The organism is Undibacterium sp. TJN19, assembly GCF_049339485.1.
Classification (GTDB): domain Bacteria; phylum Pseudomonadota; class Gammaproteobacteria; order Burkholderiales; family Burkholderiaceae_D; genus Undibacterium.
Map to the genome: position 1 here is coordinate 1 of NZ_JBMPPL010000010.1, position 57,671 is coordinate 57,671.

Sequence of the window (57,671 nt, forward strand, 5' to 3'; positions counted from 1 at the left end):
AAGCAATGAACCAGGCCTGGTCCATGGACTTTATGCATGACCAACTGGCTGATGGTCGTAGTATCCGTTTATTCAATGTGATAGACGACTACAACCGTGAAGGCTTGGGCATTGAGGTCGACTTCTCACTACCGACGGTGCGTGTTATACGTGCTTTGGACAACATCATAGAATGGCGCGGAAAACCGATGGCGATACGGTGCGACAATGGTCCAGAATTCGTCAGCACCCACTTGAGAGCCTGGGCTGATCGACGCGGGATCAGGATTGAATATATCCAGCCAGGACGACCACAGCAAAATGCCTACGTGGAACGCTATAACCGGACCGTGCGCTACGATTGGCTAGCGCATCATCTGTTTGATACTGTGGATGAGGTGCAGGATTTCGCCACACGATGGCTTTGGACGTACAATCACGAACGGCCTAACATGGCCTTGGGAGGGTCTACTCCGAAACAAAAACTCGCCATTGCAGCATAGTGCTACTTTTAGCTGTGGTTAAAAATGGGGGGATTACCGTTACAACTCCCCTACTCGTCAAATTGCTTGCTTTCCAGCCAAGCGGCACAGAAGCAGAGGCCTATCCAGCCAGTAACAGCAATGCCACTGCATTAAGCACGATGTGCAGGCTTTGATATCCGGCTAAGCGTCATGGCATGACTACGCATGTGTGTCCTGTACCCCATAACTCCCTGGTGCCGATTTGATATTGATTTATTTTCATATCTACGCGAAAGAAGTGACGTGCTGATTACGAAAGACTAGAGGTCACATTCTAGAGAAAATACTAAGATTTTCGCTAGCGATCATGTTAAAAAGCTAATGCACTGAGATTGTTTAATTATCAATATTTGTGTTTGCTGCAAATTCCCAATTCAGAAATTAGAAAAACGGGGGTTGTAGCGGTAATCAATTACCGGTCCAAGTTTCGCTCCTTTTCAAAAATTAAACCTGAAGGACGTTCTATGAAATCTGTTTTCAAGCTGGCCACTATCGCCGCCCTGCTTTGTAGTTTCTCGCCTGCACATGCGTTCCTGCAAGAGACTCACCGTCGTATCGCCATCGACGCCGTGACTTTTATGAAAAACAATCCTGACAAAACCAACTATAGAGCACTGGTAAGTGGTTTGGCGCGTGCTGGTTATACGGCGGATCAGTTCGCTGCGGCCATGGGCCAGGGTGCCTACGACGTGGATGATTTTGCCGATACTTATATCTGCGGGGCGATTACCGGTGATTGCCAATTGGCACCGATCTGGGGTGCGGCGCAAAGCATAGTCAAATACACTTCTTACTGGCATTTTCAAAATCATACCGCTGGCCCTGATGTGCACGGCAATCCTTTTGGCGGCTATAACTATGCCAAGCTTACCGTAGCAGGAGATATAGACAATCTCGCAGCATCCTGGTTGGTTGGCGACTATCTCGATGATGGTGCAGGTGGTATGAAGGGCTGGTTTGGAGATAACAGCAAGTACAATACTTATGGTGTTACAGAGGCGCATTACCGTCTGGGAGGTTACTCTACGCCCAGCCAATATGCTGATTTTGAAAAAATCCCCTTCCAGCCCATTGATAACCTGGCGCAATACTGGTTCCAACAGTTCTTGACCAGCCCTAGCCTGCAAAGCCTTGGCTTTGTCATGCACTCTACTGACTTGCTGCAGCCCCACCATACCTGGACCACGTCGGCCCGCAATCATGCAGGATGGGAGCAATGGGTCAATAGCTACTACGACAGCCAGAACCTGAATGACCCGGCGCTGGTCGCAGCAGCCATGGCTGACTTCACGCCGCTGGCTCCCAATGCTACCGACATCCGTCAATTGCTGACACAAGGCGGCACTTACTCTTATCAGAATGGTGGTATCGTGCTCTCATCAACCGACCAGAATGACCGCATTCGTACTGGTCGCCTGGTCGTACCGCACGCAATTGCCATGTTGGTTCATGTACTGAACCGTGCAGCGAATCGCCTGAATAGCTGATGCATACCATGTACAGACAGGGCCGCAGCTCGCTACAAAAAATGGGCGTTACAGGCGGCATGGCTTGCCTATCTGTACTTTGTCTGGCAATGTCTACTGCTGCAATTGCAGTGGACATTGCTCCCTCTATGATGGCCATTCAGACGACACTACAGCCTGAACTGGCTGCACGTCTGGATGGTAAGCCTGTCTACAAGCTGACACTGGACGTGCTTGCCCAGATAGCGCAATTGGAGAATCCCAAAACAAGGCGTGTCGATATTCTCGACAATATTATCCGCAATCGCCTGCTCGCTGGAGCGGTTCGTGGCCGGTTTGCCGAAGAAGAATTGCAATCATCCCGGCGGGTGGCCTTTGAACCAGACGTGACGCTGGATAATCAGTTGAGCGGCTATTTGCGAACTATCTATCACAAGGATCTGGAGACCGCCATCAACAAACTTCCAGGCGGCAGGCTGGACGCGCTAGTCCAGGAAAAGGGAAAACTGGATGAAGAAGAACTCAATAAGGTTTTTGGTCCTAAAAACAGGGTGATGCTTGACTATACGCTAAGCCCGGCACAGCAGACTATCGCCGCTCATGTCCCGGTCTTGCGCTGCAACTTTGCGCCTGCCGTCGACATCAGCCTGTACGCCATATTTCGTCGGCAGAATGTGCAGGGCCGGGTGGAATTTTTTAACCGCAATCGTGATTTCATTCGACAACAGGCACAACTCTATCTGGCCAACCTGTATGTAATTGAATGGGCGCGCCAGCGTTTTGGTGAGCTGGCGCTAAGCGATTTGAGGCAGGCATTGGAAGAGCAAAATACAACACGAGCGATCATGGGCCTGCATGGCATAGGGGCTGATACCGATTCCGAAAGTAAGCTGTTGAACCAGCTCGCTGCTGAAGTGAAGCCAAAAGAAATTCAGGCCTACTTCGGCGCCCACAAAGAAGAATTCAGACGTATTGTTTCGGTCAAATCACGCCATATCCGTCTTGATAACGAGGTACTGGCCAGGCGGGTCGCAGAACTGGCAAGCCAGGGAGTCGATTTCGCTAAACTGGCGCAGCAGTATTCGACCGCAGCTGATGCAGCGCAAGGTGGGGATCTGGGTGTCATTCACCACAAAGGGCAATTGTCCTGGCTGGAGCAATTGGCCTACATGCAGGAACCGGGCAAGATATCTCCACCTGTTCGTGCCGCCGTAGCGCCAGACGAGAAAGCGTATTGGGAAATCGTACTGGTGGAAAACCGCAATGAAGGCTATCAGGATCCAGCATCAGAAACCGTGCGTTATCAGGCAAGTCAGGCAATAGCGCAGGACAAAGCCGTTCGCCAGTTGTCATCCTTACAGGCGAAATTGCGCAAAAACGCCAGGATAGAGATCAACCAGGTCGCATTGACGAACTAATTAACTGACGGGGTGGCGCAATCATGAACAAGGATATCTTCATCGCGGCTGCGATTCTTGTAACGACTGGCCTTATTACCTGGCAATTCTGGCCGCAGCCTGAAGACATGAAAGCCCTGCAACAAACCACGCTTGCCCCATCCAGTACCATGGAATTAGATAATCCCAAACAATTGCGGTCAAGTTCATGGCCGCCACCATTTCCAGAACGAGTTGAAGAAAGAAAATTCGTACCATTGTTACCGATGGGGCCACAGCTTTCTGCCGCTCAGAGCCTGGCTGCTACTCGCGAAGGCGATCCACGCACGCCCCCCGTACTGCATAACCAGATCGTCCAGGAAATGCCTGATGCCGCAGAGTTGGCTGATCCCAAAGCCTATCAAGCATATGAGACACGACAAAACACTCGCCTGTATGCGGCCTACGTACAGGCAGCAAATGACGAAATACCGCGGCTGCGTGAAGCAATTGCCCGTGCACGCGATATGGGCATGACACCGGCAGATATAGCCAAGGGTGAGGAAAAGCTACGCCGCATCTCTGCCATGCAAGGACAACTGCTGAGTGAACATCCGGAATTGCAAACGACCGCCAGGGCGCAAACAAGCTCGAGATGATTTGCTGAAATTCAGCATTTGTCGAACTTATCTTGTGTCGACTACCTTTATAGGGCGGAATACAAGGTCAGCGAAATCAAAACTTGAGTCAGTCTCGGTTGAAATTGGTGCAATCGACATGCGATCAATGCGACCATCGCGAAGCGAGAAGGTGACGTATGCATCAGCGAACGATAAAGGTATCGTTCTGAAAGTGTTTTAGCTCGCCGGTAAGACCAGGCGTTCTGGCAAAACTCAGCACATGCCTGGTACCCGCCATTTTAATTGTGGCGCTGCCGTACCAAGGGTCACGGTATTCGCCATCATAGGCCGTCAACGCCAACGAAGGACTGGATTTCACTGTGCTCTTCTCGTCTTTCTTTTCTTGTACTTCTTCCGCCTGGGCCTTGGCAGTAAGCTCATTGTACGTCGCGATCCAATCCGTTTTTTTCGGCATGTCCAGATAGCGGTCCAGCAACTGATATTTTAATGCGTTCAAGGCCGGGCCACTTTCAGCATTGGTCATGATAGCAATGCCCAGTTTCGCAGACGGCACCATTGCCACCACAGAATAAAATCCGAACTGCCAGCCGCGGTGTGTTACCAACATCAAGCCGTGATAATCGCGTAATTCGAAGCCCAGTCCGGAGGCAGCAAAGTTCGATCTGGTTGCTGCCAATTGTGGCTTGGGTTCGCTGACACGGATCGGTATTTGCGGTGTCCACATCTCCCGCGACTGCGCTGCACTGTACAGGCGGCGTTCCTTGCCATTCATATCCGCAGTTCCTAACTTGCCGCCATCAAGCAACAGCATCATCCACTTGGCAATGTCTTCTGCGCTGGTATTGATGCCCATCGCTCCTGCCGCATTCTCCATAGGCATCGATTTAATGACCGAAAGTTTGCCATCAGTTTTGGCGTGCGGCGAGGACAGATTGGCCATGCTTGCTGTTTCCGTCAGGCTCGCAGTTGTGCGCTTCATATCCAGAGGTGTAAAAATTCGCTCGCGTACAGCGGCACCCCACGGCTTGCCCGTCTTCACAGCAATAAGCTTGCCAGCAACAATGTACGGCAAATATTCATAGGTGTAGACACTTCGAAAGCTCGTAGCCGGAGCAAGAAAACGCAGGTTATGAACGATTTCGTCAGTGCTAAAGGTCGATGACGGCCACCACATCAAGTCGCCCACGGCTTCTCCCAAACCGCTGCGATTGCTCAGCAGGTCCCGGACGGTCATCTCGCGCGTAACGTAAGGGTCATACATCTGAAAGTCAGGTAGATGTTTGATGACGGGGTCGTCCCAAGCAAGCTTGCCCTCATCTACCAGCATCGCTAAAGTTACCGCCGTGAAGGCCTTGGAATTGGCGGCGATCTCGAAAAGAGTCTGGCTATCAACCTGGGCGGCCTCCCCTAGCTTGCGCACGCCAAATCCGCATGCAACCAGCACTTTACCGTCCTGGACTATGGCTACAGAGATGCCTGGTACGTCGAATAATTTGAGTACACGGTTGACATCGACCTCAATCTCATCGGCATGTGCAAATGCAGGTGCCAGCAATACCGCCATGGCAAAAACCAACCACAATGAGCGTGCTGGCTGTTTGCGCAGTGAACTGAACTTTCGTTGGTACATGGTAAGACGTCCTTATGGAAGGGCTACTGACAAGCATTGCAGAATGCAGATATTTAGCTAGAATACATGAATAATGTAAATGTGAATCATTCTCATTAAAATAACATCAAGTTTAGAACCATACGACTAAGCTTGTGTGTATGAGGCAATAACGGCTGGTCATGTTGTCGCAATGGTCCGCTTGCGGTTACGATCTCTTAGCCAGATCCTCTGCCTCATATTGAACATATCGTGTGAAACGTGGTTCGAGGACGCCATGGTGTAGACCTCAACTCTTATATTTAGACATCGACGCTGCTAAAAAGAAGTGCTCAGCATGTCAATTGGCAGCAGAAAAAACGATTCCCGTTTCAATACGAATTAAATCAATACATTAGGTAACATTGGTAACGCAACAACACGCCATAATGCTGTCGTATTATTTACGCACTGCACCAAACAGGAAAGAACGCCTACGGAATGGCAATGATTTTGATCATCAGGATCATGACAGACGGGCTTAAAGTGGCTATTCCCCGATTGTTCTTTCTGCTACTGTGACTGTCAGACATGCCAAAACGGCTACCAGTCCGATAGTTGATAGGTGTAAGCTGAAAAAATTAATCATTTGCCACTACCGATAATAATATGAACAATAAACTCATTGCCCTGGCTGCGAAAGCCACCTGCTTCCAACGTGTCCGGGTTTTGCCCTACCAAGCAGGACGTATTCAGTCACGCATGTTGTTGCTATTGGGAATATTGGTACTGATTGTTGTCGGCGGTTTTTTTTGGTGGAAATCTCGTACTGAGGCCAATACCGATCCCGCCTCTGCGATTGCAAAAGCTGCACCCGGCGCGCCTGGTGTAAATGGTGGTGGAAGGCGGTTTGGTGGTGCCAATGCCGTGCAACCAGTGTCAGTGCAAGCGGTGCGCCGGCAAGACATCAAGGTCATGATTAATGCCATAGGTAGCGTCACTGCATCGAATACAGCCGTCGTACATGCTCAGGTTAATGGTGTTCTTCAGCGTTTGAATTTTGTGGAAGGCCAACAAGTCAGCGTTGGTCAATTGCTCGCGCAGATTGATCCACGCGCCTATGAAGCTACCCTTGGTCAGGCTGAAGGGGCCATGGCAAGGGATAAAGCACAACTGGACAATGCCAATATTGATCTGGCACGTTATCGTGATCTGCTGAGCAAAGATGCCATCCCCAAGCAGCAGCTTGATACACAACAGGCACTGGTGCATCAACTGGAAGGCACGGTCAAAGTTGATCAGGCGGCAGTCGCCAGCGCGAAACTGCAGTTGTCTTATACACGCGTACTTGCACCCATCGCCGGCAGAACGGGCCTTAAACAGGTAGACATTGGCAATGTGGTACAACCTTCTGATGCGAACGGCATCGTCATCATCAATCAAACACGCCCTGTTACCCTGGTATTTGCAGTGCCATCTGCCAATGTACCCACGATCACCGCACGTTTGCGCGCGAACGAGGAAATGGCTGTCAATGCCTGGGATCGCAGCGGCAAGCGCGCACTGGCCACAGGTCGAGTTGCCACCGTTGACAATGCGATTGATGTGACGACTGACACTATCAAAGTAAAAGCTGTGTTTGCCAATGCAGACGATGCGCTGTTCCCTAACCAGGCAGTCACCGTGACTTTACAACTTGATACACTGAACAATGTGCTTGCCGTTCCACCGTCTGCGGTATTGCGTGGCACTCAGGGCTTCTATCTGTATGTGGTAAATGAAGACAGCACTGTCAGCACCCGCATCGTGACGCCAGGAACCGTCGATGGCGACTGGATGGCAATTGAAGGCCCGTTGAAACCAGGTGAAAAAGTGGTCATCGATGGCGTAGACCGTTTGCGTGAAGGGGCGAAGGTAGAAGTGATTGCGGCTGATCCCAAACAGCGTGCTGGTGCGACTGCTCCTGCACGCACAGGTAAAGATGGCGGCGGAAAACATGGCAGAAATAAACCGGCAGACTCACCTGCCAGCAGCGCAGCCGCATCCAAGTAAAACTGGATAGCCACCATGAATCCTTCACGAATATTTATCGAACGCCCGGTCGCCACATCTTTGCTGATGGTGGCGATCATGCTGGCGGGTTTTCTGGCATATCGCCTGCTGCCTTTGTCAGCATTGCCTGAAGTTGATTATCCGACCATACAGGTGACTACACTTTACCCAGGCGCCAGTCCGGATGTCATGTCAACTACGGTTACGGCACCTTTGGAAAGACAGTTCGGCCAGATGCCAGGCCTGAATCAAATGACGTCGACCAGTTCTGGTGGCGCCTCAGTGATCACATTGCGCTTCTCTTTGGGTTTATCACTGGATGTGGCCGAGCAGGAAGTGCAAGCGGCAATCAATGGCGGCAGCAATTTATTGCCCAGTGATTTGCCCATGCCACCAATTTATAGCAAGGTCAATCCTGCGGATGCGCCTGTACTGACGATTGCGATTACATCCCCTTCCCTGCCAGTCATCAAGCTTCACGATCTGACTGAGAACCGTCTGGCGCCAAAGCTGTCACAGGTTGATGGCGTTGGCCTGGTCAGTATTGCCGGCGGTCGAAGACCTGCTGTGCGCATCCAGGCCAATCCGCAAACGCTGGCATCGTTGGGCTTGTCGCTGGATGATATACGCTCTGCGATTGTTGCCGCTAATGTGAATCAGGCAAAAGGCAGCTTTGATGGAGCGCAGCGTGCGTCGACGATTGACGCCAATGATCAGTTGAAATCTGTGGCTGAATACCAAAACCTGGTCATTGCCTGGAAAAACGGCAACCCGCTCAGACTGCGTGATATTGCGCAGATTGTCGATGATGCAGAAAATCTGCGTCTGGCCGCATGGGCTGACAGTACACCCGGCGTTATTTTGAATGTACAGCGTCAGCCTGGCGCGAATGTGATCCAGACCGTGGATCGCGTTAAGGCCTTACTTCCAAAATTGAAAGCCTCACTTCCTGCCTCGGTCGACGTGCAGATCATTGCTGACCGCACGACAACAATACGTGCTTCGGTTGATGATACCGAGTTTGAATTATTGCTTTCCATCGTCCTGGTGGTTATGGTGATTTTTCTGTTTTTACGTAGCGCCAGCGCTACCGTCATCCCCAGTGTTGCGGTGCCGCTGTCACTGGTTGGCACCTTTGGAGTCATTTATCTGGCCGGTTTTTCCATCAACAATCTGACGTTGATGGCCTTGACAATTTCTACCGGTTTTGTCGTTGATGACGCGATCGTCATGATAGAAAATATTGCCCGCTTCGTGGAAGAAGGCGAATCGCCGATGGCGGCCGCCCTAAAGGGCAGCAAGCAAATTGGTTTTACCATTATTTCCCTGACGGTGTCATTGATCGCCGTGCTGATACCGCTACTGTTCATGGGGGATGTGGTTGGTCGCCTGTTTCATGAATTTGCCATCACCCTGGCTGTCGCCATCCTGATCTCTGCCTTTGTCTCATTGACGTTGACGCCAATGATGAGTGCACGACTTCTACGACCTGAGCATGACCGCAAGCATTCACGTCTCGGCGCATGGAGTGCGCGCAATTTTGACGCACTTGTCAGTCGTTACGGTTCTGCCTTGAATTGGGTGCTTGATCGTCCGCGTACCACCTTGTTTGTATTTGCCTTCACGGTGGTATTGACCGGTATTTTGTATACCTGGGTACCTAAAGGTTTCTTTCCTGTACAGGATACTGGATTAATACAGGTTATTACCGAAGCAACGCAAACCACCTCTTTTGGTGCCATGGCGACACGCCAGCAGGCAGTAGCAGAAGCTATCCTGAAAGATCCTGACGTAGATCACCTTGCCTCGTTTATTGGCGTGGATGGTGCCAACGCCACGCTCAATACTGGCCGCATGCAAATCACGCTGAAACCCTTCTCACAAAGGCAGGCATCGGCGTCAGAAATTATCCGCAGACTTGATGAAGCCACTTCACACATTCCTGGCATCACAGCCTATATGCAACCAGTGCAGGATCTCACAATTGAAGACCGCATTTCCAAGACCCAATATCAATTTCTGCTCAGTTCACCAAGCCCGGCCGATCTGACGTCGTCAGCAACAAAATTGCTTGAACGTTTGAAAAAATTACCGCAACTGGCTGATGTTGCCAGTGACCTGCAGGATGAAGGACAACAGGCTTACGTCCAGATCGACAGAGAGGCTGCCGGTCGTCTGGGGGTCACCGTGGCGAGTATTGATACGGCACTTTACAATGCCTTTGGCCAGCGCCTGATTTCTACCATTTACACCCAATCGAGCCAGTATCGCGTTGTACTGGAAGCCGCAAAGGATGCCCGGACAGGGTTAACGGCAATTGAAGGTTTATATGTCCCTGGCATTGCCGTATCAGCCACAGGTAGCTCAGGCACAGTGCAAATACCGCTGACATCTGTCGCCCAGGTGATCAGCAAACCGGCGGCATTGTCCATCAACCACGTCGCGCAATTCCCTTCTGTGACGGTGTCTTTCAACCTGGCGGGTGGCGCTTCTTTGGGTAAGGCTGTCGATGCAATCAAGGCTGAAGAAGCACAGCTGGATTTACCACCCAGCGTGGAAACCAGTTTCCAGGGCGCTGCCGAAGCATTCCGTGCATCACTGAGCAGCAGCTTGTTGCTGATTCTCGCTGCCGTGATCACCATGTATATTGTATTGGGTGTCCTGTATGAAAGTTATATTCACCCGATTACTATTTTATCTACCCTGCCTTCAGCTGGTCTGGGAGCCTTGCTTGCGCTGCTGATCGCGGGGCAGGATCTGGGTGTGGTCGGCATCATTGGTATTGTGCTGCTGATTGGTATTGTCAAAAAAAATGCCATCATGATGATCGATTTTGCACTGGATGCCGAGCGCGAACAAGGCATGGAGCCGCGTGCAGCAATACACCAGGCTTGCCTCTTGCGTTTTCGCCCTATCCTGATGACTACCATGGCCGCCTTGCTGGGCGCCTTGCCTTTGATGCTGGGTACTGGTGCCGGGCATGAATTGCGCCATCCTTTGGGAATAACCATGGTAGGCGGCTTGATCGTCAGCCAGATGCTTACCTTGTTTACGACGCCGGTCATTTATCTGGGATTTGCCCATCAGGCTCAGAAGCTTAGCGCATGGCGTAACCGACGTGAAGCAGCCAGAGTAGCGCGAGAAAGCGGTCTATGAATATTTCTGCGCCTTTTATCGCAAGACCTGTTGCCACGACGCTGATGACGATAGGCCTGGCGCTGGCTGGCATCATCGGTTTCCAGTTGCTGCCCATTGCACCATTGCCGCAGATCGATTTCCCCACTATTTCAGTGAACGCTTCACTGCCTGGTGCCAGTCCGGACACCATGGCAGCAACAGTTGCCACCCCGCTGGAACGTGCACTTGGCAGCATTGCCGGCGTCAATGAGATCACCTCGCGCTCATCACTGGGTTCAACGAATATCACTTTACAGTTTGATCTGAACCGTAACATTGACGGTGCTGCGCGCGATGTACAGGCTGCCATCAATGCCGCCCGCAGTTTATTGCCCAGTGGTTTGCCAAGCAATCCCAGCTACAGAAAGGTTAACCCTGCTGACGCACCAGTCATGATACTGGCGCTGACATCGTCAACACTGACACGTGGGCAAATGTATGATGCTGCATCGACCGTACTGGCTCAGCGGCTTGCCCAGGTTGAGGGTATCGGCCAGGTGACGGTTGGTGGTGGTGCCCTGCCCGCAGTACGTGTGGAACTGGACACGGACAAACTCTCACAAAAAGGCATAGCACTGGACAATGTGCGGGTAGCACTGACAGCTACCAATGCCAATCGCCCCAAAGGTTCAGTAGAAGAAAGTGGCAGCACCTGGCAAATTGGTGCCAATGACCAGGCACGAACGGCGGCAGAATATGCGCCGGTAGTGCTTAGCTATCGTAATGGTGCAGCCGTGAGGTTACGTGATGTGGCCGAGGTAGTCGATTCGGTGCAGGATGTACGCAACTATGGCATCGCTAACGGGAAACCGGCCATCGTATTGTTTCTGCTTAAACAGCCAGGCGCCAACATTATTGAAACGGTAGAGCGCGTTCGTGATCTCTTACCACGTTTGCAGGCATCCATTCCGCAAGCGATAGACCTCAACGTCATCAGCGACCGCACGCCAACCATACGCGCTTCGCTGCGGGAGGTGGAGCGTTCACTTGCCATCGCTGTCGGTCTGGTGATACTGGTTGTACTGCTATTTTTGCGCAACTGGCGTGCCACTATGTTACCCGCAGTTGCTGTACCGGTGTCACTGGCAGGTACCTTGGGGGTGATGTATCTATGCGGCTATAGCCTGGATAATCTGTCGGCGATGGCGTTGACTGTTGCAACGGGATTTGTCGTCGATGATGCCATTGTCGTTTCAGAAAACATCAGCAGGTATATCGAACAAGGTTTAAGCCCGCGTGAAGCGGCACTTAAAGGCGCACGTGAGATTGGCTTCACCGTTGTTTCCATCAGTTTGAGCCTGGTGGCGGTATTCATACCGCTGTTGCTCATGGGCGGCGTGGTCGGACGTCTGTTTCGGGAATTTTCTGTCGTATTGTCGTCTGCCATAATGATTTCCATGCTGGTGTCGCTGACCACAACGCCAATGATGGCAGCAGTTTTATTAAAGCAGCATGTGGCCAGAAAGCCGGGACAAAAAAGCAGAATCGGTCGTATGACAGCAAGACTCAACCTGCTGGTCATGCGCGGCTATCGTCACACGTTGATATGGACACTGCGCCATCAGCCGGTCGCCTTAATCGCCTTGCTGGGCGTCATTGTCCTGAATGTTTACCTGTATACAGCGATCCCTAAATCTTTTTTTCCACAGCAGGATACCGGTGTCATTGTTGGCAACGTGCAGGCAGATCAGGGCAGTTCATTTCAGATGATGCAACAGCGCTTGGATACCTTCGTGGCGATCGTCCGCGCTGATCCGGCAGTGGCCAATGTCAGCGGTTCCACTGGTGGCGGGCAAAGCAATTCTGCCAATTTCTACATCACGCTCAAACCTCTGATTGAACGCAAGCTGTCGGCAGATGCTGTGATTGCACGTTTGCGCGGCAGGCTGGCGCATGAACCAGGCGCCAATTTGTTTTTGGTACCGGTGCAGGATATACGCATAGGCGGCCGCCAGTCCAATGCCCAATACCAATATACCTTGCAGGCCGATGATCTGGTCGCCCTGCGTACCTGGGAACCACGCATACGCACTGCTCTGTCACAGTTACCAGAGTTGACCGATGTGAATAGCGATCAGCAAGACAAAGGCATGCAGACTTCGCTGGTTATCGATCGCGACGCTGCTGCACGCCTGGGCGTATCAATGAGTGCGATCGATACCACGCTCAACGACGCCTTCGGTCAGCGCCAGGTTGGTGTCATTTATAATCCACTCAACCAATATCGCGTAGTGATGGAACTGGCCAGCCCTTATCTTCAAGGGCCAGCTACCTTCCAGCGACTGTATGTGACTAACAATGCTGGCAAGCAGATAGCACTTTCAGCACTGGCACGTTTTGAAACCACGAATACGCCGCTGTCGATTAATCACCAAAGTGGTTCTCCCGCATCCACGGTCAGTTTTAACCTGCCCCTGAACGTTTCATTATCTGAAGCCACACTGGCTATCAACAATGCCATGGCAGAACTGGGTGTGCCCATATCGGTACGCGGCAGTTTCCAGGGAACGGCAAATGCCTTCCAGCAGTCACTGTCTTCGCAACCCATACTGATTGCCGCGGCCATCATCACCGTCTATCTGGTGCTGGGTATTTTGTATGAAAGCCTGATACATCCCGTGACGATATTGTCCACCCTGCCGTCTGCCGGCGTGGGCGCGTTGCTGGCATTGCTATTGTTCAGCACTGACTTTTCCATCATCGCCCTGATAGGTGTGATCCTGTTGATAGGTATTGTGAAAAAGAATGCCATTATGATGATCGATTTTGCCATCACCCGCCAGCGATCCTACAGCGCCACTGCTGGTGGAGCTATCTTCCGTGCTGCATGTTTGCGCCTGCGCCCCATCCTGATGACCACTTTCGCTGCCATCTTTGGCGCCATTCCACTTGCCCTTGGTAGTGGTGACGGTGCTGAACTGCGGCAACCACTGGGAATCGCCATTGTTGGCGGCCTGATACTGAGTCAATTACTCACTTTATATACAACGCCTGTGGTGTTTGTCATGATGGACAGGTTGCGCAGAAAGCGCTCGCCGCGTCAAAAAACACAGAACGGCATCGCTGGCGAACCTGCCATCCCTATTTCTCACTAGGTAGCTTATGAATTCAGTTATCCATCGCCCATACAGCACCCCAATTTTTGCTGCCTTGCTATTGGCAGGCTGTGCCATCACCAAAGTCGACCCACCTCCGCCAGTGACTGCCACTGCGCAATTCAAGGAGACTGGCGCGTGGCAGCAAGCAAATGCCGCTGTAACTGTGTCCGATAAATGGTGGACACTCTTTAACGATCCGGTGCTGGATGATTTGCAAAACCGCCTCGTGATCGATAATGAAAATCTCAAAGTGGCCGCAGCTCAGGTTGCCAATGCGCGCGCTGTGCTGGAAGCCAGTCGTAGCGCCATGTACCCTACCCTCTCTGCTGGCCTGAGCGCGACAAGAGAAGGTAGCCCCAGCAATACGCCGTCTGCTACAGCCATCAACAGTGGTATCTCCAGCGGCTCGGGCAATGTCAGCAATAGCTTCTCGCTGACTGCCAATGCGAACTGGGAGGTCGATCTGTGGGGGCGTCTGGCTCAAGCAAGTGCCGGAGCACAGTCCAGCCTGCAAGCCAGCATGGCTGATCTTGCTTCAGCCCGGCTTTCAGCACAGGCAACGCTCACGCAAACTTATTTTTCCCTGCGTACCATTGATGCACAGCTATCATTAAGTGACCGTAGCATTGATGCTTATCAACGTTCAGTCGTGCTGACCCAGGCCCGTTACGACGGTGGCGTTGCAGGCCGCAGTGATCTGTTGCAGGCACAGACTCAGCTTAAGAGCGCCCAGGCGCAGCGGGCTGATCTGACCGCGCAACGCGCCCAGTTGGCACACGCTATTGCAGTACTGGTAGGCACCCAGCCTGCGGCACTGGCCATTACCCATAATGATGCACTACCAGTTGCACCGCTAGTACCAGTCATGCTGCCGTCAAACTTGCTGGAACGCAGGCCAGACATCGCGGCTGCGCAGCGTCGCGTTGCCACAGCCTATTCGCAAATTGGCGTTGCTGATGCCGCCTACTTCCCAGCTCTGTCCTTATCTGCAAGTGGAGGATATCGTGGTACATCCATGTCAGATCTGATCAGTGCACCGCATCTTTTTTGGTCATTGGGCAGCAGTTTGACGCAAGCCATTTTTGACGGTGGGCAAAGAAAACTGGCCAGTGCGCAAGCGCGTGCCAATGCCGAGCAGTTGACTGCGAACTACCGCCAGGTGGTGCTGACAGCTTTGCAGGAAGTGGAAGATAATTTGATTCTGAATACCCAACTGCAACAAGAGGCGCAACTGCAAGCTGAAGCGGTACAGGCCGCACAGCGCAATCTGGAAATCACCCAGGACCAATATCGCGCAGGTACTGTGAGTTACCTGAACGTGGTGATTGCGCAGACCTCCGCATTCAGTAGTGAAAGCAGTTTGCTCAGTACAAGAAACCGTCAACTGGCGGCCATCAGCCAGTTGCTGAAAAACATTGCGGGTCGCTGGGATACATAACGCCCACATATGCGTCAAGAAATTTCCAAGGCAGGAATGATTTGAATTTCAATCAGAAAAATCACGCATTCTTTCTTTCAGAAAGTCGATAAAGAGTCTGGCTCTGGCGGGCAGCAGCCTGGTAGCAGTAATCACATGCACCTGCAATGGGGACATGCTCCATTCTGGCAGTACGCGCCGCAGCTTGCCTGATGCAACTTCGTCACGTGCAAGTTCTGTATGCATGACTGCAATACCCATGCCCAATGTGGCCATTACCCTTGCCATGCCCACGCTATTTACAGCAAAACGGGTAGGGACTTTGACTTCGATGGTCTCGTCGCCACGATGCAGGACTTTCATGTCCGGTTGTTGCGAACTGGAGGAGACCGTACAAAACACATGATGGAGCAAATCAGATGCGTGTTTGAGTGGCGGTGCGTTTTTAAGATACGCTGGCGATGCATACAAATATCGCGGCAACACCGCTATCGGGCGTGCGATCAGCGAAGATGAAGACGCCGGTAAGGGGCCTATGCGTATAGCAAGGTCAAAAGCCTCGGTTTGCATATCGATGCGACGTGGCGACAGATCCAGGTCAAAATTAATCATCGGATAAGCCTTCGCGAAGTCACGCAGTACTGGCCCCAGTTGACCAATTGTCAGATCGGCCGGCATGGATACGCGCAGTGTTCCAGTGGGTCGCTCAGCAAGATCACGCAAGGCTTCATGCGCAATAAGCGCCTCAGCGACAATGCTCTGGCAACGCATAAAATAGACTTCGCCAGCATCGGTTAATTCAACCTTGCGTGTAGAGCGATGCAGCAAGCGCAGGCCCACCATTTTTTCCAGATCAGAAATATGACGTGAAATTGTGGAAATGGGCATATCAAGCGCCAGGGCCGCAGCACGGAAACTTTTCATTTTCGCCACTTCGACAAATTCACGCATATAAGCAAGAATTTCCATTTACAACCCCAGGATTTGTGGATTTTGATTAAGCTAGTTTTAATTTCATTGATCCATATATAGATCAGTGATTTTAATTATACCCATTTATTCCACCAATGGATCAGCGTAGTATCACCTTCACACCAAACATGAAGGAGAACACGATGTCCCCACTTTTCACATCCACCCAGGTCGGCCCTTATACACTTCGCAACCGCATTGTCATGGCACCAATGACACGTTCACGTGCCGATGATGACACGGGTGTGCCATCTGATGCCACTGTGCTGTATTATGCCCAAAGAGCAGACGCGGGCCTTATTATCACGGAAGGTACAGCCCCTTCTGCAATGGGCAAAGGTTATGTCCGCACACCTGGTATCTACACGGATGCACAAGTGAATGCCTGGAAAAAAGTAACGCAGGCCGTTCATGCCAGAGGCGGCATTATATTTTTACAGCTGATGCATACTGGCCGTATTTCTCATCGTTCCATGTTGCCTGATGCGATGACACCAGTGGCCCCTTCTGCCATTCTCCCTGCGGGTACCGTATTTACTGCGAGTGGGCCTCAAGCACTGGAAATGCCACGCGCATTGAGCACTGCTGAAGTCGCTGCTGTCATTGAAGACTATCGTCTGGCGACCAGGCGCGCACTGGAAGCAGGCTTTGATGGCGTTGAGTTGCATGCTGCTTCAGGCTATTTGCCGGAACAATTCCTGTCTTCCGAAACAAATCAGCGCACAGATCAGTACGGCGGCAGTTTGGAAAACCGGGCGCGCTTCATTATGGATGTCTTAACCGCCATGACGACAGAAGCTGGTAGTGACAGAGTGGGAATCAAGATTTCACCTGAAATGAATTTTAATGATGTGAAAGACGGCTCACCACAGGAAACCTACGCTTATCTGGTGCAACAAATCTCACCATTGAAACTGGCCTATCTGCATCTTGCAGTTCAAAGCAAAGTAAGTTTTGACTATAGCAGCGCATTGCGTCCTTTGTTTCATGGCCCCCTTCTTCAGGGCGGCGGACTGAACCAGGAAAAAGCTGATAACTTGATTGCACATCAGCAGGCAGAGGCTACCGTTTTTGGCTCGCTGTACCTTGCCAACCCTGATCTGGTTGAACGCTTGCAACTCGGTGCTCCGCTGAACAAGCCTGACAGGGACAGTTTTTATTCTGCTGGCACCAAGGGTTATACAGATTACCCCTTGCTATCAGAAACAGGTAACCGGGCTGTCCGGATTCACCAATACGGCGGTGCCGATACGCCTGAACTGGAATATGTTCCCCGCCCTGTCGCTGCACCCGGTGAAATCATCGTTCACGTTCATACAGCTGGCGTCAATGGCTTGGACTGGAAAATCAGGGATGGCTTGGTGAAAGATGCATTCCCCCTACCCTTGCCTGCAACATTGGGCATAGAACTGGCAGGCGTTGTTGCAGAACTGGGTGAAGGAGTGACAGGTTTTGCAGTTGGCGATCGCGTGATGGGGCCTTTATCAGGATTGGGCGCTTTCAGTGATTATGTCGCTGTGGCTGCCAATAAACTTGCTCTGACACCTGCATTGTTAAGCGATGTGCAGGCCGCAGCAATTCCAGTCGCAGCCTTGACAGCGTGGCAGGCCTTGTTTGAAGCTGGTGAATTAAAAACCGGGCAAACGGTATTGATTCATGGGGCAGCTGGTGGCGTAGGCAGTTTTGCCGTTCAATTCGCAAGACAGGCAGGAGCACGTGTCATCGTTACGGCACAAGGTGTTAATAGCGGTTATTTGAGTGGTTTGGGAGCTGACATGGTTATCGATTACCGTACCAGCAACTTTTGGGAGAACATTGAGAACGTTGACCTGGTATTGGACCTGGTTGGCGGTGATACGCTACGCAAATCCTGGCAGGTACTTGCAGATGGCGGCCAGATCGTCAGCACTGCTGCACCAGAGATCATGGCACAATCAGCGCATGATCAAGCTGGCAAGCACGGGCATCGTGGAAAATGGTTCCAGATGAAAGCAGACAGTCAGCGTTTAAGTGAAATCGCCATGATGGTCGCAGAAAGCCGCCTGCTTGTTCACATATCCGAAGTGGCTGATGTGACAGATGTCAACGATGCAATTGAACGCAACAAGACCGGGCATGGGCCGGGCAAAACGGTGGTCAAATTCAATTAACTGAAATAATGGCTGAAATAACAATTGAAATAATTCAGGTACCAAACTGAGCAGCTTAAAAACAAAGAAACCACCTCCATGCCTGGAGGTGGTTTCTTTTCATCTATTTCACCAATGATGTGAATTAAAAATCCGCATCATTTTTACAGACGATTTACTCTGCGCCCATTTCCTTCAGCAGGCGATCTGCTTTATCTACATGCTTCATTTGCCACAACATATAACGCAAATCAACTTGAATGGAACGGGAATTAGCCTTGTTGTAATCCCAGTCAGAAATGATGGAATCCAGAGTGCCGTCAAAAGCCAAGCCGATGAATTCACCTTTGGCATTCAATGCTGCCGAACCGGAATTGCCACCAGTGATATCCAGTGTTGCCAGATAGTTTACCGGTACAGTTTTGAGTTGCGGATCCACATATTTGCCAAAATCCTTGGCCTTGATTGCAGCCAGTTGTGCCGCTGGCGCATTGAATTCGCCAGTACCGGTTGCTTTTGGCGGGATGCCGTTGACAGTGGTAAAGGCGCTCCATGCCAGACCATCAGCGGTACCATGATCACGACCTGCCACTTTGCCAAAGGTTACGCGCAAGGTGCTGTTGGCATCGGGGTACACTGCCTGGCCTTTGCTATTCATATAGGCGATTTTTGCCTTCATGTAATTGCCATAAGCCTGCTGGATTTTACCTGACAGTTCTTCATCTTCAGCTTCACGCTTCAAGCCGCCTTCGTACATGGCAACAGCTGCCTTGATGAAACTGTCATTGCTGGCTTTGAAGTCTTCAGGTTTGGCATTCAACCATACACTACGTGCAGCCTTGTCACCCATTTTGCTGCCTGCATACAAGCTGTTCAACAGGGATTTCAAGTCAGCTTCTGACATGCCGTCTTTAATGCCTACAGCAGCATCAAAATTGGCATTACGCTCTGCTTTTGGTTGCGCGGCGTATTTGCTCAGGCTGTGCAAGACCAAAGCCTTGTCGACTTTCTCATCGTAATTGCGCTCTGTCCCCTCAATGCCCGCCTTGAAGCGTGGCAAATCTCGTACCTGGAAGCCTGCTTTGCGCTCTGCATCCGGCTTGGTGGATTCATTGGACAAACGATACAGGGTACGTGCTGTCACCAAGAATCGTGGATAAGAACCGGTCAGATTAAAATCACGTTTACCCAGGGCATCACGCTCTGCGATCAGTTTTTCTACCTGTTCGATATCGCTTGCAAATTCCTTGGCACGTGCAGGGTTGCTGTTGATCCAGGCTTTCAGATCATCATGCTCTTTGGTTTTGCGTGCCAGAATATCGCTGCCTGCATAGCTGTCAAGCATGCCCTGGCGATTTTTGTAGTAATTATTGATACCTGCCACCTGACTCGCATATTTGAGCTTGGCATCAGGACTGTCGCTGGTTTCCTTAGCAATGATTGCCAGCATTTCGCCCATATCCTTGACTGTCGCTGGATAGTTCCAGTCGAAAGTGTAGGCAACTTCTGATGGCAGACGATGACGGTTGGTGCGGCCTGGATAACCGAGCACCATGATGAAGTCACCTTCTTTGAGATTATCTTTTGCCAGTTTCAGGAAATGCTTGGGAACGTAAGGCACATTGTCTTTGCTGTAATCAGCCGATTTGCCGTCTTTGCTGACATAGGCACGATAAAAGCCATAGTCGCCAGTATGACGTGGCCACATCCAGTTATCGGTATCGCCACCGAATTTGCCCACGCCTTCAGGTGGTGCGTGTACCAGACGTACATCTTTAATTTCCAGCTGTTTGATCAGGTAAAACTCAAGTCCGCCATAATACGGGTAGACGTTGCAACGATGGCCTGCATCTTTTTCGCATTCGGCGATCAGGGATTTCGAATTCTTTTCAATCGCATCAACACGCGCCTTGCCATTCAATTTGGCAGTGACCTTGTCGATGATTTTCCCACTGACATTGCTGACGTCTTTAGTGACGAAAATACGTGAGCCGGGGGATGCCGGCAATTCTTCTTCCAGGCTATTTGCCAGGAAACCGTTCGCCAATAAATTGCGCTCTGGTTTGGAGTTATGCGCCACACTGCCATACACGCAATGATGGTTTGTTGCTACCAAACCTTGTGGCGAAACAAAGGAAGCCGAACAACCACCCAGGCTGACGATAGCCCCCATAGGGAACTCGGTCAATTTGGTCAGCGTTGCAGGATCCAGTTTCAAGCCGTCAGCCTTCAGCTGTTTGGCGACTTGTGGCAGTTGCTGCGGCATCCACATGCCTTCATCAGCGCTGGCGATCTGGCATAGGCTCATGACCGCCAGAGTAGTAAGTGTTTTTTTCATCATATTATTATAGAAAAAATGTGAAAATAGAAAATGATTCCCTCTTTGTTCCAAAGAATATATCTAAGGCCCAATTGGATTAGTCTAAAAATAAGCTAATAAGTTCATTCTTTTTCAGATTAAGTTGGCGCTGGAACTGAATGCGCAAAGGCCAATGGGAATCCTTAATAATTTCCACGTGGAAATTATTGATAGGTTTTTTTTATATATAATGGTGCCATGCACAAAGTACCTGGAAAAAGAAAAGTCTCCTATGGCTCTGAACCGGCAGCGCCGGAGTCTCCTGACGCGTTGCTCAATGAAGCCACAGCAGAAGACAGTGTTTTAACACCACCTGTTCTTGCCCCCGATCTGGGTGACATGATTTCAGTCCAGGACTCTCCCCCCTCTCAAAATGCCGAGATCTCCCAGTCACTCGCCAAATTCCACGCGGTCAAAACGCAGTTATTACGGTCACACAGCCGTTACCTGGTGAAATGGGAGGTCGTTTTAATTCATGAACTTGGCGGTGAAAAACTGACCTATTACGGCAAGATCAATGACATTTCCGAAAATGGTCTCAGCATGTTTTGTGAATTCAATGTCTTTTTTAATGGAAGAGTCAGCATCATCATGACGCTGCCCCCATTGAATGTTGGCCTGAAAGCACAAAAGATAGAAGTGGAGAGCAGAATGGTCTATACCATTCTGTCTCAATATTCTTTCCGGCTAGGTCTGGAATTTTTAAATTTTCGCGATGGTGAAAAGAAAATATTAATGGATCGACTGGAAAGCAGTAATGCAGCGCTCCGCCCTGGAATTGCTTAAACTTCGAGAGCAAACACATTTAGATCAGCATTGCAATATTCAAAATCCTTTGTGCAAACCGTTGTTACGCAAAACTAAGAGTTGCAGTCAGGTCACCCGGGGGTAAGGCCCCTCTTTCAGCAAATGAGATCCGCGCGATGGGCTTGACGGGATTGTTGATGGCATATTTGCAAATCCTACAGCATGCACCCCAAAGCTTGTCAACTTTATAGCTTTGCGCTGTATTGACGGTTCGGACTCAGGCGATACCTGTCTGTCTGATGCGCAACTCGCTGTCGTCAATATCGGACAAGGGACGTGGTATTTAAGGGAAGTAACACTTACCGTAGCGACGGATATAACCTGACCGGTAACGAAGACGACCCAGGAAACTTTGTGATTTAGGTCTCAGGAAACGGTGATCTCAAGACAGCCGGACAGTATGTGAGAGTTTCTATAAGCTAAATTGCTTCTATATTGTTGCGAATTTCTAGCTCGTCTTCCAACCATGAGTCGCACCATCACAAATCAAGGCTCTGACCAAACGAAAAAGATAAATCAGAACGGTGAACTTCTAGTCCCCTTGGGCTAAATTCTTCGGTGCGAAAATAGGTTGCGTGCTAAGAAGATGCTTAGCACTGGTACGGTAGTAGCTTATAGTATCGCTGAAAGATGACAGCCCCGATTTGGATTGCCCTGGCCACCATGTATCTTACATTACCTCCTCAGAATCAAAAACGATACCGCGAATAGGTGACGCGTGCCAGTCCAGGCTGATATTCGTCGCCAAGAATAAATTCTCGCGGAATCATTAATCATTTTTAATTCTAAGAGTTCAGAAATTTATAATCATCTGTATGTCCGCAATGTGCCGTTGAAAGAATTTGGCGTTGACCGCTGTAGAGAGAAAATATACCGTCGAAACCGTTACATTGACTCGGTAAAGATATTGCAGGTCGGAAATTGGAAAAACTTGTTGCAGCCACTGAGCATTGTGAATACACATTTTTTGCGACGTCATGCGTTATGCTGTTTCTGTAATCATATTCACAAAAGCACGCAAAGGACCTGGCATACGTCTACTAGTAAAGTACAGCCTTGGACCTTCGAATCGTTGCCACCAGTCGGGCATGACCGGCACGAGCTGTCCGCTTTCGAAAAAGGGATCAAGCCAATTCTTAAATGTGCATATGAGGCCATGCCCATCACATGCGAGGCCAATTGCAGCCGCCGCTGCATCAACCCCCAAAATCAAGCGACTCGGCGGATCAACTCTGATCTTCTCGCCATCCCGCTCAAAATCCCAAGCGGTGAGTGCTCCGCTGGTGAAACGCAATCTTACGCATTCATGCTGTAAAACCTCTAGCGGATGGTTTGGGCAGTCGCGGCCATCTAAATAAAATGGCGCTGCGGCAAGAGCCAATTGCTGCCACTGAGGGCCAATCGGTATTGCAATCATATCCTGCGCTAAATTTTCGCCATAACGAATACCTGCATCACATCCTTCGGCGATCGCATCAACTAAGCGATCATCCACGATAATTTCTATCTTAACCGCGGGATGCATGACAAGGAAACGATCAATCAAGGGAGGCAAAATATCAACCATAACCGCCCCAGTAACATTCAATTTTAGAAGTCCCTGAACCTGTATGCCGGGACCTCCAAGATCGCGTATCGATGAATGTGCCTCGGCAAACAATGGCGAGAGGCGATTTTCGAGCAAACGCCCTACCTCAGTTGGCATGACACTGCGGGTGTTGCGAATTAAAAGAGGTAATCCTAATTGCTTCTCAATGCGAGTGATGATCTCGCTCACGTGGGAAGGAGATAATCCAAGCTGTTTTGCTGCCGCGCGAAAGCCATTAGCTTTGCAAACTGCGACAAAGACAGACAAATCGTCCAGAGTTGGCTCATGATTGTTCTTCATAGCGATCAGTCTATTCGGTTCCAGCATCGTTATCAATCCATTTATTGAACGTTATGATTGCTGCACTAAATTTACTTTATGGAAGAATACAGTATGAACTCAGTTGATAACGCCCTGCCAAAAAACGCATCCAGTCCATTCGCTTCTTGGAAAGGCGACCATATTGGCATTCGCGTGCCGGACTTTGAAGCTGCAGCCGCTTGGTACACTCACAAGCTAGATTTTAGGTTGGTACGAACAATGTTATTAGGTGAAAAAACTCTCGCTTTTCTTGCGCCCGCAAGCGATGACAGTTTTCTTATCGAATTTATCGCAGGTCCGGGATGTGCAGAACGCCCTAGTTATGAACAACTAATCGACACCCATACAGTTGGTGGTTGGCACCACCTTTGCATGCGCGTGGCAAATGTCGACGTAGCTATCGAAGAATTAAAGCGCCGCGAAGTCAGAATCGTCAGCGAGGCGCGAGACGCGCCAGGGCTGGGAGTACGATTCGCATTTTTCAGCGATCCTTGGGGTAATCTTATTGAGATATGTCATCCGATACAGCAATTGTGATTTGCATGGAAAATTGACCCATGTTTAGCACACAATCCTACTTATATTGATGAGTAGGGGGCAGAAGTGATTGATGTAGCATTGCTAGATATTATTAGATGCTGGCACATTCGTGACCAGATCCCATTACGAGAGATTGCCAGACGACTAGGCATCTCTCGCAACACTGTCCCACGCTATCTGCGCTCAGAAGTCACAGAGCCAGCATACGCGGATCGATAAACAACAAGTGCCATCGATAAATATGCGTTACAGCTATCAAGCTGGCTTAGAACCGAAGCTAGCAAGAATCGTAAGCAGCGATGAAGCTTAAAACAGCTTCATCTGGATCTGAAAGACCTGGGATTTGAAGAGTCGCATGACCGGGTGGCAGCCTTCGCGAGGTAGTGCTTAAACTTCGAGAGCAAACACATTTAGATCAGCATTGCAGTATTCAAAATCCTTTATGCAAACCGTTGTTACGCAAAACTAAGAGTTGCAGTCAGGTCACCCGGGGGTAAAGCCCCTCTTTCAGCAAATGCCGCATTGCGTACCTTCAAGCCTTCCAGCAAAGGCAGGTCATGCAGACGCATAATGAAACGCATGATCGATGTGGTGTCATAAAAATTATGATCGACGTTTGCCTTCTTCGCATACGGTGAAATAATGATGGCCGGAATTCTTGAGCCAGGTCCCCAGCGGTCACCTTTTGGTGGCGCAACATGATCCCACCAGCCGCCATTCTCATCAAAAGTCACAACAACGAGCATGTTTTTCCACTGCGGACTTTTTCTCAAATGTTCCAGCACATTGGCGACATGCTGATCGCCGGATTCAACATCAGAATAACCGGCGTGCATATTAAGATTACCTTGCGGTTTGTAGAACGTTACCGCAGGCAATTTACCGGCGATGACATCTGCCAGAAATTTATTGGAGATAGGGCTGTCGCCCAGGCCACCATCGCGCAAATATTCGGCACGTGCAGCAGTACCGGGTGCGAATTGTTTGAAATAATTGAGGGGTTGATGGTGATACTGGAAGTTCGGTTTTTCCCCACCACCTTTATATTCCAGGGCGGCCTGCCATGCACCTCCATACCAGGCCCAGCTTACGCCTTTCCTTGATAGCAAATCACCTATCGTATCGTAAGTTTGTGGAGGCAACGTACTCGGATCTTCCGGATCAGCAAGTGTCGCATCACCATCCAGCGGAGGTTTGATATAACTTGGCTGGTAAGGCGGCGCCATGGTGTTGACGGCATAGCCATCCGGCGTGATCGCACCGTCTTTCACATATTTGGGTTTGCCATTCAGTGCAGATGGAGGGCTATCTTTATCGAGTGCGAGTTTCGTCCCTTTCGGACCATCTTCAGTAACTGCTATTTTCTTCCTTGCATGCCCTTCTGACGCGTGGAAATATTCAGGTGTCCGCCCCGATATCAGAAATTGGTGATTCAGGTAAGAGCCGCCAAATGCTGCCATGAAAAAATTGTCGCATAAGGTATATTGCTGGGCGATTTTCCATAAATCCAGGTTTTTATGCGTTTCGCCGTAATGCCCCATAGGCAAGCCCCCTGAATCCGCCCAGGCAACAAACTGGTCGTTTTTGCCGCCATTGATCTGCATCTGATTTTGATAGAAAAGATGACACAGGTCACGCGTAATGACGGAAGTTGGTAACGGCTGGCCTTCGGCATCTTTCAGCGCAAAGGGCGCATTCGGCAAATCATGGATTTTATCTTCGTCTATCATGTAGGTCTTGCCACCCAGACTTTGGCCGCGAGGCACCATGCCACCCCAAACTTTTGGCAAGCTTGGCAGGATTGAACCGTCCCGGTCTTTTTGTGCCGAGGCCGCCGAAGGTACTTCGGACAATGGATAGCGAACACCAGGAAAATTGCCGAACAAATTATTGAAACTACGGTTTTCCAGATAAATCACCACGACGTTTTTTATATGCGTCTTGATTTTTGTATCAAGTGAACCGCTTACTCTGGTGTCCGGCTTGGCAACCGCAGCCTCGCCGATGATCGGCAAACTGCCTGCAATACCAGCCGCTGCGGCACCTTGCAATAAGCGGCGACGGGAAGGATCAACTGGCAAATCCATGTTATCGATATGGCCTGGGATTTTTTTGTCTGACATGATGACTTCGCTAAAACAAATGAAAGTTCAAATAAAAAGTTAATTACTGCCAGTAGCCAGCTTGGAGTTACTTTGTACAGTTTTTACAAGCTGACTGGATAATTGCAATACCGCTTCAGACACGGCAGGGGCTACGGCTTCATAGCCCTGCCCGTTCAGGCGGATCGTGAAAACATTGCGGTCACGCTTGAGTAATTTTCGACTGCCATCCTGTAAGAGCCAGGTCGCTTCCAATGTCAATTGATCACCGCTTTGTATCAGCAACTGGTCGATCTGTATCTTCAGATGATAGCGTGGCAAATTGGCAGATGCCACGGTGCCTGCGCTTGCCTCAGATGACATCCAGGCTTCTGGCAACTGGGTGCGCAAATGCGCAATAAGTGCCTGTGTGATTTGTTCATCCAGCGGCGCGACCCAGCGCTGTTCATCAGAAACCAGCGATTCTGTTGCTGATTTCTGGATAACCAGTTGCGGTCTGTTAACAGCGTCAGGCAATTTGACGCTGGCGATCAGCAATTCATATTTGGGCTCTGCGGTGCTAAGCGCCGCAACCGGATAGTTAAGCCGGTAAAAATGTTCAATGACCGGGGTGGTGCAAGCGCTCAGCGACAATATTGCCAGGCTTAAGGCTATTATTTTTATGTTTCGCATCATGGCTTTACCTTTTGTTTACCGAAGACCAGCGCATCAGGATGTCGCTCCAGCATATCAGCCAGATTAGCCACGGCGCGGGCTGATTTGGCCACCTGCTTCAGCGATTCGCGCACGTCTTGCTGCAAGGGCGCATCTTCTGCGAGCACTGCGTTGGCACTGTTGAGCGTGCCACGTGCTTCCTTGAGAGTTGACGTCAATTCTGGCGTCACTTCAGTATCGAGGCGGCGCACCAGTTTTTCTGTGCTTGCCAGCGTGGTATTGAGTTTGCTCAACGCCTGTACCAGTTCAGAAGAAATTTGATCAAACGGCAGTTTGTCTATTTTCTTGGCAATGCGTCCAACCGTATCCTGGATTTCACCAAGACCACCACCGACTGTCGGCAGCACGGGGTAACTGCTGCTCCAGTCCATTTTGGCGGGCGGCGCATCAGGGAAGAAATCCAGGGCAATATATTGTTGACCGGTCAGCAGATTACCGCTACGCAACTGGGCACGCAGGCCGCGTGCCAGCAAGTGATCCAGCAAGGAATGCTCTTTGGCTTCCGTATCATCATCAGGCAGACGCGTACCTGACCTGACCCTGGATTTCAGACGGTCCGGATAAAGGCTGACCTCCACCGGAAAACGTGGCAACCGGCCATTTTCAGTAAATTCCACACCCAGCGATTTCACTTCGCCGATCACAATGCCGCGCAAATCTACCGGAGCGCCTTTTGAAAGGCCGCGCAAGGTTTCGGGGAAATACATCAGGAAACTGCGAACCTTGGTATCGGGTGCGCGCATCGCATGCTCACGGTCTTCAAACAAGGAAAAAACGGCACCTTCAAATGCCGGCTTGCCACCGGGTAGCGCATCATCATGCTCCTGGAATGCCAGCCCGCCCTCAATCAGTGAAGTCAGCGATTCGGTGGTAACGCGCAGGCCATTGGCGTCCAGCTGCATATCGACACCGCTGGCGTGCCAGAAACGCGTATCAGCAGTGACGTACTGATCATAAGGTGCATCGATAAATACCCTGATGGTGACGCCCTTGCCATCCTGATCCAGGTGAAATTTGGTGACATGCCCGGCATTGATATGCCGGAAGAATATAGGAGAGCCGTAATTAACAGATCCGGTTTGCGCGCCATGCAAGACAAATTCGCGTCCTGGTGAGTCGCGATTAACCAGGGGTGGCTCTTCCAGACCGGTAAATTCATTGGTCGTGGTATCTGCCATACCGACATCAACACTGATGTAATTGCCTGACAATAAGGTACTCAGGCCAGATACCGAGCCACCGGAAATGCGTGGTTTGACGATGAAAAAACGGGTATCGGTAGCCAGGATATCTGAAGCGCTTTTGATCAGTTGCGCAGTGACCACCACACGTTTGCGGTCAGCCGACAAGGTAATTGCTTTTACATGGCCGACATCGACATCTTTATAACGTAGTTTGGTTTTACCGGCTTCCAGCCCTTCCGCGGTTTTAAAGGTAATGGTAATCACAGGCCCCTGACTGGTAACACTATGCACGACCAGCCAGAGCCCTATCAGGGCTGCAATGATAGGCACTGCCCAGACAAAGGACGGCATGCGCCTGCGCACCTTTACCTTGACAACCGGCACTATGGCATCAACGGTTTTTTCTTTCTCTGCCTGTGTTTCGGCATTTTCTGAAGTTGGATCACTCATGAGAATTTTTTTTAGTCACCCAGATTAAACGTGAATCAAAGCTTTGTGCGGACAGCATCGTCAACACGACAACAGCACCAAATGCCAGTGCCCCGCCACCAGGATGAACTGATGCCAGGGATTGAAACTGTACCAGTGCCACCAACACCGTCACCACATACACATCCAGCATGGACCAGCGCCCTACTGCTTCGATAACGCGAAACAGCTGGGTGCGCTGCAAGGGGTTCCAGCTTGATTTCTGCCAGCTTGTCAGCAGCAGCAGGCTGATGGAAAACAGTTTCAGTAAAGGGACGACAATACTGGCGAAAAAAACCAGTAATGCCAATGGCCAGGAACCTGTATCCAGCAACACCAGCACGCCGCTCATGATAGTGTCATCTTGCGCACCAAAAATAGTATCGGTGTGCATGACTGGCAGTAAATTGGCAGGTATATACAGAATTGCAGCAGCCACCAGATAGGCAAGCGATTTTGCCAGGCTGTCTTTATGACGCAAATGCAGTGAAGCACCGCAAACCGGGCAATGGGTAGCAGCTTCATCTTTGGTGCAGCACAAAGTTTCACAGATATCGCAACTGAGCAAGCCTACCTCTGCCCCTGTCTTGCCGGCCAGATTGGAAGTGGGGATAGGCTGGTACTCAGACATGCTTTACTCCGGCATTCATTTCCTGAGATGCTGGATGAGCCCATAGCCACACATTGCGTGGGGTGAGTATGGACGTCAATGCGGCTGTAACAAAAATGATGCATGCGCATGCCCACAAGGCCGGGCCTATCACAATATCAGCCATGTTTTGCAGCTTTACCAGCGAAACCAGCAGGCCTAGCATGAATACTTCAACCATGCTCCATGGCCGCAGTGTCTGTAAAAAACGCAAGGGAGCACCCAGCGCTCGGCTGGCGTCACCGAACTTCAATAAACATAAAATATACAGCGCGACCGATATCTGTAACGCTGGCACCAACATGGTGGTAAGAATGACCAACATGGATATGATATGCATGCCGTCGTCCCACATCGCCAAGGCTGCATTGAACAAGGTGGTGTCACGGCTGACTTGTTGCACCTTCAGTGTCAACAGCGGGAAACTGTTTAATATCAATAACAGAATCACTGACGTGATTGCCACAGCCAACGCCAGATCCAGACTGGCCCGGCCATTCCTGTAAAGCGTGGCCTGACAACGCGGGCAGCTTGCTGCTTCCCCGGTCGACAGCGCCGCGTCAATGCAGATCAGGTCGCACTCGTGGCACACGATAAATTTGTTGGCAGGCGAAATGGGCGCAGTCACTTTCTGAAAAAAGACTGGCCAAATACCAGCTTGCCAATAGTGTAATCAATTTTTTTCTTTAATCATAGTGAGACCGTTGTCTGTACACATAACGGCAGAAGCTTGATTTTCACCCTCTGCGACACAAAGCAATAATACGCCACACAGGATCAATGCTTTATTGGCAATGATCCTGTTGGACTTGAAATCGATATGGGAGGACTCAAGTCTACAAGAGGCGGCTATGCCTTGGCAACTTGGCAGACAAATAGTCTAACTGGTCGGCAATCACGTTTCTGCCGCTAAGGATAAAGTGCTCGAATCGACATGGTGCATACGGCACATAAATCAATGGCTTGAAATCATGCACCAGCTTGCTGCCTTTCGCCTGATTACAGCGACGACAGGCAGTAACGCAATTTTCCCAGACATCCCTGCCTCCCCGTGAGCGTGCCAGAATGTGATCACGTGACAAATCATGAGATGCATATTGTTCACCGCAATATGCGCAAAAATATTTGTCGCGTGCATACAGCAGACGGTTACCATCTCCCAGCGGGATGTGGTGTCTCAAGCTTTTTGACATGCGGTCGCTGTTTTTGATCGAGATAACAGGTTTCACTGAAATCTTTGATTGCTGCCCAAACATATTCGTTCCGCCACGCAACAAGATCAATTGTTCACCGATTTCCCAGGCCACTTTATCGGCTGCATAGTAACTTGCCGCGTCGTTTGGACTCATCCAGCCATACGGCGTACCTGCAATATCCAAGACCAAAATTTGCTGCATACTTCACCTGTCTGTTTGGGTAATTTTGAACGTTAAGTAAATTTGAAAAACATAAAAATCTGTCTGATGGCGCATCAGGCAGGACTTGAACCTGCAACACCCGGTGTAGAAGACCGGTACTCTATCCTTTGAGCTACTGACGCAAAATAACAGACGCAAGCCTTTTCGAGGCTCAGGTGCCGCGGGTTGAGATTGGCGCAGCGCTCACCGATCAAGGTGAAAGCAAGCGGGAATCGTGAGGTATTCCCATTTATTTGTACGCCGCATGAATGGGCCCGCCTGCAAGGATCGAACTTGCGACCTCGACGTTCGTAGCGTCGCGCTCTTCCATCTGAGCTAAGGCGAGAAATGAGTAAAACCGTATCGCGGTAAATCAAGGCGACATTTCGAACATGGAATCCAGTGCCGGATTCGAACCGGCGAACAACAGTTTTGCAGACTGCGCCTTTTGACCACTCAGGCAACCGGATAAAAATGGCATCCCGAGAAAGCATCGAACCTTCAACCTCTGGTTTTGGAGACCAGCGCTCTACCAATTGAGCTATCGAGATATAGTGCTAAACACTTGTTTTTAAATGATAAAAAGCCCGGCACTTTTCAGTCAACCGGGCTATCAAGCTTGTGTATCAGCGAGCAGACTAAGCTGCCTACGTGATTCTTGGGCTACCCCCCGGAATAGTTTGTTTTTGATACCAGCGACTGGCGCAGTCAAAGGCCTGATCAAAATCTCGACCCGTGCCAGGCAAGACTTCTGCTTCAGCAACACAAACTGCTGTTGTCCTGCGATGCAAGGCATTTGGCCCGGCTTTTGTTGCTAGTGAATCCTCAGCCGGTTTTACCAGCAATGCCGGTATCTGCGCAGAGCGGCGCACATAGTGTTTCGGCAGTTGTTGGCAGATATATTTCACGATCATTCTCGGCTGTTTAAAAAGTGTTTTGTGTTTCAGTGATTGAATCTTGCCACAATTAAATTCAATTAACAAGCCGCTAAATGAATAAATTACGCATTAAATGAAGAATTATTTAAACAGGTGACGTTTTTATGCCTAAATTATTGATTTTCCTGATAAGTGTAAGACTCTTATTTCATTTTGAAACAGTGCTCGCATCCTTGTAAGCATCAAATGCAGCGTAGCAACTGGCTGCTTAAATTCTGGATTTCACGCTTCAATTTTGCTGGTTTGCGAATCTCAAAATCAAAAGGGAAAGAAGCAAGTTGCCGCGCAAACCAGTTTAAGTCATCAGACTGGTTATATAGCACCACGCTACTGTCATCTGCCTGCACCAGTACGCCAATGGCATCAAATAGATGTCGGCGTGCTGTTTGCATATCTGTCTTCAACACCACTTCTACAGTGTAAGCGCGCGGTATGGTCGCCACAGCCTTGCGCAAATAACTTAAAGCATTGAATGTGGTTGGCCGCTGAAAACTGACCGCAACAGGCGTAACGGAATTGATGCGATCAAGCCTGAAACTGCGTATATCGTGCCTTAGATGGCACATACCTGTGGCGTACCAGCAAGCAGAATGAAAAGCTAGTCCATAGGGGTCAAAATCGCGCTCACTGTGAACTCCGCTGGCATCCTGATAGGACAAATGAACGCGCTGCAGTCTTGTCGCCGCAGAACTCAGGTCCAGCAAGGTCGTATTATCAATGACAGTGCTTGCTTGCCGCAGATCCAGCTTGATGCTGTCACCAACGGCACGCAGTTTCTGTTGTAAACCCACTGGCATAATGCGTTCCAGTTTGGCCTGGGCACTGGCAATGGCCAGCGCAGCATTTTCCAGGCCAAGGCCCAGGCTGCGTGCCGCAATCAACCCTATCGCCAAAGCCAGAGCCTCATCATCACTGAACATCATGGGTGGTAATTTAAATCCAGGCATCAGGGCGTAACCGCCGTGGCGGCCACGTTCTGTTGTAATGGGGATTCCCATTTCTTCGAGCATGACGATATAACGACGCAAGCTGCGCCTGTCGACATCAAGACGAGAAGCCAGCTCAGCACCGGTCAGTTGACCATGCGTTTGCAGCAGCTCAAGCACTGCCAGTACGCGCGTGGTTGGATGATACGTTTGAGGCATAGCGTAATAATGTCAGATTAACAGGACATATTCTGCCCTATATGCGCAAATGGCGGCGATATATTCAAACAGGCAGAAAGTTTTCGCATTGCTCATGAATATTGATGAATTAATAGGTTCAATTCTGTCCTATATATATTTTATGCTGTTGTTCAGTGCCTGGCTTGGGCACATTAAACTGAAGGGATAATCATGACTACGATCAATCATCAAACTGGCGCCGGAGATTTTGACTTTTTCATGGGCAATTGGGATGTGACTCACCAACGCCTGAAAGAACGGCTTGCGAATTGCCAGGAATGGATAACATTCAAGGGCACCACTGCCGTTGAAAAAATACTCAATGGCTTTGGAAATATTGATGACAATCTGCTCCATTTTCCCGATGGCGCCTATCGTGCAGCGACACTGCGTTCATTTGATGCCAGTGCAGGTCTGTGGTCGATCTGGTGGCTGGACGGGCGTTACCCCGGCAATCTGGACACACCGATGCGCGGCAGTTTCAATGATGGCGTGGGCAGCTTTTACGCAGAAGATGTATTTGCAGGCAAAGCGATACGCGTACGCTTTCTGTGGACCATGCCAGCAACTGACCGCCCACGTTGGGAACAGGCATTTTCAACAGACGGGGGTGCAAGCTGGGAAACTAACTGGATAATGGATTTTAAACGCGGTGCTTGAATTCATACTGATATTACTGAAGGAATGATATGCGACTTTTTGGAAGCACTGACTCTGGCCACACATTCAAGGTCAGATCTTTTTTTCTATTGTCTGAACTGGCACATGACTATGAATGGATAGATCTTGCCTTGGCAAGGAATGCCAGACTGGAAAACTTCAGATCCGTCAGCAAATTTGGTGAAGTGCCGGTACTTCAGGATGAGGGACAAGTGCTTTGCCAGTCAAACGCCATTCTTATTTATCTCGCGCAAAAGAGCAGACAGTTTTGTGGTGCGAATGAAATGGAATGGCAGGCTATCCTTGAATGGCTATGCTGGGAGAGTAATCGCATAGGTTTTAGTGTACCGAATCTGCGCTATGCCTTGCGTTGGGCACCACAGCCTCCTGAAGTGTTATCTTTTTTGCGTGATCGAGCCATCAATGACTTGAAAGTGTTGGACAATACACTTGCCAATGCAGAGTTCTTACTACCATCTGGCCCATCCATTGCCGATATCAGTTGTTCCGGCTATTTGTTCTGGTTATCACAGACAGGCATAGACGCCGCTGAATTTCTTCATATACAGCGATGGTTATCTTCCATGTCGGCATTGCCAGGCTGGGTTCACCCCGACATTGCGCTGGTGGCCTGCACTTAAAAATGTACATCGATAGTTGTGCGCTTGCGCTGAAAGCGCTGCTCAATCACCTCTTCGCCCCATTGCCTGCCCGGCCTCTCTTCAGCAAGTGTGAAACCTGCTTCTTCATACAAACGCCGGGCAGCATCCAGACCTTTGAAGGTCCAAAGCTGTATCTCCTTGAAATGCTGCTGCTCGCAAAAGGAAATGGCTGCTGTCAGCAAGCGTCTGCCAACACCACTTCCGCGCTGTGCATCGTCTACGATGAACCAGCGCAGATGGGCGATATGGGTGCCAAGATCCTCCCCATCAATCGCGATGGTGCCGACAATATGGCCCGCGCTCATGGCGGCCCAAAGCTGGTTGGCCGGTGTATCAAGACGCCCGACAAATTCAGACAGGCCCGAAGCAAGCTTGTTTTCGAAAAAACGGCCAAATCCGACGGTACGCGCATAGTAGCGAGCGTGCATTTCTACGGCTCGACCGATGATGCCGGCGCGGTAACCCGCCTCAATCGTCATGTCAGTATTTGCGACCTTAAAATCTCCCCTGCGACTGGCAGCAAGTGCATCTGCATAAATAGCCAGACCATCGAGAACTTTGTGACGTTGTGATCCAGCTATATTTTCAAGTGCGCTGCTCACCTGCATTTGTGCGAACAGATTGATTTCAGCCAGGCTTTGCCAGCCTTTAGATGTCAGTGTCAGCTGTTTCTCACGCCCATCCCGCTCACTTGGGCTTTCCTGTATTTCACCATTATTGACCAGCTTGCGTACCATTCTGCTGATGCTGGATTTTTCCAGGTTTAATGCCTCACATAGTTGCGCCGCAGTGAGCACTCCGTTTTGACCTATTTCAATCAAGGTATGTACGGCCGACGCGGTAAAGCTGGTGCCAGCAAGTGTCGGTTTCATAAAACCAAGTTCTCGCACAAGCCGACGAGATGCATCCCGGATAGCTTGAATTTGTGATTCTGCATGCATTTTGTTCATCGCCTTCAATATAGTTGCACTATACAACTATATTCATGCACGGCAATTTTTGCAAGAACCTGTATTGCAAACTTCAATAAATTCCAAAAATGTGGAAACCTGCAAGCATTGCTTCCGTGCCTGTTAAATTATCATTTTCATAAAACAAATCAACTTTTGCACTGAGAAATATCAAGCCAGCGCAGGCAAACGCACTATAGCGATTGAAACATAAACCGTATTGATATATATTCTCATTATCATTTAGACTTACTTATTTCTTGCACACAGGAATTTTCGCGATGAGCAGTTTGCCACTACAGCAAGCAACTTCTACTACTTTGAATCTGATGAAAGTTGGCGATTCAGGTGTAGTTCATGACGTGCAAGATCAGGGTGATGTAAAAAACGAGAGCTTGTTCAATATCACTCGCCGTTTGAAAGAACTTGGTTTTGTTAAAGGTGAGTCGGTAAAAATTTTGCATAAGGGCTATTTTGGTGGCGAGCCCCTGGCAGTTAGAATAGGCCAGTCAACCTTTGCATTAAGAAATTTTGAAGCTGCTTTAATTGGCGTTACTCATTCTCAAAAAGTAGGGAAATGGTGAAAGAATTGTTTTCTCCGCGTATCGCTCTTGTCGGCAACCCCAACTGCGGAAAAACTGCACTGTTCAACAGATTGACCGGTGCGAGGCAAAAAGTTGCCAATTATGCTGGCGTAACCATAGAGCGAAAAGAAGGAAAATTTCGCTCTGATACAGGCCGATATTGGCATGTACTGGATTTGCCCGGCACCTACAGCTTGCACGCCATCACACCAGATGAAAAAATCACCCAGGAAGTAGTCACCGGGCTGCGCCATGACGAAGCCATGCCTGATGCTGTCGTGTGCGTGGTGGATGCGACCAATTTGCGGCGTGGTTTGAAGGTTGTGTTTGAGCTCATTGCCCTTGGCCAGCCATTGGTGCTTGCCGTCAACATGATGGATATCGCCAAGAAACGCAATATCCATATTGATATCGCCGCCTTGAGCCATGCCTTGAACATACCTGTTGTCGAGACTATTGCGGTTGATCCAAAAGGCGTTGATGCCTTGTTGACTGAACTGGAGTCACTGGCACAAGAGCTGATACCTGAAGCAAACAACAAGACACATACCCTGTCAGCACAAAGTCCTGAGCAGGTACAGGACCAGGTCAATGCCATCCTGCTGAACTGCGTGACCCAGGTCAATGACGCAGCCAGTGACAGTGCTGCCAATCTCAGTTTCCGGCTTGACAACTGGGTGTTAAACCCTGTCATCGGCCCCATCATTTTTGCAGTTTTGATGTTCCTGGTATTCCAGGCGGTATTTGCCTGGGCGCAGTTACCGATGGACCTGATCAAAGCAGGTGTTGATGGTGCTGGGAGCATGTTGGAAGCCGCTTTGCAACCCGGTGTATTACAAGGATTGCTGGTAAAGGGTGTGATTGGTGGCGCAGGTAGTGTACTGGTATTTTTGCCGCAGATTGTCATCCTGTTCTTCTTTATCCTGATCATGGAAGACTCTGGCTATCTGCCACGGGCTGCGTTTCTTCTGGACAGGATCATGGGTAAGGTAGGTCTTTCAGGTCGCGCCTTTATTCCATTGTTATCCAGTTTTGCCTGCGCCATACCGGGCATCATGGCAACCAGGACCATACAGAACCCGCGCGATCGCCTGGTGACGATCATGATTGCGCCTTTGATGACCTGCTCTGCCCGCCTGCCGGTGTATGCCCTGATCATTGCAGCTTTTATTCCCGACCAGACTGTGCTTGGCATACTCAATTTGCAAGGCCTGGTGCTATTCATACTTTATCTGGCGGGGATAGCCTCTGCCATGCTCGTCGCATTTGTCCTCAAGAAAAAATGGGGAACCAATACCAGCCAACAACCGTTGATGCTGGAATTGCCTGATTACCGCCTGCCAAACATCCGCAATCTTTTGTTGGGCTTGTGGGAGCGAATCAAGATTTTCACAACACGTGTTGGCACTATTATCCTGGCGTTGATGATACTGCTATGGTTCTTAAGCAGTTTTCCTGGCGCACCGGAAGGTGCGATCCAACCTGCAATTTATTACAGCATTGCTGGCCATCTGGGTCGCCTGCTGGAATATCTGTTCGCGCCTATCGGTTTCAACTGGCAAATTTGCATCGCGCTAGTGCCTGGTCTTGCCGCCCGTGAAGTTGCTGTTGCTGCCTTGGGTACGGTGTATGCCCTATCTCAATCCGGCGAAGAATTAAGCCGTTCGCTGGAACCTTTGATAGCACATTCATGGAGTTTGCCGACCGCCCTTTCCTTGCTGGCCTGGTATGTTTTTGCACCACAATGCATTGCTACTCTCAGCGTAGTCAAGCGTGAGACCAATACCATACGCTACCCCTTGTTGATGGCAGCTTACCTGTTTGGTCTTGCCTACGTAGCGTCTTTTTTGACTTTTAATATTTCCAGTTTTCTGATCGGGAGATAGAAGATGCAAAACCTGATAGCTGCCCTGCTTCTGTTGATGGCCAGCATTTATCTGATGCTGAAATGGATGCCCAAAACGGCCAAAAACAAATTCAGGACACAATATCTGCAACGCATCCCATTTTTCCGGGCTACGGCGACACAGCTATTCAATCAGGCAGATACCCTGGCTTCTGATGGCTGTGGCGCAGGCTGCGGCGGCTGTTCGTCGAATAATAGTTGCTCAACTACGGATTCACAGCCGCTGAAATTTACCAAAAACCCTAACATCACGAAATAATAGCTTGATATGCCAGTCCCTTGTCATTGGCAGTGTTGATGAATTGAGGTATCCTCAAACAAACATATCAGAAACATTTTCTGACATTTTGAGACATACTAAGGCAAGTGCTGGACATGACTGCAATCATCTACGATAAAACTGATAAAGGGCGGGAAGAAATCACCACCCGCAAACATCAATTAGCCCCACGTTTACGCACCTTACTCGTCATGATAGATGGCAAGCAGACTGCTACCGAAATCATGAAAAAAGTCGCCGGTCTGGGCTTGACCGAACAAAACGTTCAGGAATTGCTGGAGCAGGATTTTATTGCCGAAATAAAATCCGATGAAACGACAAGTGCCGATGTTCACGAAATTGAAACCGCAATGGCTGTAAAGCCAGATACCGCTGCAGATATTGAGCCATTGCCCGAAATGACAGACGCCGAACGATTCCAGGCACTTTATAACTTCTTCAATGAAACCATCAAGAGTGCCATAGGTTTGCGTGGCTATGGATTGCAATTAAAAGTTGAGCGCGCTGGAAATATTGAAGATTTCAGAGCCCTCAGACAAGCTTACATAGAAGCGATTTTAAAAGCCAAAGGCCAGGAAATGGCGCGCAGCTTGCGTGACCGCCTGGACCAGCTTTTAAACGATAGCAGACATACTGACGAAGTATAAACAAGTCTCAGAAAATCAAAAAGCCAGGTTCTTGTCAGAACCTGGCTTTTTCTTTATCGCACCATACTGTCAGCTATTATTCAATACCCTGGCTGCTCAGATATTCTTCATACGTCCCCTGGAAGTCTACGATTTTATTTTCCTTGATTTCCAGTACACGTGTCGCCAGAGAGGAGACAAATTCGCGATCATGCGACACGAAAATCAAAGTGCCCGCATATTTTTCGAGTGCGATGTTCAGAGACTCGATCGATTCCATATCCATGTGATTGGTTGGCTCATCCATCAACAGGACGTTATGACGGCCCAGCATCAGCTTGCCATACATCATGCGGCCTTTTTCTCCACCTGACAGTACCTTGACTGACTTTTTGACGTCGTCACCGCCAAACAGCAAGCGACCGAGAATGGAACGAACTGCCTGGTCATCATCACCTTCCTGCGTCCACTGACCTATCCAGTCAGTCAGGTTTTTATCTGAGGCGAATTCTTCAGTAGGATCTTGCGGCATATAACCGACATTGGCATTTTCCGCCCATTTGACCGTACCATAATCTGCATGCAAACCTGTAATGTCATCACCGCCTATGCAACGCAGCAAGGTGGTCTTACCAATACCATTGGCACCGATAATCGCAATTCTTTCCCCCGCTTCGACCATCAGGTCCACATTCTTGAACAAGGGCTTATCATAAGACTTGCTCAAGGACTGCACTTCTACAGCCAGGCGATGCAATTTCTTCTCGCCATCAAAACGCACGAAAGGATTTTGACGGCTAGATGGTTTGAAATCTTCGATCTTGATTTTATCAATCTGCTTGGCACGTGAAGTTGCCTGACGTGCCTTGGATTTATTGGCAGAAAAACGGCGGACGAAGTCTTGCAGTTCCGCGACTTTCTCCTTGGCCTTGGCATTGTTTGCCATTTGCTGCGCACGCGCCTGTGACGATGCCAGCATGTAGTCATCATAATTACCTGGGTACACTTTCAGGGTACCGTAATCCATATCAGCCATGTGCGTACATACCTGATTCAGGAAATGGCGATCATGGGAAATGATAATCATGGTGGAGTTGCGCTCGTTCAGGATATCTTCAAGCCAGCGAATGGTATTGATGTCCAGGTTATTCGTAGGCTCATCAAGCAACAAGATGTCAGGATTGGAAAACAATGCCTGTGCCAGCAATACGCGCAGTTTCCAGCCTGGGGCCACAGCACTCATGACACCCTGATGCTGGTCAATGGGAATACCCACACCCAGCAACAATTCGCCGGCGCGCGCTTCTGCCGTATAACCATCATATTCCGCGAACTTGGCTTCCAGGTCGGCGGCTTTCATATAGTCGTCGTCTGTTGCTTCAGGATTGGCATAAATGGCGTCTCTTTCCGCCATGGCGGCCCACATTTCTGTGTGTCCCATCATGACAACCTCAAGTACACGCATTTCTTCAAAAGCAAACTGATCCTGGCGCAATTTACCGAGGCGCTCGTTCTGATCCAGCATGACCGTGCCGGAAGACTGTTCCAGGTCTCCGCCAAGAATTTTCATGAAGGTGGACTTGCCACAACCGTTGGCACCGATAAGGCCATAACGATTACCTTCGCCAAATTTGACTGAGATATTTTCAAACAGTGGCTTGGGGCCAAACTGCATGGTGATATTTGCGGTAGAAAGCACAGAAAACCTTTTGCAATGAATATGAGGATTAACCTCGTATTATAGCATTGTGATTTTACGTACTTGCGGCAAGCCCATGATTTATAGAGAAATTATTCGCTCAACTTCAAAATCGACAGGTGAAGAGTCTCTTGAAGGCTTTGCAGCGAGCAAATGGTAAAATGACAAAAACCAGGTCAAACCCACATAAACACATTGTGAATAAGACCTGATTCTCAAGAAACTACTGACTCTTAGTTAAAAGTTTTACCTTCACTTGCCAGTTTTGCCAGCAATGGCGCTGGTTTCCATGCATCGCCGTGGCGACCCTTGGCATATTTTTCCATTGCCATGACAACGTTTGGCAAGCCAACCGTATCTGCATAGAACATAGGGCCACCGGTATGCAATGGGAAGCCATAGCCCGTCAGGTACACCATGTCGATGTCTGATGCGCGGGTAGCAATGCCCTCTTCCAATATGTAGGCAGCTTCATTGACCAAAGAGAAAATCAGACGCTCGACAATTTCCTGATCAGAAATTTTACGGCGTGTTATGCCCAGATCAGCGGAATGCTTGATGATCATGTCATTGACGATCTGCGAAGGATAGGCTTTGCGATCACCTGGTTTGTAGTCATACCAGCCTGCACCTGTTTTTTGTCCAAAACGACCCAACTCACACAACAAATCTGCTGTTTTGGAATACGTGATCTGTGGTTTTTCCACATAACGGCGCTTGCGGATATACCAGCCGATATCATTGCCAGCCAGATCGCCCATACGGAATGGCCCCATGGCAAAGCCCATTTTTTCTACTGCTTTATCAACCTGTTCAGGTGTGCAGCCCTCTTCCAGCAAGAAACCTGCCTGGCGGCTGTATTGCTCTATCATGCGATTGCCGATGAAACCATCACAAACACCCGATACCACACCGGTTTTCTTGATTTTTTTGGACAGACCCAACACCGTCGCCAGCACATCTTTGGCAGTTTTCTTGCCACGGACAATTTCCAGCAATTTCATGACATTGGCCGGGCTGAAGAAGTGTGTGCCAATCACATCCTCAGGACGTTTGGTGAAGTCGGCAATTTTGTCGACATCCAGTGTTGAGGTGTTGGATGCCAGAATCGCGCCTGGCTTCATGACTTCGTCAAGCTTCTTGAAAACCTGTTCTTTGACGCCCATGTCTTCAAAAACTGCTTCAATGACGATGTCAGCCTGGGCGATTTCGTCATAAGACAGCGTACCTGTAATGAGGCCAACACGCTGTTCGAATTTCTCCTGGGTCAGCTTGCCCTTTTTCAACGTATTTTCGTAATTTTTGCGAATAGTGGCCAACCCCTTATCCAAGGCCTCTTGCTTCATTTCCAGAATTTGCACAGGGATACCTGCGTTGGCAAAGTTCATGGCAATACCGCCGCCCATCGTGCCGGCACCAATCACCGCAACGGATTTAATAGGACGTACCGGTGTATCTTCTGGTACATCCGGCAATTTGCTGGCCGCACGCTCGCCAAAGAAAGCGTGACGCAAAGCTTTCGATTCCGTGGTTTGCACCAGATCAACGAATAATTCACGTTCAAATTTGATGCCATCATCGAATTTCTTGGTAACGGCAGCAGCAACCGCTTCTACGCATTTCAGTGGTGCGGGGAAAGGGCCTGCCATGGCACGTACCGTGTTGCGCGCAAATTGCAGGTAAGCTTCGTAGTTCGGATAATCAATCTTGATATCACGCACGCGTGGCAAAGGCTGCACGTCAGCAACTTTGGCAGCAAATGCAAGCGCTGCCTGCAAGACATCGCCATCGACCACTTCATTGAAGATAGCAGATTTGGCGAGTTTTTCGGACGCAACCGGTGTACCTGAAACGATCATGTTCAATGCCATTTCCAGACCCAGCACGCGCGGCAGCCGTTGCGTACCGCCGGCTCCTGGCAAGATGCCCAGTTTTACTTCTGGCAAGGCAATTTGCGCACCCTTGGCAGCGATTCTGTAATTACAGCCGAGCGCGAGTTCCAGGCCGCCGCCCATGCACACGGTATGAATTGCTGCAATGACTGGCTTGGTAGAACCTTCTACCACATTGATGACAGTGTGCAGGCTGGGCTCAGCACTTGCCTTGGGGGAGTTAAATTCCTTGATGTCTGCACCACCGGAGAATGCCTTGCCTGCACCCGTGATGACGATCGCCTTGATGGCGTCATCATTCAAGGCCTGCTTCATGCCATTTACCACGGCAGTGCGAGTAGCATGACCCAGGCCATTTACTGGCGGATTGTTCAGCGTAATTATGGCGATATTGCCATTCACTTGATATTCAGCGCTCATGTCTCTTCCTATAGGTGAAATACTGTTTGGATTTGCCACTCAGGTGCTTTTAAAAATTCTGGTGTAAGCTCATTTTTTGAATACTATACCGCAAAATAGTACGAGCGTATTATTTTTATTTGCGTTTTCCAATTCTGTTTAGCCTGGTTATCAACGACATACTCACTATATGATGAAATAACCGAAAATTTAACCCTTAGTCGCTGGCGTAAAATGAATGGCCTTGTTGCGTCTCTCTGGTCAGGTTAATTTTGAAACAGCTCTCAAGCAGTGCTACAGCAAGCAGGAGTTATAAAACCAATGATGGAGACCAACCCCGCCTGGACGGACAAGCTGAAGATCGCCATTCTTACCTGCGCCATTGTGCTCGCCGCATGCCTGCTTGGCATACTCAGCCGCTCCATGGGGCATTTGGCCGGGCTGTGGCCTGCCAACGCACTCTTGCTCGGCATGCTGGTACGTTTCCCGCAACTGAGTAAGCTTTATGGTTGGCTGGGGGCGATACTTGGCTATCTGGCGTCCGGTTTACTGACCGGTATCAGTTGGCAGGATAGTCTTTTAATCAGTGCCGGTAATCTGGTATGTGTCATTACAGGCTATATGCTGTTTTCATGGCTGGGTGAAGAACATCGACGCCTGAAGCATCCACTGTCAGTGCTATATCTTGCGCTGGTGGCTTTTTTTTCTGCGGCTGTGGCTGGCGTGGTGGGCGCGATTGCCGACCCTTTGCTGACGAATGATATCCCGCTCAAGGGCTGGATATTCTGGTCGGTGACTGAACTGGTTAATCTGGTCGCCATTCTGCCTGTCATGCTGAGTCTGCCAGACATCACCAAATTCAGAATAAACCGGCGTCGGCCAATTGATGTCTACCGACTGAAAATCGGCAAGGTCTTGCCGGTGGTAACACTCTTGTTTTCGTTCGTCCTCGGCATTCTTGTCGGTGGCCCTGGCGCACTGACCTTTCCTATTCCCGCATTGCTGTGGTGTGCGCTTAGCTATGATATTTTCACTGCCAGCTTGCTGACCTTGCTATACAGCGCATGGGTATTAATTTCCATGTCACTTGGCTATATTCCCATTTCCATCGTGAACATGAACTCCCGGCCCATGCTGCTGTCGATACGTCTGGGTGTAAGTCTGCTGGCGTTGGCGCCACTCACGGTAGCCAGTGTCATGGCAGCACGCGAAGATCTTTTGCGGCATCTTGAATACATTGCAGAGCATGACCAGCTCACGACTTTATTGAACCGCCGCGCCTTTTATGACCGCGCCCTGCGCCTGCTCACCAGGCTTGCCGGACAAAAAAGGCCAGTTGCCGTATTAATGCTGGATATCGATAAATTCAAGAACGTCAACGATACCCATGGCCATGCAGGTGGCGACCGTGTGCTGCTAGCATTCGCCCATATTGCCAGTGCAGCTTTGCGCGACGTTGATATACTGGGTCGCATAGGGGGTGAGGAATTTGCTGCGATTCTACCTGGCTGTGGCCGTGACGAAGCTGAAAGAATAGCGCAGCGCATACGCAACAGCCTGGCCAATAAAATCATTGACTTGGCGGAGGGTCAGGAAATTTCCGTGACGGTCAGTATAGGCTTCACCTTTGTTCATCAGGCCGTGCCTGATATTGAAGCTCTGCTGGTGGTGGCGGACAAAGCCTTATATCGCGCCAAGGAAAACGGCAGAAATCGTGTTGAAAGTGATAATTTCGATGATGTAGGGGCGAGCACATAATCAGACCCGGAAAATCCGGGTCTGATACCTTAAAACGAGCTTGCCTTGCTTGTAAATAAGCTTGCTGCCACTACACTTCCAGCCATTCCTTACGGATATTTTCGTTGGCCCGTAAATCAGCAGGTGTCCCTTCAAACACGATACTGCCGTGGCCCATCACATACACGCGCTGTGAAATTTCCAACGCGATCGCTAATTTTTGCTCTACCAGCAAAACGGATATGCCGCGATTTTTCAGTTCTTTCAAATATTCAGCCACCAGTTCGACGATCTTGGGGGCAAGGCCTTCTGTAGGCTCATCAATCATGATCAGATCCGGGTCGCCCATCAGGGTGCGGCATAATGTGAGCATCTGCTGCTCCCCGCCCGACATCACGCCTGCCTGGGTATTCCTGCGTTCGCGCAGACGGGGAAACATCTGATACATATCTTCGATATTCCAGCGTGGTTTGGTGTCTTTTGAGCGCCCCGATTTTTCTCCCAGCATGAGGTTTTGCTCTACCGTCAGGCTGGGGAAAATATCCCGGTTTTCAGGTACATAACCCAAGCCCTTGTGAGCGATCTGAAAAGCTTTCAAGCCAATGATCTCTTCGCCCTTGAACAGGATGGAGCCGGTCGCATCAACTTGCCCCATGGTTGCCTTGACCGTCGTGGAGCGCCCAACACCATTGCGTCCCAGCAAGCTGACGATTTCACCAGGATTGACAACCATATCAACCCCATGCAAAACATGGCTTTTGCCGTAAAAAGCATTCAAATTTTTGATCGTTAATAAGCTCATTCAGCCTCCGCGGGAGCATGTCCACCCAAATAGGCGTCTTTGACTTTCTGGTTATTTCGGATGTTTGCCGGTGTATCGCAGGCAATCACCTCGCCATAAACAACCACGGCAATTTTATCGGCCAGGCCAAAAACCACACTCATATCATGTTCCACCATGAGCAAGGTTTTACCTACGGTGACTTTGCGTATGAGTTCAACAGCAGCATCTGATTCAGAACGGCTCATGCCGGCGGTAGGCTCATCGAGCAAGATGACTTCAGCACCGCCAGCTATGGTGATGCCGATTTCCAGCGCCCTTTGCTCGGCATAAGTCAGCAGGCCCGCTGTGACATTACGACGGCGCTTAAGGCCGATTTGTTCAAGCACGGCTTCAGCTCTTTCATGGGCATCTTTCAAGCCATTCAACCTATGCCAGAAAGAATACTTATAGCCCAGTGACCAAAGTACGGCACAACGCAGGTTTTCATAGACTGACAAACGGTGGAAGATATTGGTAATCTGAAAGCTGCGTGACAGTCCGCGCCGGTTGATTTCATATGGCTTCAGGCTGCTGATACTTTCACCGTTCAGCAAAATATCACCAGAAGTAATCGGGAAACGACCTGAAATCAGATTGAACAGTGTCGATTTGCCCGCCCCATTGGGCCCAATGATGGCAAACCGCTCTCCTTTAGGCACCTGCAAAGTGGCCCCGCGGATAATTTCTGCACTGCCAAATGATTTTCGTACTTCTTTTAATTCCAGCGAAAAGCCACTCATACTTGCGCCCTCCGCATTTGTTCTTCAATTTCAGTATTGACTTCACCCCATTGCTCGCTGAATCCACCTTTCAGTTTGGCGCAGGCAAAAATACCAAGCGCAATCACCATAATAGTGATGAACCATGAACCATTGCTTGCAGTATCGATTGAAACGCCAAACAATCGTATGACTGCACTCTGGGTTGCTTCCAGTGTGCGCTGGTACAGCATCTCGACGGCCAGAATAACACCGGCGGCGGTGATGGCTGCAGCCAGCACCAGTTTCCACATCGCTGGCCAGACGCGCTTGAACAAACCAAATTTTGCCACACGCAAGTTCATCATGATGATGCTGGCCATACCGCCAGGCGCATACATCACAATGAGGATGAAAAACACACCAAGATATAATTGCCAGGCTTTGGTTAGATCAGACAACATGACCGTCAGGAACACCCCAATAATGGCACCTATCATGGGACCAAAGAAAAAGCCAATGCCACCGATGAACGTAAATAGCAGCACTGCACCAGAACGAAGTGCGCTGACATTTTCTGCTGTCACGATTTCAAAATTAATCGCTGACAAACCACCGGCAATCCCGGCAAAGAAAGCAGACAAAATCAATGTCAGATAACGCACCCATTGCGTGTCATAGCCAATGAATTCAACCCGCTCCGGGTTATCACGCACTGCATTGATCAACCGGCCCAAAGGCGTTTGTGTAAAGGCATACATGCCTATGGTGCTGATGAATAACCAGAAGGCGATCAGGTAATACACCTGTATTTGCGGCCCATAGGTAATACCTAAAAATGCCTGGCCTATCACACGGTTGGTCGATATGCCGCCCTCCCCACCAAAAAAACTTGGAAACATCAGTGAACAGGCAAACACCAGTTCAACCATACCCAACGTAATCATGGAAAAAGTGGTTCCTGACTTCTTGGTTGTTACGTAGCCAAAAAGTATGCCGAAAAACATGCCTGCAATGCCGCCGACCAGTGGAATCAAGGTGATCGGAAAAACCAGGCTGCCGCCAGCCACCAGATTCATGGTGTGTATGGCGAAAAAAGCACCCAGGCCTGAATACACGGCGTGTCCAAAGGACAGCATGCCACCCTGCCCCAGCAGCATGTTGAACGAGAGGCCAAATATCATTATCGTCCCTACCTGAGACAGTAAGGACAGCGAACCACCTGAGCTGAAAACGAATGGTGCGACCATAAGTAGCAAAAAGAAGCTACTCCAGATCAGCCAGCGACCTATATTGATCGGTTTGAAGATTAAAGGTTTGCTCATCTTTTATCCTTCGCGAGTGCCGAGTAAACCTCTTGGCCTGAAAATCAGGATGAGTACCAATAACAGATACGGCAGTATTGGTGCGACCTGGGCGATGGTCAGGCTCCACAACGCATATCCCGGTGCAGTTGCGCCAATCGACAAGCCAAATTTGCCAAACAGGCTGACGAATGAATAATCGAGCGCTACAGCAAAAGTCTGTAGCACACCGATCAACAAGGATGCAACAAAGGCACCTGCCAGCGACCCCATGCCACCAACGACTACCACGACAAAAATGATGCTGCCAAGAGTCGCTGCCATGCCAGGTTCGGTTACGAAAGCATTGCCGCCAACCACACCAGCCAGACCAGCAAGCGCACACCCCCCGCCAAATACCAGCATGAATACCCGGGGAACATTGTGTCCCAGTGCTTCGACTGTATCAGGATGCGTCAATGCAGCCTGTATCACCAGGCCTATCCGTGTACGTGTCAATAACAGATAGATTGAAGCAAGCATGATCAGAGCAACCAGCATCATGAAGCCGCGATAAATGGGGAACGTGGTTGTATATAAAGTAAATAAGGGGCCATCAAGGGAAGCCGGAATTGGATACGGAACAGTCGATCTGCCCCAGATCAATTGCACCAGTTCGACGATCACATACGACAAACCAAATGTGAACAACAGCTCAGGTATGTGCCCATATTTGTGGACCGAACGCAAGCCATAACGCTCAACCAGAGCACCGAATAAACCGACCAATACCGGTGCGATAAACAAGGCAGGCCAAAACCCGAACTTGACGCTGATTGCATAGGCAAAATAAGCGCCCAACATATAAAAACTGGCGTGGGCAAAGTTGAGTACGCCCATCATGCTGAAAATAAGTGTCAATCCGGATGACAGCATAAACAACAGCAATCCGTAACTGACGCCATTCAACAAAGTGATCAGTGTGAATTCCACAGCAAAGACCCTTTTCAGAAAATTCTTGAACGATCGTACTATTTATCGGCAAAAAAAGAGAGCACGCAAGCAGCGACTCTCTTTTTTCTTAAATGACTAGCCAGGTCGTTTCATTTGGCAGGACGAAGGCTGTGATGCGACAAAAGAATCAATTTTTTGATTGGTTTTCCAGCCGAGGCCTGTATTTTCCTGATCATATTTGACGTCTTTACCATTGGTCTTGACCCAGGTGGCAATATACAAAGGTTGTTGAATCTGATGATCTAGCTTGCGCATATTGTCATCACCATTCAGGCTCTTGAAATTGAGCCCTTCCATTGCAAAAGCTACCTTGACAGGATCAATCGATTTCGATTGTTTGACTGCCTGCGACATGGCCATGATGACAGAATAGGTCGCCATCGAATAATAATCGTCCTTGTATTTCGCTTTGAACCCTTCAACAATGTCTTTACCAGAATAGGTTTCGTTATTGGTATTCCAATAGCCTACGTATTTCACTCTGTCGACACCGGCAGTGCCCATCGCGGTTGGGACACCTGTCGTCGCGCCATAGTAGGTATAAAAATTGGCTTTCAAATCAGCGTCTTTTGCCGATTTAATCAATAGGGCCAGATCTGCGCCCCAGTTACCCGTGATGACAGTATCAGCTCCCGATGCCTTGATTTTTGCTACATATGGGGAAAAATCCTTGACCTGCCCGATAGGGTGCAAATCATCACCGACGATCTGCACATCAGGACGTTTGCGAGCCAGATATTCTTTTGCTGCGCGTGTCACCTGCTGGCCAAAGGAATAATTTTGGCCAATGATGTACACCTTTTTTATATTCTTGTCGGCAGCCATGAAGGTCGTCAGCGCTTCCATTTTCATATCCGAATTGGAATCGAAACGGAAATGCCAGAAGCTGCATTTACTGTTGGTCATGTCGGGGTCAACGGCGGCATGATTCAGATAGACGATTTCTTTGCCTGGATTACGTTCATTGTGTTTGTTGACAGCATCCAGCAAGGCCAGGCCTACCCCAGAACCATTGCCTTGCGTGATATAGCGAAAACCCTTATCAATGACCGTCTTGAGTATATTCAATGATTCTTGCGGACTGCCTTTATTGTCAAATCCAACCACCTCGAATTTGTTATCACCAGCCCATTTTTCAGCGTTCGCTTTATCAGCGATAAATTGGAAAGAATTTAAAATATTCTGGCCAACTGGCGCAAACGGCCCGGATAAAGGGTCGATATAGGCGATCTTGATAGTGTCGGCCATAACCGCTGGCGCGGCGATGGCAAAGGCGACTGCGACCAGACTTGCACGTAATGGGAATTTCATTGTCTCTCTCCGGTATTCTCGTAGTTTGGAATCTAGATTTTTTTGTTTTATCGCTACATCTTGGTCAAGTACAGACTTCTTTTGATTTGCACTTGTCCGTCACGCTTTAAGTGGTTGGCAGTTTATGTTCCTTGAATTGCTCCCTGAGTTTATTTTTCAAAATTTTGCCTGTCGCACCCAAAGGTAAGCTTTCTATGAACACAACGTCATCAGGCAACCACCATTTTGCAACCTTACCATCAAAAAATTGCAATAATTCTTCCTTGCTTACTTCGGCACCTGGTTTTTTGACCGCCAGCAGCAATGGCCGCTCATCCCATTTGGGATGAAACACGCCTATACAGGCCGCCTGTAAAATAGCAGGATGCGACACAGCGACATTTTCCAGATCGATCGTACCTATCCATTCACCACCAGACTTGATGACGTCTTTGCTTCTATCAGTGATTTGCATGTAGCCATCAGGGTCTATGGTCGCCACATCACCGGTCGGGAACCAGCCGTCTTCAAGCACATCCCCACCTTCATTCTTGAAGTAGCTGGCAATGATCCATGGGCCTTTGACCAATAAATTGCCGTAGGTTTTGCCATCCCATGCCAGCTCTTTACCGGCGTCATCGACTATCTTCATGTCAACGCCATACAGTACATGGCCCTGTTTTTCGAGAATGCCCTGTTTTGCGTCTTCGTCCAATTCGCTATGTTTTGCCATCAGGGTTCCGGCGGTGCCAAGCGGCGACATTTCTGTCATACCCCATGCATGAACCACCTCAACACCATAGGTATGACGCAAAGTCTTCATCATCGCTGGCGGACAAGCGGAACCACCGATGACCGTGCGTTTAAAGGTAGAGAATTTCAGATTATTTTGCGCGACATAGGTCAGCAAGCCTAGCCAAACGGTAGGTACACCAGCGGAGAACGTCACCTTTTCCTGCTCAAACAATTCATATAAGGACTTGCCATCCAGATGTGGCCCTGGGAACACCAGTTTCGCGCCATTCAGCGGCGCTGAGTAAGGCAGGCCCCAGGCATTGACGTGAAACATCGGCACCACTGGCAAGACAGAATCGCGGGCTGAAACGTTCAACCCATCCGGCAAGGATGAGCCATAAGAATGCAAGATGGTTGAACGGTGTGAATACAGCGCGCCTTTTGGGTTGCCGGTCGTACCAGAGGTATAACACAGGCTGGAGGCAGAATTCTCATCAAAAACTGGCCAGACAAAATCATCACTGTTTTCTGCAATCAGGTCTTCATAGCACAAGAGATTGGGAATCTTCCCATCAGTCGGCAAACGATCCCTGTCGCACATCATGATATAGCCCTTAATGCGGGGGCAATGGGCAACAATCGCCTGGACTATAGGCAGGAAGGTGATATCAAACAGCAGATACTGGTCGTCAGCATGATTGGCGATATAGGCAATTTGCTCAGGATGTAATCTGGGATTGATAGTATGCAGTACCGCCCCGGAACCTGAAACAGCATAGTAAGCTTCAAGATGGCGATAACCATTCCATGCCAGTGTAGCGATACGGTCACCCAGTTTCACACCCAGGGTAGCAAAAGCGTTGGCGAGTTTCTTTGCGCGCTTGTGGCATTCAGTATAGTTATAACGATGAATGTCACCTTCAACGCGGCGCGATACGATTTCGTTTTTCCCGAAATAACGATCGGCATGTTCAATCAGACTGGAGATAAGCATGGGCTTGCTCATCATTTGACCCATCAAAGGACTCATCGGGTAAGACGGCATTTGTTCTCCTGAAACGTGCAAGTTTATTAATTACTTTGGTAATTGCCTGATTTGCTGAATTTTATTCTTTAAGGATTTTTGTACGACCGTACTAATCCGTCAATCAGTATTTTTTTTGCAACGCACAAACAGGAGTGAAATGACTTTTGATGTTTTACTTTCTACACAAACAAAAATGCGGAAGAAAGCCTCTCCCGCATCGCAACAATCATGAAATTTTAACTGTCTCTAAAAACAGTGTTTTATTGTCGTATTTACCTTTTTCCAGTGACTGGGCCATCACCCGATTCAAGCACGAAGCCAGCCCCTTTGTCTTTGCCCAACACACTGACCAGGTAAGGCATGACTTCTTTCAAGGTTGCTGCCAGCGTCCACGGCGGGTTAAGAATAAACATGCCACTGCTATGTAAACCAAAACCATCAGGTGACGGGGTGCTGATCGATAGGCTGACATTAAGCCAGCTATTGGCTTGCAGTCGCTTGAGCTTTTCTGGAAACTGGCGTGACTCTTGCCTGTGCAATAAGGGATACCAGACGGCAAAGGTACCGGTTGGGAAACGTTTCAACGCATCTTCCAGGCAAACCTTGACACGACGGTAGTCATCTTTCACTTCATAGGGCGGATCAATCAACACCAGAGCGCGGCGCGATGGCGGTGGCAATAAAGCTTTCAGACTTTCAAAGCCATCACCGTCAGAAATAATGACGCGCTTGCCGCGCACTGTGGGGCGATGTCCCTGTTCAGACGCATGGGCGTCAAGCTTGCGGAAGTTTTCGCTAAGTATCTTGATTTCACTTGAATGCAGTTCAAACAGGCGCAACCGGTCTTGTTCACGCATGACAGCATTGGCGCAGTAGGGGGAGCCCGGGTAATAACGCATCTTCCCGCTAGGGTTCATCTTTTTAACCAGATCCAGATATTGAGCCAGTGCAGCAGGTACATCTTTTCGATCCCACAAAGGGGCGATACCTGTTTCAAATTCTGCATTTTTGCTGGCATAACCACTGTCCAGCGCGTATAAACCTGCCCCGGCATGGGTATCAACGTAAGTATAAGCCGTGTCTTTTTGGCCCATATATTCCAGCAACTGGATCAGGACAAAGTGTTTAAGAACATCGGCGTGATTGCCCGCATGAAAGCCATGACGATAGCTGAGCATAATGAAAACTTTCTAAAAATAGATAGGCAGCTTGTTAAACAAGCCGCCTGGAAAAGATAGCAAGCAATAACCTGGAACGCAAAAATTGCGTCAGGCTACACGTTTGCCAAGAATGATTAAATCGCGCTCAATACCATCAAGTGTTGCGACACGTGGCATATTTGCCCAGGTTTCAAAATCAAAAGCAGAGAACAATTTCAAACTAGGTATATTGTGGCCAAAAATAAAACCAAGCAAAGTATGTACTTTGATTTCTGGTGCAAATGCAATGGCTTGCGATAAAAAATAACGCCCTAGACCTTTACCTCGCGCATCTTCGTGCAGGTAAATAGAGAGTTCGGCAGTTCCTGAATAAGCAGGCCTGCCGTAAAAATTGGAAAATGATAACCAGCCCAGTATCTGACCGTCTTGCTCACAGACCCACATGGGTCGGCGGTCAGGTTGATGTTCATTAAACCAGGCGTGGCGTGATTCTACAGAAACTGGCTCAGTATCTGCTGTAACTTCACGTGACGCAATTGTCGAATTATAAATAGCGACGATTTGCGGCAAATCGTCAAAGTGAGCCAGCCTGTGCGTAAATTGTTGCGCCATCTTATGTTACTCAAATAGTATGGGTCGCTCTGGAAGAACGCACTGCTGCACCCAGCAATTCCTCTACCCGCAAACGTATGCGTGTACCGCTTTCATCTTCAGGGAAATGCACACCTATGCCCTGTGATTTATTATTTCCGGCGCCGGCTGGCGTAATCCACGCGACCTTGCCAGCGATAGGATATTTATTCGGGTCATCCAGCAAGGTCAGGATCAGGTAAATTTCTTCACCCAGGCGATAAGCCTTATTGGTGGGTACGAAAATTCCGCCATTTTTCAGAAATGGCATGTAGGCAGCAAATAAAGCGGCTTTTTCCTTGATCGCCAGCGACAACACGGAAGGGCGATTTGGCGACGGCATATTGAGCGGAACACTAGGATCTGCTGGTAAATCTGACATTTTCTGGCTTTCGCAAAGCTTTAATCAAACAGTGCCGAATACTCAAGCAACATATCTTCTAAAAATAATTTGGCGGACAAAGGATGACTGGCAATCGCCTGTCTTTCATTGCAATTTGTGATCATCTGCTGTAACGCAGGCTCATCTATCTGCATGGACAAGGACTTCAACTCCTTTTCATAGCGAGGATGATACCGGATTCTGCCACTTTGTTTATAGGAAAATATATCGTAAAGCCAGCGCTGTAGCCAGCCGACGACGACAGGCATCTCCATTTTTTGCATCTTTTCGGCAGTTTTCAGGCTTGATTCTGTACCTGGCTTTGACAAATAGCGAACAAAATCATCAAGATCAGCACGCAATTCCGATTGCGCCATTTCCATTGCTGCAAGTGGTGCCCCGCCCTGTTGCACCAGCCAGATATCTGCATCCCGAAGGCCATGCTTTTCAAGCCAGGCAAGAGAAATAGCCGCATCAGGCAAACCTAATGGGAACTTGTGGCAACGCGACAGAATCGTTGGCAATAACCTATCCAAACTGTTGGAAACCAAAATAAAAATAGTGTTGGCGTTTGGCTCTTCCAGTGATTTCAACAAGGCATTTGCTGCGGGAATATTCAGCGCTTCAGCCGGATACAGCACGATCACCCGACGGCCATTGCGGTGGGTGGAAATATTCATGAAATCAGACAAGGCCCGAATCTGATTGATGACAATCTCTTTCGATGGTGCCTTGCTGGCTTTTGCAGGCTTACTGCCAGCTTCAGCCTCAGCGTCACCTGCTGGCACATCTTCTTCATCGAGCAACTCAGGCCTGACACGGCGATAATCAGGATGGCTGTATTGCGAAAACCAGCCGCATGAACCGCATTGCTGGCAGGCATGCCCATCGGGTCCCGGCTTTTCGCATAACAGCGATTGCGCCAGATGTTCGGCAAAAACCGTTTTGCCTATGCCTTGCGGACCATGCAACAAAAAAGCATGCGGCAAACGCTGTCCCAATGCCTGCAGTTGCAGCCATGCCTCTTCCTGCCAGGTAAACAAAGGGTGTGTCATTATGCAAGCTGAGTGCTATCAAGCAACTCATCTACCAGTTGATCAAGTTGCAGGCGTATCGCTGCAATGGTCTGGGTGGAATCAATAATTCTGAAGCGTTGCGGAAATTCGGCAGCCCTGCGTAAATACTCCTGTCGGGTAGCGGCAAAAAAATCTGCTTTTTCCTGCTCAAACTTGTCCAGCTCGCGTGTCGCATCCAGGCGCGCACGGGCAACTTCCAGCGGCACATCAAACAACAGGGTCAAATCGGGTTGCAAATGGGGGTGAACCCATTTTTCAAGCGTATTCAATTTGTCCAGTGACAAATTGCGCCCTCCTCCCTGATACGCAAAGCTGGCATCGGTAAAACGGTCTGAGATCACCCAGTCGCCACGTACCAGTGCCGGTTCTATCAATTGCGCAATATGTTCACGTCTGACGGCGAACATCAGCAAGGCTTCGGTTTCCAGATGCATTTTCTGTTGCAGCAATAACTCACGCAAAATTTCACCCAGCGGTGTGCCACCTGGTTCACGGCTGCAAATTACATTAATGCCCTGTTTTTGCAAATGCGTTTGCAAACGCTCAGCAACATAGGCGATGTGAGTAGACTTACCGGCACCGTCTATACCTTCGAAGGTGATGAATTTTCCTGTTGATTTCATTGTTTTTTAGCGTTGATACTTGTTTACTGCCCGGTTATGGTCATTTAAATTGTCGGAAAACTGGCTGGTTCCATTACCGCGCGCTACAAAGTATAAGGCATCGCTCTTTGCAGGGCTCAAGGCAGCGGATAAAGACTCAAGTCCTGGCAGGGCAATTGGCGTGGGCGGCAGACCAACCCTTGTGTAGGTGTTATACGGCGTATCAGTGAGCAAATCACGCTTGTAAATTTTGCCCTGATACCTTTCCCCCATGCCATAAATGACGGTAGGGTCTGTTTGTAACAGCATGCCTTGGCGTAGCCGATTAACAAAAACCGAAGCAATCATCGCACGTTCTGATTTTTGGCCGGTCTCTTTTTCTATGATGGAAGCCATGATCAAGGCTTCATACCGGTTTTTATAAGGTAAATCAGCCGCACGTTTTTTCCAGGCTTCATCCAGTTTCTTTAATAGCAAGCCATGCGCCTGTTGATACAACTGTAAGTCGGTACTGCCCTTGGCAAATAGATAGGTATCCGGGAAGAACAAACCTTCGGCCTGGGCGAAGTCAGGGCTGATTTTATGCATCAGTTCGTTTTCACTCATCCCTTGTGTCTCATGCTTGAGAGAAGGATGTGCATCTACCAGCTTACGCATTTGCTGAAAACTCCAGCCTTCAATCACGGCCAGGCTGGCCATGGAAAATTCACCATTGACGATCTTGTTCAACAGTTCCAGTGGCGTTTTGCCAGCCTCGATTTCATAAGAGCCGGCCTTGAGCTTGTTGGCTTTGCCTATGGCACGGGCCAGCGCTTCAAGCATCAAAGGGTTCACGGGAACGCCCGCCTGCTGTATCTGGCGCGCAGCAACACGCACGCTGCTGCCAGGCTTGATCGTGAACTCTATCGCCTTGCCATCGCTAAAGATGGCTTCCTGCATCCAGTAATAGAAGCCGCCGCCAGCAGCGATTGCCAGCAAAACCAATAGTACAAAAAGCTTTTTGATAAATCCCATGTCGCCCGCTTTTTCAAAAAAATGAGGTGTTCTGACGAGATTTCGCGGACGCTACTATAATTCGCCTGAACGGGTGCAGGCAGTATTGTAAAGCCAGCGCCAACATTAAGCGAATAAGTGAAAATAAATGGGTATATGAATATGGCATGGGAAGAATTTTTGGCGACACAAGGCTATGCCTTGCAAGACCTGCGCGCAACCGGGCTGGCACCGCACTGGCAATCTGACGCCTTGCAAACAGGATTTGTTGCCCCCTTGACCGATCTGGGGCTGATACAGCTCACTGGAGAAGATGCTGCGAGTTTTTTGCACAATCAGCTCAGCAATGACGTTGAACACCTGAGCGCCGCAGAAGTACGCCGTGCCGCCTACTGCACAGCCAAGGGACGTATGCTGGCCAGCCTGCTGTATTGGAAAAATGAACAGGGCATTGTGCTTCAACTATCAAAAACCATACAGGCCAGTGTACAAAAACGTTTGCAGATGTATGTATTGCGCGCAAAAGCGAAGCTGCTGGACATCAACGCTGAAAATGTCATCCTGGGTCTGGGTGGTGCTGCAACAGAAAATGGTTTGCAAACATGGTTCCCGCAATTGCCGACAGAGCCCAATACCCAGGTCAACAACCAGTTCGGTCACCTGCTACGTTTACCAGACGCCAACCATAGCCCACGCTTTCAATGGATTTGCAACATTGAAACGGCGCAACAGGCATGGCCTGTGCTGAACAAGAAATTACAGGCATTGAACACCAGTGCCTGGCGCGTTACAGAAATCCAGGCTGGAATACCGCAAATCCTGCTTGGCACGCAAGAGCAGTTTGTACCGCAAATGGTCAATTTTGAATTGATAGGCGGTGTCAATTTTAAAAAAGGCTGCTATCCAGGCCAGGAAATTGTTGCGCGCAGCCAGTATCTGGGCAAACTTAAACGCCGCATGACACTGGCGTTGATAGATAGCAGCGAAGTGATGGCAGGCAATGAGATATTTAACAGCAATGACCCAGATCAACCTTGTGGCATGGTCGTCAATGCAGAGGCAGACCAGATTGATCGCAGTCTGGCACTGATAGAAATGAAATTAAGTGATCAGGAAACTGGCGAACTCAGGTTAGGCTCTGCAACTGGTCACAAAATACAACTTTTACCCCTGCCCTATGCCATTACCGATATCACGCAATAATACAGGTGTCAGCTTGATGATTTTCCTTGCGCTGAATTGATGAAGAGTGAAGATATGGATTGCTATATTTACTTTAAAGCCAGCGCTGAGCAGGAAGCAGAAATCATCCGGCAAGAGCAAATATTGCAGACTATTTTGAAAGCTGGAGGCGGCAACATGCATCAAATACAACGACGCCCACAGGCACAAGATGGCCTGCACACCTGGATGGAAATTCATCGGGATATAATCAACGTAAATGATTTTGAGCAGCATATGGCGCATGGCATTACTCAAACCGGCTTGCAAAATTTATTGCATGGTGAGCGACATACTGAATATTTTATGGATGTAAGCCTATGTGCCTGATCGTTTTTGCCTGGAAACTGATTCCTTGTACACCTTTGGTTTTTGCGGGAAATCGCGATGAATTTTATGCGCGGCCAGCCGCTGCGGCTGACTGGTGGAAAGATAATCCGCATATTTTTGGCGGGCGCGATCTGCAATCCGGCGGTACCTGGCTGGGGATCACCAGTATCTCAGGGGCAGAAAGCCTGACGACAAAATTCGCTACCATTACCAATATTCGCGCCCCTTCTGAGAAGCGTATCGATGCGCCATCGCGCGGCGAACTGGTTGCCGATTATCTGAATGGTAGTTTAAGTGCGCAAGAATACATTGCCAGCATCCGCGATAAGGCGGCGCTGTACAACGGCTTCAATTTGCTGG

At 49.4% G+C, this 57,671-nt stretch carries 48 protein-coding genes, 4 tRNA genes and 1 pseudogene (1 of these 53 running past the window's edge); 22 read left to right on the forward strand and 31 right to left on the reverse strand.

Annotation, left to right across the window (positions count from 1 at the left end):
- The 4 genes from ACO0LH_RS22060 to ACO0LH_RS22075 all read left to right on the forward strand — a co-directional run.
- Positions 1–482, forward strand: a 482-nt coding sequence (locus ACO0LH_RS22060) for an integrase core domain-containing protein (RefSeq protein ID WP_422943295.1), incomplete at its 5' end; no start/stop codon positions are given.
- A 485-nt stretch (positions 483–967) separates the two neighbouring features.
- Positions 968–1,990 carry a phospholipase gene (locus tag ACO0LH_RS22065; protein WP_422943296.1) on the forward strand — a complete coding sequence of 341 codons (1,023 nt, stop codon included), beginning with the start codon at positions 968–970 and terminating at the stop codon, positions 1,988–1,990.
- A 128-nt stretch (positions 1,991–2,118) separates the two neighbouring features.
- Entirely contained in the window at positions 2,119–3,387 is a 1,269-nt protein-coding gene (locus ACO0LH_RS22070) for a peptidylprolyl isomerase (protein ID WP_422943297.1), read from the forward strand.
- Between the two features lie 23 nt (positions 3,388–3,410).
- Positions 3,411–4,004 carry a hypothetical protein gene (locus ACO0LH_RS22075; protein ID WP_422943298.1) on the forward strand — a complete coding sequence of 198 codons (594 nt, stop codon included), beginning with the start codon at positions 3,411–3,413 and terminating at the stop codon, positions 4,002–4,004.
- A 163-nt stretch (positions 4,005–4,167) separates the two neighbouring features.
- Here ACO0LH_RS22075 and ACO0LH_RS22080 read toward each other — a convergent pair whose 3' ends face one another.
- Positions 4,168–5,616 (reverse strand): serine hydrolase, encoded by a 1,449-nt coding sequence (locus ACO0LH_RS22080; RefSeq protein WP_422943299.1) that lies wholly within the window; start codon positions 5,614–5,616, stop codon positions 4,168–4,170.
- 627 nt (positions 5,617–6,243) lie between these two features.
- On the opposite strand from ACO0LH_RS22080, the gene ACO0LH_RS22085 reads away from it, so the two are divergent.
- Genes ACO0LH_RS22085 through ACO0LH_RS22100 form a run of 4 tightly spaced genes read left to right on the forward strand, consistent with a single transcriptional unit; the run spans position 6,244 to position 15,339 of the window.
- The gene (locus ACO0LH_RS22085; protein WP_422943300.1) at positions 6,244–7,626 is read left to right on the forward strand and encodes an MdtA/MuxA family multidrug efflux RND transporter periplasmic adaptor subunit; all 1,383 of its coding nucleotides are present in this window, start codon (positions 6,244–6,246) and stop codon (positions 7,624–7,626) included.
- A gap of 15 nt (positions 7,627–7,641) precedes the next feature.
- Positions 7,642–10,782, forward strand: a complete 3,141-nt coding sequence (locus ACO0LH_RS22090) for an MdtB/MuxB family multidrug efflux RND transporter permease subunit (protein ID WP_422943301.1) — start codon at positions 7,642–7,644, stop codon at positions 10,780–10,782.
- The gene (locus tag ACO0LH_RS22095) at positions 10,779–13,898 is read left to right on the forward strand and encodes a multidrug efflux RND transporter permease subunit (RefSeq protein ID WP_422943302.1); all 3,120 of its coding nucleotides are present in this window, start codon (positions 10,779–10,781) and stop codon (positions 13,896–13,898) included. Before ACO0LH_RS22090 ends, ACO0LH_RS22095 begins: the two co-directional genes overlap by 4 nt.
- Positions 13,899–13,905: 7 nt before the next feature.
- Complete coding sequence (locus tag ACO0LH_RS22100) at positions 13,906–15,339, forward strand: efflux transporter outer membrane subunit (protein ID WP_422943303.1); 1,434 nt, start codon at positions 13,906–13,908, stop codon at positions 15,337–15,339.
- Between the two features lie 48 nt (positions 15,340–15,387).
- Here ACO0LH_RS22100 and ACO0LH_RS22105 read toward each other — a convergent pair whose 3' ends face one another.
- A complete protein-coding gene (locus tag ACO0LH_RS22105) occupies positions 15,388–16,287 on the reverse strand; it encodes a LysR substrate-binding domain-containing protein (RefSeq protein WP_422943304.1) in 900 nt (299 codons plus the stop codon).
- 146 nt (positions 16,288–16,433) lie between these two features.
- On the opposite strand from ACO0LH_RS22105, the gene ACO0LH_RS22110 reads away from it, so the two are divergent.
- Positions 16,434–18,440 (forward strand): zinc-binding dehydrogenase, encoded by a 2,007-nt coding sequence (locus ACO0LH_RS22110; protein ID WP_422943305.1) that lies wholly within the window; start codon positions 16,434–16,436, stop codon positions 18,438–18,440.
- A 154-nt stretch (positions 18,441–18,594) separates the two neighbouring features.
- Here the strand turns inward: ACO0LH_RS22110 and ACO0LH_RS22115 are convergent, their stop codons facing one another.
- A complete protein-coding gene (locus ACO0LH_RS22115; RefSeq protein WP_422943306.1) occupies positions 18,595–20,757 on the reverse strand; it encodes a S46 family peptidase in 2,163 nt (720 codons plus the stop codon).
- A gap of 219 nt (positions 20,758–20,976) precedes the next feature.
- Here ACO0LH_RS22115 and ACO0LH_RS22120 point away from each other — a divergent pair, with 219 nt between their 5' ends.
- On the forward strand, positions 20,977–21,564 hold the full coding sequence (locus tag ACO0LH_RS22120) for a PilZ domain-containing protein (protein WP_422943307.1): 588 nt from the start codon (positions 20,977–20,979) through the stop codon (positions 21,562–21,564).
- 1,003 nt (positions 21,565–22,567) lie between these two features.
- On the opposite strand, the gene ACO0LH_RS22125 is transcribed toward ACO0LH_RS22120, so the two are convergent.
- A complete protein-coding gene (locus ACO0LH_RS22125) occupies positions 22,568–23,473 on the reverse strand; it encodes a LysR family transcriptional regulator (RefSeq protein ID WP_422943308.1) in 906 nt (301 codons plus the stop codon).
- A gap of 93 nt (positions 23,474–23,566) precedes the next feature.
- On the opposite strand from ACO0LH_RS22125, the gene ACO0LH_RS22130 reads away from it, so the two are divergent.
- Together ACO0LH_RS22130 and ACO0LH_RS22135 are read left to right on the forward strand one after the other, a co-directional pair.
- Positions 23,567–24,031, forward strand: coding sequence for a VOC family protein (locus tag ACO0LH_RS22130; protein ID WP_422943309.1), 465 nt, complete (start codon positions 23,567–23,569; stop codon positions 24,029–24,031).
- A gap of 66 nt (positions 24,032–24,097) precedes the next feature.
- Positions 24,098–24,415: pseudogene (locus ACO0LH_RS22135) on the forward strand (IS21 family transposase); the annotation flags it as partial.
- Between the two features lie 74 nt (positions 24,416–24,489).
- On the opposite strand, the gene ACO0LH_RS22140 reads toward ACO0LH_RS22135, so the two are convergent.
- From ACO0LH_RS22140 to ACO0LH_RS22195, 12 genes are all read right to left on the reverse strand, one after another.
- Positions 24,490–26,157 carry an acid phosphatase gene (locus tag ACO0LH_RS22140; RefSeq protein ID WP_422943310.1) on the reverse strand — a complete coding sequence of 556 codons (1,668 nt, stop codon included), beginning with the start codon at positions 26,155–26,157 and terminating at the stop codon, positions 24,490–24,492.
- 39 nt (positions 26,158–26,196) lie between these two features.
- Complete coding sequence (locus tag ACO0LH_RS22145) at positions 26,197–26,811, reverse strand: PqiC family protein (protein WP_422943311.1); 615 nt, start codon at positions 26,809–26,811, stop codon at positions 26,197–26,199.
- Positions 26,808–28,484, reverse strand: coding sequence for an intermembrane transport protein PqiB (locus ACO0LH_RS22150; protein ID WP_422943312.1), 1,677 nt, complete (start codon positions 28,482–28,484; stop codon positions 26,808–26,810). Before ACO0LH_RS22150 ends, ACO0LH_RS22145 begins: the two co-directional genes overlap by 4 nt.
- On the reverse strand, positions 28,477–29,133 hold the full coding sequence (locus tag ACO0LH_RS22155; RefSeq protein ID WP_422943313.1) for a paraquat-inducible protein A: 657 nt from the start codon (positions 29,131–29,133) through the stop codon (positions 28,477–28,479). The genes ACO0LH_RS22150 and ACO0LH_RS22155 overlap by 8 nt, the downstream gene beginning before the upstream one ends.
- Positions 29,126–29,779: a paraquat-inducible protein A gene (locus ACO0LH_RS22160; protein ID WP_422943314.1), complete on the reverse strand. Its 654-nt coding sequence runs from the start codon at positions 29,777–29,779 to the stop codon at positions 29,126–29,128. The genes ACO0LH_RS22155 and ACO0LH_RS22160 overlap by 8 nt, the downstream gene beginning before the upstream one ends.
- A 208-nt stretch (positions 29,780–29,987) precedes the next feature.
- Complete coding sequence (locus ACO0LH_RS22165; RefSeq protein WP_422943315.1) at positions 29,988–30,548, reverse strand: HNH endonuclease; 561 nt, start codon at positions 30,546–30,548, stop codon at positions 29,988–29,990.
- Between the two features lie 67 nt (positions 30,549–30,615).
- Positions 30,616–30,691, reverse strand: a tRNA-Arg gene (locus ACO0LH_RS22170).
- 127 nt (positions 30,692–30,818) lie between these two features.
- Positions 30,819–30,894, reverse strand: a tRNA-Arg gene (locus ACO0LH_RS22175).
- A gap of 47 nt (positions 30,895–30,941) precedes the next feature.
- Positions 30,942–31,018: transfer RNA gene (locus ACO0LH_RS22180), tRNA-Cys, on the reverse strand.
- A 5-nt stretch (positions 31,019–31,023) separates the two neighbouring features.
- Positions 31,024–31,099, reverse strand: a tRNA-Trp gene (locus tag ACO0LH_RS22185).
- 96 nt (positions 31,100–31,195) lie between these two features.
- Positions 31,196–31,531: a hypothetical protein gene (locus tag ACO0LH_RS22190; RefSeq protein WP_422943316.1), complete on the reverse strand. Its 336-nt coding sequence runs from the start codon at positions 31,529–31,531 to the stop codon at positions 31,196–31,198.
- Between the two features lie 137 nt (positions 31,532–31,668).
- Positions 31,669–32,631 (reverse strand): helix-turn-helix transcriptional regulator, encoded by a 963-nt coding sequence (locus ACO0LH_RS22195; protein ID WP_422943317.1) that lies wholly within the window; start codon positions 32,629–32,631, stop codon positions 31,669–31,671.
- 192 nt (positions 32,632–32,823) lie between these two features.
- Here ACO0LH_RS22195 and ACO0LH_RS22200 point away from each other — a divergent pair, with 192 nt between their 5' ends.
- Positions 32,824–33,312, forward strand: a complete 489-nt coding sequence (locus ACO0LH_RS22200) for a DUF1579 domain-containing protein (protein ID WP_422943318.1) — start codon at positions 32,824–32,826, stop codon at positions 33,310–33,312.
- Between the two features lie 29 nt (positions 33,313–33,341).
- A complete protein-coding gene (locus ACO0LH_RS22205) occupies positions 33,342–33,953 on the forward strand; it encodes a glutathione S-transferase family protein (protein WP_422943319.1) in 612 nt (203 codons plus the stop codon).
- Here the strand turns inward: ACO0LH_RS22205 and ACO0LH_RS22210 are convergent.
- Positions 33,950–34,846, reverse strand: coding sequence for a bifunctional helix-turn-helix transcriptional regulator/GNAT family N-acetyltransferase (locus ACO0LH_RS22210; protein ID WP_422943320.1), 897 nt, complete (start codon positions 34,844–34,846; stop codon positions 33,950–33,952). The genes ACO0LH_RS22205 and ACO0LH_RS22210 overlap by 4 nt on opposite strands.
- Positions 34,847–35,205: 359 nt before the next feature.
- On the opposite strand from ACO0LH_RS22210, the gene ACO0LH_RS22215 reads away from it, so the two are divergent.
- From ACO0LH_RS22215 to ACO0LH_RS22230, 4 genes are all read left to right on the forward strand, one after another.
- Positions 35,206–35,508, forward strand: coding sequence for a FeoA family protein (locus tag ACO0LH_RS22215; RefSeq protein ID WP_422943321.1), 303 nt, complete (start codon positions 35,206–35,208; stop codon positions 35,506–35,508).
- Entirely contained in the window at positions 35,505–37,394 is a 1,890-nt protein-coding gene (gene feoB / locus ACO0LH_RS22220) for a ferrous iron transporter B (protein ID WP_422943322.1), read from the forward strand. Before ACO0LH_RS22215 ends, feoB begins: the two co-directional genes overlap by 4 nt.
- A gap of 3 nt (positions 37,395–37,397) precedes the next feature.
- Entirely contained in the window at positions 37,398–37,673 is a 276-nt protein-coding gene (locus tag ACO0LH_RS22225) for a hypothetical protein (RefSeq protein WP_422943323.1), read from the forward strand.
- 116 nt (positions 37,674–37,789) lie between these two features.
- On the forward strand, positions 37,790–38,341 hold the full coding sequence (locus ACO0LH_RS22230) for a hypothetical protein (protein ID WP_422943324.1): 552 nt from the start codon (positions 37,790–37,792) through the stop codon (positions 38,339–38,341).
- A gap of 76 nt (positions 38,342–38,417) precedes the next feature.
- On the opposite strand, the gene ACO0LH_RS22235 is transcribed toward ACO0LH_RS22230, so the two are convergent.
- Together ACO0LH_RS22235 and ACO0LH_RS22240 are read right to left on the reverse strand one after the other, a co-directional pair.
- The gene (locus ACO0LH_RS22235; protein ID WP_422943325.1) at positions 38,418–40,019 is read right to left on the reverse strand and encodes an ABC-F family ATPase; all 1,602 of its coding nucleotides are present in this window, start codon (positions 40,017–40,019) and stop codon (positions 38,418–38,420) included.
- Between the two features lie 233 nt (positions 40,020–40,252).
- On the reverse strand, positions 40,253–42,331 hold the full coding sequence (locus ACO0LH_RS22240; RefSeq protein WP_422943326.1) for a 3-hydroxyacyl-CoA dehydrogenase NAD-binding domain-containing protein: 2,079 nt from the start codon (positions 42,329–42,331) through the stop codon (positions 40,253–40,255).
- A gap of 300 nt (positions 42,332–42,631) precedes the next feature.
- Between ACO0LH_RS22240 and ACO0LH_RS22245 the strand changes: the two genes are divergently transcribed.
- The gene (locus ACO0LH_RS22245; RefSeq protein ID WP_422943327.1) at positions 42,632–44,068 is read left to right on the forward strand and encodes a diguanylate cyclase; all 1,437 of its coding nucleotides are present in this window, start codon (positions 42,632–42,634) and stop codon (positions 44,066–44,068) included.
- Between the two features lie 70 nt (positions 44,069–44,138).
- Here ACO0LH_RS22245 and ACO0LH_RS22250 read toward each other — a convergent pair whose 3' ends face one another.
- The 12 genes from ACO0LH_RS22250 to mltG all read right to left on the reverse strand — a co-directional run bounded on the left by ACO0LH_RS22250 (position 44,139) and on the right by mltG (position 55,781).
- The gene (locus tag ACO0LH_RS22250) at positions 44,139–44,849 is read right to left on the reverse strand and encodes an ABC transporter ATP-binding protein (protein WP_422943328.1); all 711 of its coding nucleotides are present in this window, start codon (positions 44,847–44,849) and stop codon (positions 44,139–44,141) included.
- On the reverse strand, positions 44,846–45,610 hold the full coding sequence (locus ACO0LH_RS22255) for an ABC transporter ATP-binding protein (RefSeq protein WP_422943329.1): 765 nt from the start codon (positions 45,608–45,610) through the stop codon (positions 44,846–44,848). The genes ACO0LH_RS22250 and ACO0LH_RS22255 overlap by 4 nt, the downstream gene beginning before the upstream one ends.
- Positions 45,607–46,893: a branched-chain amino acid ABC transporter permease gene (locus ACO0LH_RS22260; RefSeq protein ID WP_422943330.1), complete on the reverse strand. Its 1,287-nt coding sequence runs from the start codon at positions 46,891–46,893 to the stop codon at positions 45,607–45,609. Before ACO0LH_RS22260 ends, ACO0LH_RS22255 begins: the two co-directional genes overlap by 4 nt.
- A gap of 3 nt (positions 46,894–46,896) precedes the next feature.
- Positions 46,897–47,844, reverse strand: a complete 948-nt coding sequence (locus ACO0LH_RS22265) for a branched-chain amino acid ABC transporter permease (RefSeq protein WP_422943331.1) — start codon at positions 47,842–47,844, stop codon at positions 46,897–46,899.
- Between the two features lie 96 nt (positions 47,845–47,940).
- Complete coding sequence (locus ACO0LH_RS22270; protein ID WP_422943332.1) at positions 47,941–49,176, reverse strand: branched-chain amino acid ABC transporter substrate-binding protein; 1,236 nt, start codon at positions 49,174–49,176, stop codon at positions 47,941–47,943.
- 106 nt (positions 49,177–49,282) lie between these two features.
- A complete protein-coding gene (locus ACO0LH_RS22275) occupies positions 49,283–50,935 on the reverse strand; it encodes a 3-(methylthio)propionyl-CoA ligase (protein WP_422943333.1) in 1,653 nt (550 codons plus the stop codon).
- Positions 50,936–51,189: 254 nt separating this feature from the next.
- Positions 51,190–52,095 (reverse strand): 23S rRNA (adenine(2030)-N(6))-methyltransferase RlmJ, encoded by a 906-nt coding sequence (locus ACO0LH_RS22280; protein WP_422943334.1) that lies wholly within the window; start codon positions 52,093–52,095, stop codon positions 51,190–51,192.
- Between the two features lie 90 nt (positions 52,096–52,185).
- Entirely contained in the window at positions 52,186–52,689 is a 504-nt protein-coding gene (locus ACO0LH_RS22285; protein WP_422943335.1) for a GNAT family N-acetyltransferase, read from the reverse strand.
- A 10-nt stretch (positions 52,690–52,699) separates the two neighbouring features.
- Positions 52,700–53,089 carry a PilZ domain-containing protein gene (locus ACO0LH_RS22290; RefSeq protein ID WP_422943336.1) on the reverse strand — a complete coding sequence of 130 codons (390 nt, stop codon included), beginning with the start codon at positions 53,087–53,089 and terminating at the stop codon, positions 52,700–52,702.
- Positions 53,090–53,109: 20 nt separating this feature from the next.
- Positions 53,110–54,144 carry a DNA polymerase III subunit delta' gene (gene holB, locus ACO0LH_RS22295; protein WP_422943337.1) on the reverse strand — a complete coding sequence of 345 codons (1,035 nt, stop codon included), beginning with the start codon at positions 54,142–54,144 and terminating at the stop codon, positions 53,110–53,112.
- Positions 54,144–54,788 (reverse strand): dTMP kinase, encoded by a 645-nt coding sequence (gene tmk, locus ACO0LH_RS22300; RefSeq protein ID WP_422943338.1) that lies wholly within the window; start codon positions 54,786–54,788, stop codon positions 54,144–54,146. Before tmk ends, holB begins: the two co-directional genes overlap by 1 nt.
- A 6-nt stretch (positions 54,789–54,794) precedes the next feature.
- Positions 54,795–55,781 (reverse strand): endolytic transglycosylase MltG, encoded by a 987-nt coding sequence (gene mltG, locus ACO0LH_RS22305; protein WP_422943339.1) that lies wholly within the window; start codon positions 55,779–55,781, stop codon positions 54,795–54,797.
- Between the two features lie 135 nt (positions 55,782–55,916).
- Here mltG and ACO0LH_RS22310 point away from each other — a divergent pair, with 135 nt between their 5' ends.
- The 3 genes in view from ACO0LH_RS22310 to ACO0LH_RS22320 are tightly spaced (at most 39 nt apart) and all read left to right on the forward strand, a layout consistent with a single transcriptional unit that may run on beyond the window.
- Entirely contained in the window at positions 55,917–56,963 is a 1,047-nt protein-coding gene (locus ACO0LH_RS22310; protein WP_422943340.1) for a YgfZ/GcvT domain-containing protein, read from the forward strand.
- Positions 56,964–57,002: 39 nt separating this feature from the next.
- Positions 57,003–57,311 (forward strand): DUF4936 family protein, encoded by a 309-nt coding sequence (locus tag ACO0LH_RS22315; protein WP_422943341.1) that lies wholly within the window; start codon positions 57,003–57,005, stop codon positions 57,309–57,311.
- On the forward strand, positions 57,302–57,671 hold the 5' portion of the coding sequence (locus ACO0LH_RS22320) for an NRDE family protein (protein WP_422943342.1). It continues 377 nt past the right edge of the window; the window shows 370 of its 747 coding nt (coding positions 1–370); its start codon is at positions 57,302–57,304; its stop codon lies off the right edge, out of view. The genes ACO0LH_RS22315 and ACO0LH_RS22320 overlap by 10 nt, the downstream gene beginning before the upstream one ends.

Excerpts from the sequence above, each read along its gene's own strand:
- ACO0LH_RS22285 (WP_422943335.1), bottom strand. The coding sequence starts at position 52,689 with ATGGCGCAACAATTTACGCACAGGCTGGCTCACTTTGACGATTTGCCG.
- ACO0LH_RS22315 (WP_422943341.1), top strand. The coding sequence starts at position 57,003 with ATGAAGAGTGAAGATATGGATTGCTATATTTACTTTAAAGCCAGCGCT.
- ACO0LH_RS22225 (WP_422943323.1), top strand. The coding sequence starts at position 37,398 with ATGCAAAACCTGATAGCTGCCCTGCTTCTGTTGATGGCCAGCATTTAT.
- ACO0LH_RS22140 (WP_422943310.1), bottom strand. The coding sequence starts at position 26,157 with ATGTCAGACAAAAAAATCCCAGGCCATATCGATAACATGGATTTGCCA.
- ACO0LH_RS22125 (WP_422943308.1), bottom strand. The coding sequence starts at position 23,473 with ATGAAGAACAATCATGAGCCAACTCTGGACGATTTGTCTGTCTTTGTC.
- ACO0LH_RS22165 (WP_422943315.1), bottom strand. The coding sequence starts at position 30,548 with ATGCAGCAAATTTTGGTCTTGGATATTGCAGGTACGCCGTATGGCTGG.
- ACO0LH_RS22195 (WP_422943317.1), bottom strand. The coding sequence starts at position 32,631 with ATGCCTCAAACGTATCATCCAACCACGCGCGTACTGGCAGTGCTTGAG.
- ACO0LH_RS22085 (WP_422943300.1), top strand. The coding sequence starts at position 6,244 with ATGAACAATAAACTCATTGCCCTGGCTGCGAAAGCCACCTGCTTCCAA.
- ACO0LH_RS22270 (WP_422943332.1), bottom strand. The coding sequence starts at position 49,176 with ATGAAATTCCCATTACGTGCAAGTCTGGTCGCAGTCGCCTTTGCCATC.
- ACO0LH_RS22110 (WP_422943305.1), top strand. The coding sequence starts at position 16,434 with ATGTCCCCACTTTTCACATCCACCCAGGTCGGCCCTTATACACTTCGC.
- ACO0LH_RS22075 (WP_422943298.1), top strand. The coding sequence starts at position 3,411 with ATGAACAAGGATATCTTCATCGCGGCTGCGATTCTTGTAACGACTGGC.
- ACO0LH_RS22260 (WP_422943330.1), bottom strand. The coding sequence starts at position 46,893 with ATGAGCAAACCTTTAATCTTCAAACCGATCAATATAGGTCGCTGGCTG.
- ACO0LH_RS22155 (WP_422943313.1), bottom strand. The coding sequence starts at position 29,133 with ATGTCTGAGTACCAGCCTATCCCCACTTCCAATCTGGCCGGCAAGACA.
- ACO0LH_RS22070 (WP_422943297.1), top strand. The coding sequence starts at position 2,119 with ATGATGGCCATTCAGACGACACTACAGCCTGAACTGGCTGCACGTCTG.
- ACO0LH_RS22280 (WP_422943334.1), bottom strand. The coding sequence starts at position 52,095 with ATGCTCAGCTATCGTCATGGCTTTCATGCGGGCAATCACGCCGATGTT.
- ACO0LH_RS22245 (WP_422943327.1), top strand. The coding sequence starts at position 42,632 with ATGATGGAGACCAACCCCGCCTGGACGGACAAGCTGAAGATCGCCATT.
- ACO0LH_RS22240 (WP_422943326.1), bottom strand. The coding sequence starts at position 42,331 with ATGAGCGCTGAATATCAAGTGAATGGCAATATCGCCATAATTACGCTG.
- ACO0LH_RS22205 (WP_422943319.1), top strand. The coding sequence starts at position 33,342 with ATGCGACTTTTTGGAAGCACTGACTCTGGCCACACATTCAAGGTCAGA.
- mltG (WP_422943339.1), bottom strand. The coding sequence starts at position 55,781 with ATGGGATTTATCAAAAAGCTTTTTGTACTATTGGTTTTGCTGGCAATC.
- ACO0LH_RS22215 (WP_422943321.1), top strand. The coding sequence starts at position 35,206 with ATGAGCAGTTTGCCACTACAGCAAGCAACTTCTACTACTTTGAATCTG.
- ACO0LH_RS22200 (WP_422943318.1), top strand. The coding sequence starts at position 32,824 with ATGACTACGATCAATCATCAAACTGGCGCCGGAGATTTTGACTTTTTC.
- ACO0LH_RS22105 (WP_422943304.1), bottom strand. The coding sequence starts at position 16,287 with ATGGAAATTCTTGCTTATATGCGTGAATTTGTCGAAGTGGCGAAAATG.
- ACO0LH_RS22130 (WP_422943309.1), top strand. The coding sequence starts at position 23,567 with ATGAACTCAGTTGATAACGCCCTGCCAAAAAACGCATCCAGTCCATTC.
- ACO0LH_RS22095 (WP_422943302.1), top strand. The coding sequence starts at position 10,779 with ATGAATATTTCTGCGCCTTTTATCGCAAGACCTGTTGCCACGACGCTG.
- ACO0LH_RS22210 (WP_422943320.1), bottom strand. The coding sequence starts at position 34,846 with ATGAAACCGACACTTGCTGGCACCAGCTTTACCGCGTCGGCCGTACAT.
- ACO0LH_RS22255 (WP_422943329.1), bottom strand. The coding sequence starts at position 45,610 with ATGAGTGGCTTTTCGCTGGAATTAAAAGAAGTACGAAAATCATTTGGC.
- holB (WP_422943337.1), bottom strand. The coding sequence starts at position 54,144 with ATGACACACCCTTTGTTTACCTGGCAGGAAGAGGCATGGCTGCAACTG.
- ACO0LH_RS22310 (WP_422943340.1), top strand. The coding sequence starts at position 55,917 with ATGAATATGGCATGGGAAGAATTTTTGGCGACACAAGGCTATGCCTTG.
- ACO0LH_RS22290 (WP_422943336.1), bottom strand. The coding sequence starts at position 53,089 with ATGTCAGATTTACCAGCAGATCCTAGTGTTCCGCTCAATATGCCGTCG.
- tmk (WP_422943338.1), bottom strand. The coding sequence starts at position 54,788 with ATGAAATCAACAGGAAAATTCATCACCTTCGAAGGTATAGACGGTGCC.
- ACO0LH_RS22250 (WP_422943328.1), bottom strand. The coding sequence starts at position 44,849 with ATGAGCTTATTAACGATCAAAAATTTGAATGCTTTTTACGGCAAAAGC.
- ACO0LH_RS22150 (WP_422943312.1), bottom strand. The coding sequence starts at position 28,484 with ATGAGTGATCCAACTTCAGAAAATGCCGAAACACAGGCAGAGAAAGAA.
- ACO0LH_RS22100 (WP_422943303.1), top strand. The coding sequence starts at position 13,906 with ATGAATTCAGTTATCCATCGCCCATACAGCACCCCAATTTTTGCTGCC.
- ACO0LH_RS22120 (WP_422943307.1), top strand. The coding sequence starts at position 20,977 with ATGCACAAAGTACCTGGAAAAAGAAAAGTCTCCTATGGCTCTGAACCG.
- ACO0LH_RS22065 (WP_422943296.1), top strand. The coding sequence starts at position 968 with ATGAAATCTGTTTTCAAGCTGGCCACTATCGCCGCCCTGCTTTGTAGT.
- ACO0LH_RS22230 (WP_422943324.1), top strand. The coding sequence starts at position 37,790 with ATGACTGCAATCATCTACGATAAAACTGATAAAGGGCGGGAAGAAATC.
- ACO0LH_RS22090 (WP_422943301.1), top strand. The coding sequence starts at position 7,642 with ATGAATCCTTCACGAATATTTATCGAACGCCCGGTCGCCACATCTTTG.
- ACO0LH_RS22275 (WP_422943333.1), bottom strand. The coding sequence starts at position 50,935 with ATGCCGTCTTACCCGATGAGTCCTTTGATGGGTCAAATGATGAGCAAG.
- ACO0LH_RS22145 (WP_422943311.1), bottom strand. The coding sequence starts at position 26,811 with ATGATGCGAAACATAAAAATAATAGCCTTAAGCCTGGCAATATTGTCG.
- ACO0LH_RS22115 (WP_422943306.1), bottom strand. The coding sequence starts at position 20,757 with ATGAAAAAAACACTTACTACTCTGGCGGTCATGAGCCTATGCCAGATC.
- ACO0LH_RS22080 (WP_422943299.1), bottom strand. The coding sequence starts at position 5,616 with ATGTACCAACGAAAGTTCAGTTCACTGCGCAAACAGCCAGCACGCTCA.